This window comes from Nocardia sp. NPDC056564 (assembly GCF_042793755.1).
Lineage (GTDB): Bacteria > Actinomycetota > Actinomycetes > Mycobacteriales > Mycobacteriaceae > Nocardia.
Genome location: NZ_JBHTUR010000001.1, coordinates 824815 through 882485, shown reverse-complemented (window position 1 = coordinate 882485; position 57671 = coordinate 824815). Strand labels below are relative to the sequence as shown.

General features: G+C 68.9%; 47 protein-coding genes (2 of these 47 only partly in view). 31 read left to right on the top strand and 16 right to left on the bottom strand.

Annotated elements, in window-relative coordinates; genetic code table 11:
- The 3 genes from ACFQ9K_RS03875 to ACFQ9K_RS03865 all read left to right on the top strand — a co-directional run.
- Positions 1-3: the 3' end of an amidohydrolase family protein gene (locus ACFQ9K_RS03875; protein ID WP_378726743.1), read on the top strand. 1053 nt of this gene lie to the left of the window's left edge; only the last 3 of its 1056 coding nucleotides appear in the window; the start codon falls outside the window, past its left edge; its stop codon occupies positions 1-3.
- A gap of 26 nt (positions 4-29) precedes the next feature.
- Complete coding sequence (locus ACFQ9K_RS03870) at positions 30-1187, top strand: GDSL-type esterase/lipase family protein (RefSeq protein ID WP_378726741.1); 1158 nt, start codon at positions 30-32, stop codon at positions 1185-1187.
- A gap of 251 nt (positions 1188-1438) precedes the next feature.
- Positions 1439-2398, top strand: a complete 960-nt coding sequence (locus ACFQ9K_RS03865; RefSeq protein ID WP_378727280.1) for a lipase family alpha/beta hydrolase — start codon at positions 1439-1441, stop codon at positions 2396-2398.
- A 101-nt stretch (positions 2399-2499) separates the two neighbouring features.
- Here the strand turns inward: ACFQ9K_RS03865 and ACFQ9K_RS03860 are convergent, their stop codons facing one another.
- Complete coding sequence (locus ACFQ9K_RS03860) at positions 2500-3405, bottom strand: CAP domain-containing protein (RefSeq protein ID WP_378982774.1); 906 nt, start codon at positions 3403-3405, stop codon at positions 2500-2502.
- 68 nt (positions 3406-3473) lie between these two features.
- Positions 3474-4256 (bottom strand): hypothetical protein, encoded by a 783-nt coding sequence (locus tag ACFQ9K_RS03855; RefSeq protein WP_378727040.1) that lies wholly within the window; start codon positions 4254-4256, stop codon positions 3474-3476.
- Between the two features lie 854 nt (positions 4257-5110).
- Here ACFQ9K_RS03855 and ACFQ9K_RS03850 point away from each other — a divergent pair.
- Positions 5111-6091 (top strand): LysR family transcriptional regulator, encoded by a 981-nt coding sequence (locus ACFQ9K_RS03850; RefSeq protein WP_378982770.1) that lies wholly within the window; start codon positions 5111-5113, stop codon positions 6089-6091.
- A 103-nt stretch (positions 6092-6194) separates the two neighbouring features.
- Here ACFQ9K_RS03850 and ACFQ9K_RS03845 read toward each other — a convergent pair whose 3' ends face one another.
- The 4 genes from ACFQ9K_RS03845 to ACFQ9K_RS03830 form a co-directional block, all read right to left on the bottom strand.
- A complete protein-coding gene (locus tag ACFQ9K_RS03845; RefSeq protein WP_375913589.1) occupies positions 6195-6911 on the bottom strand; it encodes a hypothetical protein in 717 nt (238 codons plus the stop codon).
- A gap of 184 nt (positions 6912-7095) precedes the next feature.
- On the bottom strand, positions 7096-7350 hold the full coding sequence (locus tag ACFQ9K_RS03840; protein WP_378722197.1) for a phosphopantetheine-binding protein: 255 nt from the start codon (positions 7348-7350) through the stop codon (positions 7096-7098).
- Between the two features lie 30 nt (positions 7351-7380).
- Positions 7381-8028 carry an isochorismatase family protein gene (locus tag ACFQ9K_RS03835; protein ID WP_378722198.1) on the bottom strand — a complete coding sequence of 216 codons (648 nt, stop codon included), beginning with the start codon at positions 8026-8028 and terminating at the stop codon, positions 7381-7383.
- Between the two features lie 33 nt (positions 8029-8061).
- Positions 8062-8871 carry an SDR family oxidoreductase gene (locus ACFQ9K_RS03830; protein ID WP_378722199.1) on the bottom strand — a complete coding sequence of 270 codons (810 nt, stop codon included), beginning with the start codon at positions 8869-8871 and terminating at the stop codon, positions 8062-8064.
- Positions 8872-8910: 39 nt separating this feature from the next.
- Between ACFQ9K_RS03830 and ACFQ9K_RS03825 the strand changes: the two genes are divergently transcribed.
- From ACFQ9K_RS03825 to ACFQ9K_RS03785, 9 genes are all read left to right on the top strand, one after another.
- Positions 8911-10581 carry a (2,3-dihydroxybenzoyl)adenylate synthase gene (locus ACFQ9K_RS03825; RefSeq protein ID WP_378722200.1) on the top strand — a complete coding sequence of 557 codons (1671 nt, stop codon included), beginning with the start codon at positions 8911-8913 and terminating at the stop codon, positions 10579-10581.
- A 105-nt stretch (positions 10582-10686) separates the two neighbouring features.
- Positions 10687-13506 carry an ATP-binding protein gene (locus ACFQ9K_RS03820; RefSeq protein ID WP_378722201.1) on the top strand — a complete coding sequence of 940 codons (2820 nt, stop codon included), beginning with the start codon at positions 10687-10689 and terminating at the stop codon, positions 13504-13506.
- A gap of 122 nt (positions 13507-13628) precedes the next feature.
- On the top strand, positions 13629-14639 hold the full coding sequence (locus tag ACFQ9K_RS03815) for an iron chelate uptake ABC transporter family permease subunit (RefSeq protein ID WP_378722202.1): 1011 nt from the start codon (positions 13629-13631) through the stop codon (positions 14637-14639).
- Positions 14636-15682 carry a FecCD family ABC transporter permease gene (locus ACFQ9K_RS03810; RefSeq protein ID WP_378722203.1) on the top strand — a complete coding sequence of 349 codons (1047 nt, stop codon included), beginning with the start codon at positions 14636-14638 and terminating at the stop codon, positions 15680-15682. The genes ACFQ9K_RS03815 and ACFQ9K_RS03810 overlap by 4 nt, the downstream gene beginning before the upstream one ends.
- Before the next feature lie 11 nt (positions 15683-15693).
- A complete protein-coding gene (locus ACFQ9K_RS03805; RefSeq protein ID WP_378722204.1) occupies positions 15694-16575 on the top strand; it encodes an ABC transporter ATP-binding protein in 882 nt (293 codons plus the stop codon).
- A 154-nt stretch (positions 16576-16729) separates the two neighbouring features.
- The gene (locus ACFQ9K_RS03800) at positions 16730-25324 is read left to right on the top strand and encodes an amino acid adenylation domain-containing protein (RefSeq protein WP_378722205.1); all 8595 of its coding nucleotides are present in this window, start codon (positions 16730-16732) and stop codon (positions 25322-25324) included.
- 29 nt (positions 25325-25353) lie between these two features.
- Positions 25354-26352, top strand: a complete 999-nt coding sequence (locus ACFQ9K_RS03795) for an ABC transporter substrate-binding protein (RefSeq protein WP_378722207.1) — start codon at positions 25354-25356, stop codon at positions 26350-26352.
- The gene (gene entS, locus ACFQ9K_RS03790) at positions 26349-27578 is read left to right on the top strand and encodes an enterobactin transporter EntS (protein WP_378722208.1); all 1230 of its coding nucleotides are present in this window, start codon (positions 26349-26351) and stop codon (positions 27576-27578) included. Before ACFQ9K_RS03795 ends, entS begins: the two co-directional genes overlap by 4 nt.
- Entirely contained in the window at positions 27578-28414 is an 837-nt protein-coding gene (locus ACFQ9K_RS03785; protein WP_378722209.1) for a siderophore-interacting protein, read from the top strand. Before entS ends, ACFQ9K_RS03785 begins: the two co-directional genes overlap by 1 nt.
- A 22-nt stretch (positions 28415-28436) precedes the next feature.
- Here the strand turns inward: ACFQ9K_RS03785 and ACFQ9K_RS03780 are convergent, their stop codons facing one another.
- Positions 28437-29396 carry a purine-nucleoside phosphorylase gene (locus tag ACFQ9K_RS03780; protein ID WP_378722210.1) on the bottom strand — a complete coding sequence of 320 codons (960 nt, stop codon included), beginning with the start codon at positions 29394-29396 and terminating at the stop codon, positions 28437-28439.
- Between the two features lie 149 nt (positions 29397-29545).
- On the opposite strand from ACFQ9K_RS03780, the gene gndA reads away from it, so the two are divergent.
- On the top strand, positions 29546-31000 hold the full coding sequence (gene gndA / locus ACFQ9K_RS03775; protein ID WP_378722212.1) for an NADP-dependent phosphogluconate dehydrogenase: 1455 nt from the start codon (positions 29546-29548) through the stop codon (positions 30998-31000).
- 64 nt (positions 31001-31064) lie between these two features.
- On the opposite strand, the gene ACFQ9K_RS03770 is transcribed toward gndA, so the two are convergent.
- A complete protein-coding gene (locus tag ACFQ9K_RS03770; protein WP_378720280.1) occupies positions 31065-31526 on the bottom strand; it encodes a hypothetical protein in 462 nt (153 codons plus the stop codon).
- A gap of 452 nt (positions 31527-31978) precedes the next feature.
- On the opposite strand from ACFQ9K_RS03770, the gene ACFQ9K_RS03765 reads away from it, so the two are divergent.
- Together ACFQ9K_RS03765 and ACFQ9K_RS03760 are read left to right on the top strand one after the other, a co-directional pair.
- On the top strand, positions 31979-33313 hold the full coding sequence (locus tag ACFQ9K_RS03765; RefSeq protein ID WP_378720282.1) for a S8 family serine peptidase: 1335 nt from the start codon (positions 31979-31981) through the stop codon (positions 33311-33313).
- A 9-nt stretch (positions 33314-33322) separates the two neighbouring features.
- Positions 33323-33574, top strand: coding sequence for a hypothetical protein (locus ACFQ9K_RS03760; RefSeq protein WP_378720283.1), 252 nt, complete (start codon positions 33323-33325; stop codon positions 33572-33574).
- A gap of 60 nt (positions 33575-33634) precedes the next feature.
- On the opposite strand, the gene ACFQ9K_RS03755 is transcribed toward ACFQ9K_RS03760, so the two are convergent.
- Both ACFQ9K_RS03755 and ACFQ9K_RS03750 read right to left on the bottom strand, forming a co-directional pair.
- Positions 33635-34612 (bottom strand): alpha/beta hydrolase, encoded by a 978-nt coding sequence (locus tag ACFQ9K_RS03755; RefSeq protein WP_378720284.1) that lies wholly within the window; start codon positions 34610-34612, stop codon positions 33635-33637.
- Between the two features lie 341 nt (positions 34613-34953).
- The gene (locus ACFQ9K_RS03750; RefSeq protein WP_378982765.1) at positions 34954-35925 is read right to left on the bottom strand and encodes an alpha/beta hydrolase; all 972 of its coding nucleotides are present in this window, start codon (positions 35923-35925) and stop codon (positions 34954-34956) included.
- Positions 35926-36621: 696 nt separating this feature from the next.
- Here ACFQ9K_RS03750 and ACFQ9K_RS03745 point away from each other — a divergent pair.
- Together ACFQ9K_RS03745 and ACFQ9K_RS03740 are read left to right on the top strand one after the other, a co-directional pair.
- Positions 36622-37602, top strand: coding sequence for a hypothetical protein (locus ACFQ9K_RS03745; RefSeq protein ID WP_378720286.1), 981 nt, complete (start codon positions 36622-36624; stop codon positions 37600-37602).
- 139 nt (positions 37603-37741) lie between these two features.
- Positions 37742-38494 (top strand): SAM-dependent methyltransferase, encoded by a 753-nt coding sequence (locus ACFQ9K_RS03740; protein ID WP_378720288.1) that lies wholly within the window; start codon positions 37742-37744, stop codon positions 38492-38494.
- Here ACFQ9K_RS03740 and ACFQ9K_RS03735 read toward each other — a convergent pair.
- Together ACFQ9K_RS03735 and ACFQ9K_RS03730 are read right to left on the bottom strand one after the other, a co-directional pair.
- Complete coding sequence (locus ACFQ9K_RS03735) at positions 38491-39807, bottom strand: ATP-binding protein (protein WP_378720320.1); 1317 nt, start codon at positions 39805-39807, stop codon at positions 38491-38493. The two genes, ACFQ9K_RS03740 and ACFQ9K_RS03735, sit on opposite strands and share 4 nt — an antisense overlap.
- Positions 39807-40511 (bottom strand): response regulator transcription factor, encoded by a 705-nt coding sequence (locus ACFQ9K_RS03730; protein WP_378720289.1) that lies wholly within the window; start codon positions 40509-40511, stop codon positions 39807-39809. The genes ACFQ9K_RS03735 and ACFQ9K_RS03730 overlap by 1 nt, the downstream gene beginning before the upstream one ends.
- Positions 40512-40711: 200 nt before the next feature.
- Here ACFQ9K_RS03730 and ACFQ9K_RS03725 point away from each other — a divergent pair, with 200 nt between their 5' ends.
- The 9 genes from ACFQ9K_RS03725 to ACFQ9K_RS03685 all read left to right on the top strand — a co-directional run bounded on the left by ACFQ9K_RS03725 (position 40712) and on the right by ACFQ9K_RS03685 (position 51152).
- Positions 40712-42190, top strand: a complete 1479-nt coding sequence (locus tag ACFQ9K_RS03725; RefSeq protein WP_378720290.1) for an alpha/beta fold hydrolase — start codon at positions 40712-40714, stop codon at positions 42188-42190.
- Between the two features lie 270 nt (positions 42191-42460).
- The gene (locus ACFQ9K_RS03720; protein WP_378720292.1) at positions 42461-43372 is read left to right on the top strand and encodes a dihydrodipicolinate synthase family protein; all 912 of its coding nucleotides are present in this window, start codon (positions 42461-42463) and stop codon (positions 43370-43372) included.
- Positions 43373-43414: 42 nt separating this feature from the next.
- On the top strand, positions 43415-44881 hold the full coding sequence (locus ACFQ9K_RS03715) for an aldehyde dehydrogenase (NADP(+)) (RefSeq protein ID WP_378720293.1): 1467 nt from the start codon (positions 43415-43417) through the stop codon (positions 44879-44881).
- Positions 44878-46089 carry an NAD(P)/FAD-dependent oxidoreductase gene (locus ACFQ9K_RS03710; RefSeq protein WP_378720294.1) on the top strand — a complete coding sequence of 404 codons (1212 nt, stop codon included), beginning with the start codon at positions 44878-44880 and terminating at the stop codon, positions 46087-46089. Before ACFQ9K_RS03715 ends, ACFQ9K_RS03710 begins: the two co-directional genes overlap by 4 nt.
- Before the next feature lie 64 nt (positions 46090-46153).
- Positions 46154-46462: a (2Fe-2S)-binding protein gene (locus ACFQ9K_RS03705; protein ID WP_378720296.1), complete on the top strand. Its 309-nt coding sequence runs from the start codon at positions 46154-46156 to the stop codon at positions 46460-46462.
- The gene (locus tag ACFQ9K_RS03700; protein WP_378720297.1) at positions 46459-47952 is read left to right on the top strand and encodes an NAD(P)/FAD-dependent oxidoreductase; all 1494 of its coding nucleotides are present in this window, start codon (positions 46459-46461) and stop codon (positions 47950-47952) included. The genes ACFQ9K_RS03705 and ACFQ9K_RS03700 overlap by 4 nt, the downstream gene beginning before the upstream one ends.
- Positions 47952-48953, top strand: a complete 1002-nt coding sequence (locus tag ACFQ9K_RS03695) for a proline racemase family protein (protein WP_378720298.1) — start codon at positions 47952-47954, stop codon at positions 48951-48953. The genes ACFQ9K_RS03700 and ACFQ9K_RS03695 overlap by 1 nt, the downstream gene beginning before the upstream one ends.
- Positions 48954-48997: 44 nt before the next feature.
- Positions 48998-50431, top strand: a complete 1434-nt coding sequence (locus tag ACFQ9K_RS03690) for an amino acid permease (protein WP_378720300.1) — start codon at positions 48998-49000, stop codon at positions 50429-50431.
- Between the two features lie 43 nt (positions 50432-50474).
- Positions 50475-51152, top strand: a complete 678-nt coding sequence (locus ACFQ9K_RS03685; protein WP_378720301.1) for a GntR family transcriptional regulator — start codon at positions 50475-50477, stop codon at positions 51150-51152.
- A 3-nt stretch (positions 51153-51155) separates the two neighbouring features.
- Here the strand turns inward: ACFQ9K_RS03685 and ACFQ9K_RS03680 are convergent, their stop codons facing one another.
- The 4 genes from ACFQ9K_RS03680 to ACFQ9K_RS03665 all read right to left on the bottom strand — a co-directional run bounded on the left by ACFQ9K_RS03680 (position 51156) and on the right by ACFQ9K_RS03665 (position 54311).
- Positions 51156-51608, bottom strand: a complete 453-nt coding sequence (locus ACFQ9K_RS03680; protein WP_378720302.1) for a hypothetical protein — start codon at positions 51606-51608, stop codon at positions 51156-51158.
- Positions 51609-51665: 57 nt separating this feature from the next.
- Positions 51666-52865 carry a methyltransferase gene (locus ACFQ9K_RS03675; RefSeq protein WP_378720304.1) on the bottom strand — a complete coding sequence of 400 codons (1200 nt, stop codon included), beginning with the start codon at positions 52863-52865 and terminating at the stop codon, positions 51666-51668.
- A 334-nt stretch (positions 52866-53199) separates the two neighbouring features.
- Positions 53200-53754, bottom strand: a complete 555-nt coding sequence (locus ACFQ9K_RS03670; protein ID WP_378720305.1) for a cysteine hydrolase family protein — start codon at positions 53752-53754, stop codon at positions 53200-53202.
- Positions 53755-53852: 98 nt separating this feature from the next.
- Positions 53853-54311 (bottom strand): SRPBCC family protein, encoded by a 459-nt coding sequence (locus tag ACFQ9K_RS03665; RefSeq protein WP_378720307.1) that lies wholly within the window; start codon positions 54309-54311, stop codon positions 53853-53855.
- A 243-nt stretch (positions 54312-54554) separates the two neighbouring features.
- Here ACFQ9K_RS03665 and sph point away from each other — a divergent pair, with 243 nt between their 5' ends.
- From sph to ACFQ9K_RS03645, 4 genes are all read left to right on the top strand, one after another.
- Positions 54555-55526, top strand: coding sequence for a sphingomyelin phosphodiesterase (gene sph, locus ACFQ9K_RS03660; RefSeq protein ID WP_378720308.1), 972 nt, complete (start codon positions 54555-54557; stop codon positions 55524-55526).
- Between the two features lie 175 nt (positions 55527-55701).
- Complete coding sequence (locus ACFQ9K_RS03655) at positions 55702-57075, top strand: OFA family MFS transporter (protein WP_378720309.1); 1374 nt, start codon at positions 55702-55704, stop codon at positions 57073-57075.
- Positions 57072-57209, top strand: a complete 138-nt coding sequence (locus tag ACFQ9K_RS03650; protein WP_378720310.1) for a hypothetical protein — start codon at positions 57072-57074, stop codon at positions 57207-57209. Before ACFQ9K_RS03655 ends, ACFQ9K_RS03650 begins: the two co-directional genes overlap by 4 nt.
- A 74-nt stretch (positions 57210-57283) precedes the next feature.
- On the top strand, positions 57284-57671 hold the 5' portion of the coding sequence (locus tag ACFQ9K_RS03645) for a DUF1206 domain-containing protein (RefSeq protein WP_378720311.1). It continues 464 nt past the right edge of the window; only the first 388 of its 852 coding nucleotides appear in the window; the start codon lies at positions 57284-57286; the stop codon falls past the right edge of the window.

The window sequence follows — 57671 nt, the reverse complement described above, 5'->3', positions numbered from 1 at the left end:
TAACTTTTGCGAACTCTGAGGAATATCCCATGACGAACTGGATCACCACCCCCGTCGGATTACCCATCCTGCGCGGCGCGCTCGAACTCGAGCACACCGCGAACGGCCTACTGCCGCATCGGCTTCCGGCATGGGCCCGGGCGCAGTATCCGGACGACTACCTGGCGATGGTCGAGGCCCAGCCCACCGGTGTGCACGTGGCATTCCGTACCAGCGCAACCGCCATCGAGCTGGACGTACTGCCCACGCGGACCGTGTACAAAGGCGCCCCGGCGCCCGCGGACGGCGTCTACGAACTGCGGGTCGACGGCCGGCCCGCCGGTCGGGGCAGCGTGTCCGGCGGCACCCGGCACATCATCGACATGGCCACCCAGTCGAAGATCACCGAGCAGGGCGCGGCGGGCACCCTCCGATTCACCGACCTGTCGGCCGAACCGAAGGACGTCGAGATCTGGCTGCCGCACACGGAAATCACCGAGCTGGTCGCCCTGCGCACGGACGCACCGGTCGAGGTGACCCCGGACCGCGGTCGCAAAACGTGGCTGCACCACGGCAGTTCGATCAGCCACGGCTCCAACGCCGAGGTCCCGACGCAGACGTGGCCGGCGCTGGCCTCCACGTTGGCCGGAGTCGAGCTGATCAACCTGAGCCTGCGCGGGAACAGCATGCTCGATCCGTTCGTCGCGCGCACCATGCGCGACACCCCGGCGGATCTGATCAGCGTCAAGCTCGGCATCAACGTGGTCAACGCGGACGCGATGCGGATGCGGGCGTTCGTCCCGGCGGTGCACGGGTTCCTCGACCTGATCCGGGACGGGCACCCCACCACACCGCTGCTGGTCGTGTCCCCGATCCTCTGCCCGATCCATGAGGACACCCCGGGCCCGGGCGCCCTCGAATTCGACGGCACGAGAGTGAGTTTCCGCGCTACGGGCGACCCGGCCGACCGGGCCATGGGGCGACTCACGCTCAACACGATCCGCGACGAACTCGCGCGCATCGTCAAGCAGCGCGCGGCCGACGACACCAACCTGCACTACCTCGACGGCCGCTCGCTATACGGCGAAACGGATTTCGTGGAGCTGCCACTGCCCGACGAGCTCCACCCCGACCCCGCCGCCCAGCGGCGGATCGGGGAACGCTTCGCCGACTTGGCCTTCGGCGACGCGGGCCCGTTCACCGCATGACCCCCTCGACCCCGCTGCCGCCGGCAGCGGGGTCGAGGGCCACCCCGACTCAGCGCACGGTGGTTGCGTCCAGACCTAATCGACACCTCTGAGTAGCCCAAATACGTTGCAGCACTTAAGCGAATTAAGTTGCAGTGCGGTTTGTTGCGAGGCGGTGACAAACACAACAGGATGGCTACCGAGGTGTGTTGTCACGGTCACTTCTCGGACAGATAGTGGGTCTGGACTTGCCCGGAGAAAGGGGTCCGGTTATGCGCTACAAGCCCGTTGTCTGGATGACCGCCGCGGCGGTTCTCGCCGGAATTCTCGCCTCGCCCACTGCTTCCGGCGAGCCGCCGGGGTCGCGCGCGCCGCACCCCGTCTCCTATCTGTTCAGCGATGCGGTGGACGCCGAGGCGGATCATCCCGGTGCGCCGCCGACCGGAGCCAACGACTGGGCGTGCAAACCTACTGCGCTGCACCCGAATCCGATCGTGCTGGTACACGGTGGCCCGGAGACCGTGCGGCTGGACTGGGGTGCGCTCGCGCCGTTGCTGGCCAACAACGGATACTGCGTGTACGCGCTGACCTACGGTTCGCTGCCCGGCATGCCCGCGCCACTCGGCGCGCTCGGCGGCCTGCTGCCGATCGAGCAGAGCGCGCAGCAGTTGCGCGACTTCATCATCAAGGTGCGGGCGGCGACCGGGGCACAGAATGTCGACATCGTCGCGCACTCGGAGGGCAGCCTGGTCACCGACTATTACGCCAAGTTCCTCGGTGGCGCGAACAAGATCGATCGCTTCATCTCGATCGGCCCCGGCTGGCAGGGCACCAGCTCGCTCGGGTTCGGGGCGCTGTTCACCGCGCTGGCCGCCAGGTTGCGGCTCATGCCCGCCCTCGGCGCCGTCATGGATCCGGTCTGCGCGGCCTGCCTGCAGATTCAGACCGGCTCGGAGTTCCTGCGCAAGCTGTCCGCAAGCGGCCCAACGGTTCCCGGCGTCACCTACACCAACATCGTCACCAGTCACGACGAGTTCGTGGTGCCGTACACCAGCGGAATCGTGCAGGGGCAGAACATCACCAACCACATCGTGCAGGACTACTGCCCCGGCGATCTGACCGACCATCTGCTGCTGCCCTACGACAAGGTGGTGGATCAGCTCGTGCTCAACGCGCTGGATCCGACCGCCACCGAGCGCCCGACCTGCACGAGCACCCCGCCGAACAGCTGAACCCGCACGGCAGAGCTCCGCCGGCCGAACGATTCGACCGGCGGAGACAAAGGTGCCGCCGAACTCCTCGTCGAGTTCGGCGGCACCGCTTGTGCGGAGTGCTACCAGCGACCCTTGCCCGCGAACTGTCCGAGGATCTCGTCGAAGCTCTTGCTCCACGCATCCCACGCCGCGTCACCGTCGTTGTTCGACGGTGTCGCGGAGCCGTCACCCCAGGGATCCCAGGAGTCGCCCGTGTTCGCGGAATCGTCGGTACCCCACGAATCCCAGGGATTCCAGCCCGAATCCCAGGGATTGTCTGCATTGTCCGAATTGTCATCGGAACCGTCGCCCCACGGATCCCAGGGCGAATTATCACCATTGTCCGAAGAGTCGTCGCCGCCCGGATTCCAGGGATTCCACGGATCCCACGGCGAACCGCCGGGCTTGCCCGGCTGATTATCCCCGCCGGGCTTTTCCCCACCCGGCTTTTCCCCGCCGGGCTTCTCGCCACCCGGCTTACCGCCGGGCTCGGCGGGCTTCTCGTCGTTCTGCCTACTGGACGTGCCGAAATCCTGCGTCCAGTACGGCGTACCGTTCCCGGCCTTGGCGTAGCCGACGCCGATGTCCTTCAACTGGCAGTTCAGGATGTTCGCACGGTGGCCCGCGCTGTTCATCCACGCGTTGACCACCTCCTCCGCGCCGCGCTGACCGGCGGCGATATTCTCCGCCCAGGTCTGCGCCCGATACCCGGCGGCGCTGATCCGGTCGCCCGGATCGCCCTTCGACGAGTTGTGATCCATGAAACCGCCGGCGGCCATATCTTCCGAATGGCCTTGCGCGGCTTGGGTAAGGTGGCTTTCCGCTTTCAGCGGTGCACAGCCCGCTTTGGCGCGCTCGGCATTGGTGAGGCTGACCACCGTGTCGGCGGGAGATTGGGATTGGGGAGCGGCCAGGGCCGCCGGGGCCCCGGTGGCGGCGGACAGGGCAATAGCCGAGACGCCGATAGCAGTGGAAAAAGACAGCATTGCAGCGGGAGAGAAACGCACTATTTCCTTCGAGAGTTGTCGAACTTATAGAAAAACCGCAGGCGGTATCAGCCGACCGGAGTCGGACCGAGCGCCAGTGGTTGCCAATCCGCGTCGGCGTCGGGGACGGCGTCCGCGGTGTCCTCGGTGACGGCGGGATCGTCGCCGTCGGCGGTGTCATCGAGGTAGGTGTCGGCGGCGGCGATGTCGCCGGTGTCCTCGATATCGGCTGCGAGACCGTCGGTTTCGTCGGTTTCGTCGCTATCGTCCTCGGTGACGACGGCGGCGGGTGCGGCGTGCGCGGGCGCCGCGTGCCTGCCCTGCGGCGCAGGGCCGGGCGCCGGGGCCGGGCTTGGCCGGTTGTTGTCGAGGAACTGGATCAAGCCCTTCGCCAGCACCGGGCCGACCTGCTTCACCAGGTCCTCCAGCACCGCGCGCAGCGGCGGAGGCAGCGCCGCGCTGCCGGTGGCGAGCGTGTCCACGAGGGCGGCCAGCGGTGCCGTGTTCCCGCCCGGCTTACCGGTGCCGCCCGGATTCGCGGTGCGCGGCTTGGCATTTACACCCGGCGCGACGGCCGGGCGATCGGCACGGTGCACGGGCAGTTCGGCCGGTGCGGCCGTGAAACCGTCCGGCCGCGCCTGCCGCGGCGAGGAAACGGGCGCCACCGAGACCACCGCGCGCTTCGGCGGCGCGACCCACACGCCGTCGCCCGAGGTCGAGGTCGTATCGTCGGCGATGGCCTGCCCCGCGCCGCCGTTGGCCGAGACCGCCAGGCCGATCAGCGTCGCCGTCGAGAGCATCGCCAATCGCGCGGGGACGACATTGTTTCGCGGCGCGCTGTGCTTCCCCATGAGTGCCTTCCTTCGAAATGATCGATCGCTGGCGAAGCCGACAGCCCATCCGCTGGGTACGACCTGGTTCGAACTGCCGGTCGGGAGCCGTTTTCGACCGCCGCTCTGCGGTCAAGTACGCGGTCCTGCGGGCTGTCGGCTTCCAATCTGGAGCGTAGAACTCGGCAGTGTGACGAACAAGCAGAACGGACATTCTTACAGCGAATCAAGATGCGATTAACTGATGTCCGATTTACCCATCACGACCAGATCACATCCACTGCCCCAACAGATCACCACCCGATCACGGCACGGACACGAAGCACTCCGTTCAGCCCTTCCGGATGAAACAGGTCGAATGCCGATCAGCAGCCTCCCGAATGGCGTCGAGCGATGGTTGTTAGGCCAACTGAACTCATGTGAGATTTGCCTTGAATCAGCACCTAGCCAAGGCCATTTGTGGTCAAAATGGGTGCGTGACGTGCATCCTGCGACGGCGAAGGAAGGTCATGCGCCTTCACTTGGCGAGCAACCGTTCTCCATTGACATCCCCAGGTCGTGGCCTCGCGGAGTTATTCAGTTGAAGGCACAAGGTGATCTGGGCAACAGGAAGGTTTAGCTTGGCGTAACGTTTGACGTAACAGTCGTCGCAGTAGATACTGCTTGCACACAAGTCGGCGTAACACCCCGAAGGCGGTCATTCAGACTCTCGCCACAATTCGCGGATGAACGCACAGTTAACGAAAGAATGTGATGTGTTTGCCGGTCCGCGTCGACCGGCAGGTGCCATGACTCGGTGACGGAATGCTCACTTAATTTTCAGTGTGGACCGAAGGTGCTGCGGATGAGCCGACGGCTCGATACAAAGGTTGCCGATGTCTGATTACCCCTTGCTAACTTCAAATACGATCACGCTGCGACAGTTCGATTACTTTGTCAACGCGGTGCAACTCGGCTCGCTGTCCGCGGCCGCGCGGCGGTTCGGAATAACTCCGTCCGCGATGTCGCAACAGATCGACGCGCTGGAGACCTCGCTCGGCCGGAAGGTGTTCGATCCACGCTCGCGCAGGTCGAGACTCACCAAGTTCGGCCGCGAGTTCTTCGCCCAGGCCTCGGATGTGGTCGAGTCCGCGCGGCAGGCGATGGCCATGGGCCAGACCTTCGGCGACGGCGTGATGACCGTCGGCACCACGCCGACCATCGCGCAGAAGCTGCTGCCGCCGCTCATCTACCGGATGCGCCACGAACGCAATATCGACAGCATCGAGGTCCGGGCGTTCACCGACCTCCGCGAGCTCAACGCGACCTTGGAAGAAGGCGCGCTCGATCTTGCCGTCGGCCCGCTCGAGCAGTCCGGCTCGCGGGTCGTGCACTGCTTCGGCGAGGAAGAACTCGTCGTCGTCTGCCACCCCAGCCAGCGCAGCAGCTTCGACGGCTCGTGGAAGCAGCTCGTCGAGGCGCCCTGGATCCGCTGCGGCTCGAACTCCGATCTCACCGATACGGTTTCGCGCGAGGCAGGCCGGGCGGGCGTGCATGTCCGGTTCGCCGTCCGCGCCCCCGACGTGACCACCGCGCTGAGCCTGGTGGAGCACGGCGTCGGCGTCGCGCTGGTGCCGAAGATGGCGCTGCACGGATCGGCCAGGCTGCTGTCCATCATTCGGCTGTCCCGCCCGATTCGCCGGGAATTGACCGTGCACGCGCGGGACAAGTCGATGCACGTGGAGAAATTCCTCGAGGTCATCACCGACTCCGAACTCGTCCGGAAGTTCGGCGCCGCCGGATTGCTCGACGTCCGGCGCCCGGAACCCGAAGTCGCGCACCGCACCCCGGTGCCGGTCGGCCCGCTTCCCTCGTAACCTGCAGCACGACAACAGAATTCACCCGGTGCGCGCACCACCCACGCTGTCCCGAACAGATCAGGCCCCGCCGAGGCGGGGCCTGATCAGTACCGAAACGGTCTTACTTCGGCGCGGGCGCCGGGGTGAACGGCTGGTTGATCGTGGTGAAGTACTGGATCGCCGCGGCGATCGCGACCGGCGCGGTGATGAAGATCTGGCCGGCGACCGTGCCGAGCGCGCCCATGGCGGCCGCGCCACCGAGGCAGCCGGCGATGATGCCGCCGACGAACGGACCGAACAGGCCGACGATGGTGCCGCCGACGATCACGCCGCCGAGCGCGCCGCCCAGGACGCAACCGACGGCCGCGCCGCCGAGGCCACCGACCAGGGTGGCGATCGAGGCGCCGAGGCTGATCGTGCCGGTCATCCGCGACCAGGCGGCCTGCTCACGGTCGTACTCGGACTTCCACGGCGCCTTGTCCTCGAACGGCAGGGCGACCGGCTTGTAGGTGGCCTTGGCCATGTCGAGCTGCGGGGTCAGCGTCGCGGTGCGGCCCGCGACGTCGGCCGCGATCGGGAACTCGAACTCGTCGATACGGAACTTCAGCGGGGTACCTGCCACGACATTGCCGTTGGCCGCCTTGATCTTCAGCGCGTCGCCCTCGACGACGATCGAGCCGGCGTCGATGGAGACGATCGCCTGGGAGTCGGTGGACTCGGCGGTGAAATTGATCGGCGCGTCAGCGTCCGCGGCCGGAGCCGCGTTGACGGTGCCTGCCGAGACGCCGAGCGCCGCGATCAGCAGCGTTGCCGTCGCGGCAAAGTTCCTCATCAACATTCTCAGATCCTTCTTAGGTGTGGTCGGGATGCGGTGAGCTTAGGATAGGCACTCCTAAACCTGTCAAGAGGTACGTTTTCGCCCCGGACACCGTGGGATGACGCGCGTCATCGCCCCGGATGCCAAGGCACGCATCGGGTTACGCGATCTGCCGCCGGTCAGGCGGTGCGGGCACGCGCCGTGGCTACCTCCCCGCCCGGTCGGCGGGCACCAGGACGTCGAGCCAGGCGCTCAGCACCGGCTCGGCCGCCAGGGTGGCGAAGTCGGCCTCGTCCGCTCCGGCGGAGCGCCACTTCTCCACCAGTGACATCAGTCGCACCGAGTCCAGGCCCGCGTCGGTGAGATCCCCGTCGACCGGCACCTCGTCCGGCGCCACACCCAGTGCGGCCGCGATATCGGCGATCACGTCCTGGCGGCCGAGAGTGACCGGCTCGCTCATGATTTCCTCCGTGTGGTTCCGCATGCCGGGTCAGGCCGCATTCGATTGCCGCAGCGCGAATTCCAGCGCGTCGGTCGTCGTCACCGCGCCACAGCGGCGGGCTACGTAGTTCATCGCCATCAGGTGTTCGTCGCGGCCGAAGTCGGCGGTCGCGTCCAGCACCACGAACGGCTTGATGTCGTTCATGAACGCGTCCGCGGCGCTGAGCATGCAGCCCATGTGCGCGTACACGCCGGTGACGACGAGCTGGTCGCGGTTGTAGTGGTTCAGCAACTCGCGCAGGTCGGTCCGCTGGAACGCCGAGTAGCGCCACTTGGTCACCTGGATGTCGGCCGGCCCGGGCGTCAGGTCGCCGACCACCTCGGTGGCCGGGCCGGTGGTCAGTCCGCTACCCCAGAAATCCGCGAGAATGCCGCGGCGAGAGGGATGTTGATCGCCGGGCTGCATGGTGTAGATCACCGGAACGCCGGCCGCGTTGCACCATTCGCGCAGCCGCCGGATATTGGCGATGACCGTCGAGATCGGTTCCTGGTCCAGTTCATACGCGTCGATGAAGTACCGCTGCATGTCGTGGATCAGCAGCGCCGAGCGCGACGGATCCAGCGACCACGGCACCTGATTCGAGACGATGTCGTCGCGTCCCGGTATCGAATACGGCGCTATCGGCGGGATAGCCAACAGTCTTCTCCTGTTCAGTGATGTCGGACAGTGTCAGGCGTCGAACGTGGCGCCGCCATCGACCCGCAGGTCGTGCATGGTGATGTGGCGAGCACGCGGCGAAGTCAGGAAGTAGATGCTTTCGGCGACGTCCTCGGGCTGGGCCACCCGGCGCAGCGGGATGCCGACGCGGAAGTTCGCGGGGTCGCCGGCCAGCACGTGATCGCGGGCGGACTCGGACAATTCGGCCGCGTCCTCGGCCCACATGCCGCGCAACATCGGTGTGTCGGTGGAGCCGGGGGACACCAGGTTCACCCGGACACCGGCCGCGGCCACCTCCAGGCCGAGCGCCATCGCGAACGCGCGCGCCGCGGCCTTGGACGCGCCGTAGGCGGCCATGCCGACCCGCGGGGTGCCCGCCGCGTTCGAGGTGACCACCACGATCGAGCCGCCACCGTTCGCGGCGAGCACGGCGGCCGCGCGCCGGGTGACGTTCATCGTCCCGGTGGCGTTCACCGCCAGGCACCGATCCCATTGCGCGCCGGTCAATTCCGCCACCGAACCGGTTTCCAGGATGCCCGCAGCGTGCACGACGGACCCGATCGGGCCGACCCGCTCTGCGGCCGCGGCGAACGCCTTGTCCACCGCGTCGGCATCGGTCACGTCGACCTGCTGCGCGTGGGTGATGCCCTCGCCCCGGGTCGAGCCGATCTCGGCCGCGGCGTCGTGCACCGCGAGGTCCTGATCCCACAGCAGCACCGGCACCGCCGACCTGGCCGCGAAGATCTGCGCCGCCGCGCGGCCGATACCGCGGGCCGCGCCGGTGACGATCACACCGCCCTCGGCTTTACTCTCCCTAGACATGTGCTTAGCCTAACCTTAATTTCTGATAGAAGTAAATCAATGACGTTTCGGCTAGAAGGAGTGCCAGTGCCGTCTCAATCCGACCTAACCCCTTGGCCCACAACCGAAGTCGAGCAATATCGCGCGTTGGGGTACTGGACCGGGGAGACCTTCGGCGACATGCTCAGCGCCCGCGCCGCGGCGACGCCGGACGCGATTGCCGTGGTAGACGACCGAAACCGATGGACCTACGCGCAACTGGAGACGCGCGCCACTTCACTCGCTGCCGGGTTCGCGAACCTCGGCGTGCAGCCGGGTGACCGCGTACTGGTCCAGCTGCCCAATATCGCCGAGTTCGTCGAGGTGATCTTCGGGCTCTTCTACGCGGGTGCGCTGCCGGTCTTCTGCCTGCCCGCGCACCGTCAGTCCGAGCTGATCCCGATCGCGCAGGCCAGCGGCGCGGTGGCGATGGTCACCTGTCATCACCACCAGAAGTTCAACCACGCAACGCTTTCCGCGATCCTGCGGGACAACTCCGCCGCGCTGCGGCACCTGATCATCGTCCCTGACCAGCAGGGCGCCGCGCTGCCCGGCGGCACGCACGCGCTCGACGACCTGCGCGCCGAACCACGCGAGCTGCCGCGGGTGGACGCCGCCGACGTCGCGTTCCTGCAACTGTCCGGCGGCAGCACCGGGACGCCGAAGCTCATCCCGCGCACCCACGACGACTACCTCTACAGCGTGCGCCGCAGCGTCGAGCTGTGTGAACTCGACAGCAGCAGCGTCTACCTCGCGGCGTTGCCGGTGGCACACAACTTCCCCATGAGTTCGCCGGGCATCCTGGGCGCGCTGGTCGCGGGCGGCACCGTGGCGATGGCCATCGATCCCTCCCCCACCACCGCGTTCAGCGCGATCGAGCGGTTCGGCGTCACCATCACCGGACTGGTCCCGCCGCTGGCCCGGCTGTGGGTCGAACGCGCGGAAGCCAGTACCAAATACGACATCTCGAGCCTGCGGGTGCTGCTCGTCGGCGGCGCGCGCTGCCCGGACGAGCTGGCCCGCCGCATCCGCCCCGCGCTCGGCGCGACGTTGCAGCAGGTGTTCGGCATGGCCGAGGGCCTGGTCTGCTACACCCGGCTCGACGATCCGGAGGAGGTGGTGCTGGCCACCCAGGGTCGCCCGATGTCCCCGCACGATCAGGTCGCGGTGGTCGACGAGCAGGGCAACCACGTCCCGCCCGGCACCGATGGCCTGCTGATCACCAAGGGGCCGTACACAATTCGCGGGTACTACCGCAACCCCGAGGCCAACGCGTCCTCGTTCACCGCGGACGGCTGGTACCGCACCGGCGACGTGGTGAACCTGCGCCCGGACGGCAACCTGGTGGTCAAGGGCAGGCTCGGCGACCGGGTCAACCGCGGCGGCGAGAAGATCTCCGCCGAGGAGATCGAGGCACACCTGCTCGACCACCCGCTGATTCGCGACGCGATCGTCGTCTCGGTGCCGGACGAACGCCTCGGCGAGCGCAGTTGCGTCTTCGTGCTGGCCGCCGACCCCGCCACGCCGCCGGCGCTCGGCCAGATCCGCCAGTTCGTCCGCGAGCGCGGCGTGGCCACCTGGAAGATCCCCGACCTGCTCCAGGTCGTGGACAGCTTCCCGGAAACCAGCGTCGGCAAGATCAGCCGCCGCTCCCTGCGCGCCGCGCTTACCGCCCAGGCCGCCGCGACCTGACCCGCACGCCAGCCGGTCGCCGCGCACGACGTCGCCGTCCTTCGCGCCGTGCGCGGTACCGCTGAGCCCGTCCGCCATCGACGGACCAGGCATTATCGTGTGTGGGTGCGTAGCGAGACCGGCGGTGGCGAGGACGTTTCGCCGCGGGCGTTATTCGTGACCAGGTTGACCGAACTCTGGGAGGCCGCGGGCAATCCCACCCTGCAACGAGTCGCGGACACCACCCAAGCACGACTCAAAGCCACCCGCACCCCAGCACAAAACCAGCGTTCCTCGATGCAACGCATCAGCGACTGGCGCAGCGGACGCAACGTCCCCTCCCGCTTCGAAGCACTGGACCCGGTACTGGTGACCCTGATCGCCCTCACCCGCCAGACACCCGGCCCGGTCCCCTCCGTCCTGACCAACCGAACGACATGGCGACGAGTCTGGAAAGCCGCCAGCACCCAACCCCTACGCCCGGCAGTCCTGACCTCCCTCCGCCGCGACGTTCCGATGTTCCTCGGCCGCGACACCGAACTACAACGAATCCTCGACGCCGCCGAGCCGGGCCGAGTCGTGTCCATCCACACCATCGACGGCATGCCCGGCATCGGCAAAACCGCGCTGGTCACCCGCGCGGCACATCTGCTGTCAGACAAGTTCCCCGACGGCCGATACTTCGTCGAACTGAACTCCCACACCCCAGGCCAAGCCCCCGCCGACCCCGCCGAGGTCTTGGCCACCCTGCTCACCGGCCTCGGCATCGCCCCCAACCACATCCCCGACACCCTCACCGCACGCCGAGACCTCTGGCGCGACCGCACCGCCACCAAACAAATCCTGCTCATCCTCGACGACGCCCGCGACCACGACCAGATCGAACCACTGCTACCCACCGGCCCCCGACCCCTCACCCTGATCACCAGCCGCCGCCGACTCATCGCCCTCGACAACGCCTTCCCCCTGCCCCTCGACACCCTCGACCCCGACAACGCCGCAAACCTGTTCTGCCAACTGGCCCAACGCAAACCCTGCGACGACGACCACGCCGCAATCGCCGACATCGTCCAGCTGTGCGGATACCTACCCCTGGCCATCGTGCTCCTCGCCGGCCGCCTCGCCCACCACCCCGCATGGACACTCACCAGCCTGGCCGACGAATTCCGCACCACCCAACACCGACTCGACGAACTCGACACAGGCCAACGAGCAGTCCGCGCCGCCTTCACCGCCTCCTACGACAACCTCCCACCCGACAGACAACGCCTGTTCCGCACCCTCGGCCTGCACCCCGGCACCGACTTCGACGCCCACGCCGTCGCCGCATTGAACGACACACCCCTCACCGAAACCCGAACCCACCTCGACGCCCTCTACACCGACAACCTCATCCACGAAACCACCCCCGGCCGATACCACTTACACGACCTGGTGCGCGAATACGCCCGCGCCCTCGACCCGACCGGCGGCTCCGAACCCACGCGGCGACTACTGGACTACTACCGCAACACCGCCGCCGCAGCGGACCGATGGCTGACCCGAAGACCCCACCCCGCCGACGGCAACCGTGCGCCCGGTGCCCCGGTGCGGGAATTCGACGACGGGGCACAGGCGCTGGCGTGGCTGCGCACCGAGCGAGCCAACCTGCTCGCCTGCATCGAGCACACCGCCGGTGATGATCCCGCGCGCATGGTCGATCTGACCGAGGCACTCGCGGAACTGCTGGAGCGCGAAGGACCGTGGTCGTCGGCCCTGCGGCTGCACCGGCGCGCCGTCGCGGCCGCGGACCGCATCGGCAACCGCCTCGGCCAGGCCAACGCCCTCACCAATCTCGGCACCCTCCAGTGGCAGACCGGGAACTACGACCAGGCCGCCGACCTGCTCCGGCAGGCGCGAACCCTGTACCGCGAGAACGGCTACCCCATCGGTGAGGCCGACGCCCTGGCCAATCTCGGCGGCTTCCACCGATACGCCGGTGACCTCGGGCAGGCCGCCGACCTACTGCGGCAGGCGCGAACCCTGTACCACGAGAACGACTATCCGTTGGGCGAGGCAGGCACGCTGATCCGACTCGGCGGCCTGCTCCGCGACAACGGGGACCCGCGCCAGGCCGCGGACCTGATCCAGCAGGCCCTGGCGCTGTTCCGCGCCACCGGCTCCGCCCTCGGCGAGGCCGACGCCCTCGGATTCCTGGGCAGCGTGCGCCGCGAAACCGGGGACTATCGCGAGGCCGGCGACCTGTTCCGGCAAGCGACGACGCGGTTCCGGGAATTCGGGCACCGCAGAAGCGAAGCCCGCTGGATCGGCAACCTCGGCCTGGTCTGCCGGGATACCGGGGACTACGAGCAGGCCGCCGAGGTGATCCAGCAGGCCTTGGCTCTGTTCCAGGACATCGGCCACCGGCTCGGCGAAGCGATCAACCTCAACAATCTCGCCACCGTGTACCAGCGAACCCGGAACCATGAGCAGGCAGCCGAACTCTCCCGGCAAGCCCTGATCTTCTTCCGGGACATCGGCTATCGCATCGGCGAGGCCGAAGCACTCGCCAACCTGGGGGCGGTGTACCGGGAAACCGGGAAGAACGCGGCGGCCGCCGATCTGTCCCGGCAGGCCTTGGCCTTGTTCCGGGAGATCGGCTACCGCGTCGGCGAAACCGAAGCACTGAACAACTGCGCGACGGTGCTGCTGGCGACCGGCGACCTCGGCGAGGCGTCGGCGATGTTCACCGACGCGCTGACCCTGGCCAGCGCCATCGGCAACCGAATCGAGCAGGCCCGCGCCCTGGACGGTACCGCCCGCTGCCAGGCGGCCCTCGGCAACACCGCCGGCGCCGCCGCTCGGCTGGGCCGGGCCATCGAGCTCTACCGCCGCCTCGGCGTGCCCGAAACCGACTCCGCGACAACCTATCTCGCTACGCTCGAAGCCTCAGTTCAGCCCGGGTGAGAGCTCGTCTGCCGGTATACCGTCGCACTGGCGATTACAACCGAATGGGTTCACGCGCTAGGGTAGGCAAACCTAAATAACACCTCGCCCGTCTCAGCTCGGAATCGTGGAGAAATTACCAGATGGAAGGTACGCGCGCACGGACCAGGCGCTGGCCGGGGTGGCTGCTGGCGGCGGCCGTCCTGGTGGCCGCCTGTGTGCTCAGCCTCATGATCGGTACCAAGGCGATTCCGGCCGGGCAGGTATGGGATGCGCTGTGGGGTTCCGACGGGTCGGCGGACGCGCTGGTCGTCACCGAGTATCGGGTGCCGCGCACACTGCTCGGCCTGCTCGCCGGAGTGGCGCTGGGCGTGGCCGGGTGCCTCATGCAAGGGCTGACGCGCAATCCGCTGGCCGATCCGGGGCTGCTCGGCATCAATGCCGGAGCGGCCTTCGTCATCGCGATGGCGGTCTCGTTCCTGGGCGTCACCGAGATCACGTCGTACGTGTGGTTCGGGTTCGCCGGCGCCGCGGCCGCGTCGGTAGTGGTGTACCGGCTGGGCACCGCGGGCAGGCAGGGGACGGATCCGGTCCGGCTGACGCTGGCCGGGGTCGCGATCACGGCCGTGCTCTCCGGACTCACCAAGGGGTTGATGCTGCTGGACCCCAAGGCCTTCGACCACATGCGGAACTGGGACGCCGGATCGTTGACCGGGCGCGGTCACGACGTCATCGCCGGCGCGGCGCCATTCATTCTCCTGGGCCTGGTGGCGGCGGTGATCGCCGCGCGCTCGCTCAACGCCGTCGCCCTCGGCGACGACCTCGCCCACGCGCTCGGCGTGCACGTCGGGCGGACCCGGCTGCTCACCGTCACCGCGCTCACCCTGCTGTGCGGCACCGCGACCGCGGCGGTGGGTCCGATCACCTTCGTCGGCCTGGCCGTGCCGCATATCGCGCGCTGGATCGTCGGACCGGACCAGCGCTGGATCGTCGGCTACTCCCTGCTGCTCGGGCCGATTCTGGTGCTGGGCGCGGATACGCTGGGACGCATCATCATTCGGCCCGACGAAGTGGCGGCCGGATTGGTGACCGCCTTCCTCGGGGCGCCCGTCCTGATCTGGCTGGCGCGGCGGCCCCGGGTGAGTGCGCAATGACCGCCATCGATTTCGGCCACTCGGTGCTGGTGCTCCGAACCCGCCGCCTCGCCGCCCGGGTGAGCGTTCGCACCGTGGTGGTGTGCGCGATGCTCATCGTCGCGGCGCTGGCCGTGGCCGTATTGTCGCTCGGCACCGGCGATTACCCGATTCCTCCCGATCGGGTGCTGCGGGCGCTGTTCGTCGGGGATCAGCGTTTCGACCGGCTCGTGGTGTGGGACTGGCGATTTCCGCGCGTGGTGCTGGCTCTCGCGCTGGGCGCGGCGCTGGGCGTGAGCGGCGCGATCCTGCAATCGGTGACCCGCAATCCGCTCGGCAGCCCGGACCTGATCGGCTTCAACACCGGCGCTTACACCGGCGCGCTCGTCGTCATGCTGGTGCTGGGCGGCGGCGGGTTCGAGACCTCGGCGGGTGCGTTCCTCGGCGGATTGGCCGCGGCCCTGGCCATTCAGCTGCTGGCTTTCCGGCACAACGTCACCGGCTTCCGGCTCATCATCGTGGGCATCGGCGTCAGCGCCATGCTGGCCTCGGTCAATACCTGGCTCATTCTGCGCGCCGACCTCGCCGCCGCCACCTCGGCGGCCGCCTGGGGGGCCGGCTCACTGAGCGGGGCCACCTCGGCACAGGTCGCGCCCGCGCTCATCCTGCTGGCGGTGCTGGCGGTGGCGGCCGTCGCGATCGCGCCTCGCTTGCAGATCCTGGAATTGGGCGACGATCTGGCGCAGGCGTTCGGCGTCCGGGCCGGACGCGACCGCCTGCTGCTGATCGTGCTGAGCGTCGCGTTCTGTTCCGTCGCCACGGCCATCGCCGGGCCCATCGCGTTCTTGGCCTTGGCCGCACCGCAATTGGGCCGCCGCCTGGCCCGCACGGCCTCCACCGCATTGGCTCCGGCCGCTGCCATGGGTGCACTGCTGTTGGTGACCTGCGACTGGATCGCGCAACGGCTGTTCGCGCCCACGGCGCTTCCGGTCGGCGTCGTCACGGTATCGGTGGGCGGGCTGTATCTGGCGTATGTGCTTGTCGCCGAGGCGAGACGGAAGTAGGGGAAGCGACGATGAACGACAAACACCGCGCCGGAACAGAATTGGCCGCCGACGGCGCGCTGGCACAGACGAACGGCCACGGCGTATCGACGGATCGGGTCCGGCTGCGGGCCGATCAGGTGCGCCTCGGCTATCGCGGCCGGACCATCAGCGACCACCTCTCGGTCGACATCCCCGACGGCGCCTTCACCGTGATCATCGGCCCCAATGCCTGCGGGAAGTCCACCCTGTTGCGCGCGCTGGCCCGGTTGCTCACCCCGGAAGACGGCGCCGTGCTGCTCGACGGCAAGGCCATCACCGCCTACCCGGCCAAAGAGGTGGCCCGCCGCATCGGCCTGCTCCCCCAGTCCTCCACCGCTCCGGACGGCATCCGGGTCGCGGATCTGGTCGCGCGCGGCCGCTATCCGCACCAGACCCTGCTCCGCCAGTGGTCGCGGGCGGACGAGGCCGCGGTCACCGCGGCCATGGCGGCCACCGGAGTCACCGACCTGTCCGCCCGTTCGGTGGACGAACTGTCCGGCGGCCAGCGCCAACGCGTCTGGATCGCCATGGTGCTGGCGCAGGAGACGCCGATCATCCTGCTCGACGAGCCGACCACCTACCTGGATATCGCCCATCAGATCCAGCTGCTGGATCTCTGCCGCTCCTTGAACCGGGAATCCGGCCGGACCGTGGTCGCCGTCCTGCACGATCTGAACCACGCCTTCCGCTACGCCGATCACCTCATCGCCATGCGGGACGGTCGGGTGATCGCCGCCGGTGCGCCGCGCGAGATCGCCACCGCCGAACTGGTGCGCGCGGTCTTCGCCCTCGGCTGCCGCATCATCGACGACCCGGAAACCGGTACGCCACTGGTGATTCCGCTCGCCGAAAACGCGGCGGGCGAGAGCTGATCCGGCGACCGGCAGCGGCCTCTCCGGTACGCCGGGGCATGATTTCCTCTTGGAATTAATGTTAGGCTAACCTTCCCTTTGTCCTCCTTGTCGGGTCTCATCGCGCCGCGCGGACCGAGGGAGGGGTCAATACGTCGGTGGTGAAGGAGTTGCTGTGGGCCTGGTGGAACGGGACGACACGGGCGCAGGTCATCCCGGATTGCCGCTCACCGGAGCGCAACTGGGCATCTGGAACGCCCAGCGCCTCGATCCCGAGTCGCTCAGCTACCTGGTCGGCGAGGTGCTCGAGATCTCCGCGTCCGAGACCATCGACGTGACGTTGCTGGACACCGCCATCCGCCGCACCATCGCCGAGACCGACACCATGCGGCTGCGGTTCAGCGACACCGCCGACGGCCCGCGTCAGCGGATCACCGACCTGGAACCGGAACTGCGACCGCTCATCGACCTGCGCGACGAGACCGACCCGATCGCCACCGCGCACCGGCTGGTCGCGGCCGAACGCGAACGGGCCGCCACCGATTGCCGCACCATGGTCGACCGGCAGCTGTACACCTACACGCTGCTGCGACTCACCGACCGCGACGTGTGGTGCATCCAGCTCTACCACCATCTGATCATCGACGGATACAGCGCGGCCATGGTGTCGCGCCGGGTAGCCGCGCACTACACCGCGTTGCGCCAGGGCAGCGACGTGCCGCCGCCGAAGTGGGGCTCGTTCCGGACGCTCGTCGCGGAAGACCTCGAATACCGTGCCAGCCAGGCCCATCGGCACGACCGCGACTACTGGCGGGATCGGCTCACCCCGCTACCGTCGCTGGACGGACGTGGCGCCGCGCCGGAGGGAATTGTCGAGCAGACCCACGAGGCGCGTGCCGTCCTCGACGCCGATCTGGTGACACGCATCAAGGCGGCGGCCGCCGCGACCGGCATCACCTGGGCCGACGTGCTCGTCGCCGGTTATGCGGGATTCGTGCATCGGTTGCTCGGGGAGACCGACGTGGTCATCGCCCTGCCGGTGATGGCCCGGGTCGGCAAGGTCGCGCTCACCACACCGTCCATGGCGGTCAATGTGCTGCCGCTGCGGATTCCGGTGTCCGGCCAGGACCGGCTGGGCGAGCTCGGCAAGCGGGTGGCCGACGCGCTGCGCGAGGTGCGTGCCCACCAGCGTTTCCGCGGTGAGGACTTGGCGCGCGAATTCGGCGGCACCCAGACCGGCGCGCTGCTGCACGGCATCGGCATCAATCTGAAGGCATTCGACTTCACCCTCGATTTCGACGGTGCCACAGGCATTCTGCGCAATGTCGCCGGTGGTCCGCCGGAGGACCTCGGCCTGACCGTCACGCCGCTCGCCCAGGATCGGATCCAGCTCGGGTTCGAGGTAGACGCGCGGTCGCTCGACGCCGAGACGGTGCACCGCCGGATGGCCGCACTGGTCCGGATGATCACCGAACTGGTCGACGACGCGGACCGGCGGATCGGCGCGATCACCCTGTATCCGGCCGAGATCGGCGCGCGGATCGCCGTCGAGCGGGCCGGCGCGCCCTTGCCCGGGCACCCCGCGGACGCGGTCGAGATCTTCGATCGGATGGTCGCCGCGCGCCCGGACGACATCGTGCTGGTCGGCGGCCGCGAGCAGGTCACCGCGGCCGACCTGGGTGCGCGGGTACACCGGCTGGCGCGATATCTGCGCGGCCGGGGCGTCGGTCCCGAGGACATCGTCGGCATCGCGCTGCCCCGCACCGTGGAGATCGTGGTCGCCCTGCTCGCGGTGCGGCATGCGGGCGCGGCCTACCTCATGCTGGATCTGGGGCATCCGGCGCAGCGGCTCGCCGACATCGTCGACGACGCCGCACCGGTACTGATCCTGACCGGCGACGACCGTGGCGAAGCGGTTTTCGCCGATCGATGCGACCAGCTGATCCGGTTGTCGGACAGCGCGATTCGGGAAGCCGTCGCCGAGTTCGCGAGCGGTCCCCTGGCCGAGGCCGAACTCGGCGCGCCGCGCTCGGACGCACATCTCGCCTATCTGGTGTACACCTCCGGCTCCACCGGAAAGCCCAAGGGCGTCCAGATCACCTGCGGCGCACTGGCGCAGTTGCTCCAGCACCACCGCTCGCTCGACTACGCCGAGGCCGCCGCGCGAGCCGGCGGGCGGCAGTTGCACGTTGCCCACACCTACTCCTTCGCCTTCGACGCGGCGCTGGACCAGTTGCTCTGGCTATGGTGCGGCCACCGGATCTACCTGTACGACAACGACATTCAAAAGGACGCCGCCGCGCAGGTCGCCGCCTTCGCCGCGGACCGGATCGACGTCGTCGACACCACTCCGTCCATGGCGACCGCGCTGATCGACAACGGGTTGCTCGACGGCGCGCACCGCCCCGGGCTGCTGCTGCTCGGCGGCGAGGCGACCCCGCCCGCGCTGTGGTCGGCGATCGTCGCGTCGGAGGTGCCCGCCCGCAATATGTACGGCCCGACGGAGGCGACGGTCGACGCGCTCAGTGCGCCCCTTTCCGGTGCGGTGCCGCACGTCGGCCGCCCGCTGGCCGGCACCCGCGCCTACCTGCTGGACGGCGGGCTGCAACCGGTGCCCGACGGCGAAATCGGCGAGTTGTACTTGGCTGGAACACAATTGGCACGCGGCTACCTCGGCCGCGCCGCACTGACGGCCGACCGCTTCGTCGCCGACCCGTTCGCGGCGGGTGAGCGCATGTACCGCACCGGCGACCGGGCGCGCTGGCTGCCCGGCCAGGGCTACGACTATCTGGGCCGCGCCGACCAGCAGATCAAGGTGCGCGGCTATCGCGTGGAATTGGGTGAGGTCGAGGCGGCGCTCGGTGCGCTGCCCGGCGTGGCCGCCGCGGCGGCCACCGTCCGAAAGACCGGCGACAGCACCCGATTGGTGGGCTATCTGGTCCCGGAGGCGGGCGGAACCCTCGACGCCGATCAGTTGCGGCACCGGTTGACCACCATGGTGCCCGACCACCTGATCCCATCGGTGCTGGTGCCGCTCGACGCGCTGCCGACCACCGTGAACGGCAAGCTCGACCGAGCGGCACTCCCTGCGCCCCAACTGGTTTCAACGGGACGACCGCCCCGCACCGAGCCGGAGCGCGCGGTCTGCGCTGTGGTCGCCGAGGTGCTGGGCGTGGCGCGGGTCAACGCCACCGACGACTTCTTCGGGCTCGGCGGCGACAGCATCACCGCCATCGGCGTGAGCAGCCGATTGCGCGCCCTCGGATTGGCCGTCCAGCCGAAAACCCTGCTCGCCCAGCGCGATCTGGCCACCGTCGCCGCCGCTGCCCAACCCGTGACACACGGGGCCGACGCCGCGGCGCCGGACGAGGCCACCGGCCCGGTCCCGATTCCGCCCCTGGTCGGCGCTCTGCTGGAAGCCAACCCCGGCGGCCGCGGCATCGCCGGATACGCCCAGTGGACCGCGCTGACCCTGCACGAGGACGTCTCCCTCGACCACCTGATCACGGGCCTGCAAACCCTGCTCGACCGCCACGACGCGTTGCGGCTGGTGTTCGACGCAACCGACGCCGACCCCGGACTGGCGGTCGCGGAGGTCGGCGCGGTACGCGCGGCCGATCTGGTCCGCGAGATAGCGCTCCACCACCAGCAAACGGCGAACACGCCCGCTTCTGTCTCTGATTCTCGTGACCCACACGGAGATTCTCGTGACCCACACGGAACATCGGCGGAATCCGACGCGGCGCTCGTCGAACAGGTCGCGGCGGAGCTGTCGACGGAATTGGATCCAGCCGCGGGCGTCGAGATCCGGGCCGCGCTGGTCCGGATGGGGCCGGACGACGCCGACCGGCTCGTCCTCGTCGCCAATCATCTTGTGGTCGACGGTGTTTCGTGGCGCATCCTGGTACCCGAGCTGTACGAGGCGTGCGTGGCGGCGCGTGCCGGACGCCCGGCACGACTACCGGCCAAGGGCAGTTCATGGCGACGGCACGCCACGCTGCTCGCCGAGGCCGGCGCGACCGGCGGATATCGCCGCGAACTGGCGCACTGGCAGCAGGTCCTCGGCGCAGGCCCGGTCGCGGCGCTGGGCGATCGGCCGCTCGACCACGGCCTCGATCTCGTCGAAAGCGCCGACCGCAGTAGGACTTTCGCCGCACCGGAGATCTCCGACGCATTGCTGACCACCCTGCCCGCCGCCTACCGGGCGAAGACCGACGACGTGCTGCTCGCCGCCCTCATGCTCGCGATCAATGCCTGGCGGCACGAGCGCGGCGAGGCCCTGGAAGCGGGCAGGCCGGTCACGGTCGAGGGGCACGGGCGCGAATCTCTCGGCGCGGATACCGATTTCGCGGGCACCATCGGCTGGTTCACCAGCGAGTACCCGGTGTGGACGCCCGCGACGGGTATCGACGACCCGGACGGGCTCGCCGACGCCCTGGCCGGCGGCGCGGCGGCCGGCCGGCTGTTGCGCGCGGTCAAGGAGGCCAAGCGGGCGGTCCCCGGCAACGGGGTCGGCTACGGCGTGCTGCGCAGGCAAGACCCGGAGACCGCACCGCTGCTCGGTTCGCGGCGGGCGCCCGAGGTGCTGCTCAATTACCTCGGCCGCTTCGGCGGGGGCGCCGCCATCGGCTGGAGTCTGCCCGAACACGATGCCTTCGCGGTGACCGAACCGCCGGAAAAGGCACTGACGGAGGTACTTTCGCTCAATGTCTTTGTGCACGAAGGCACGACCGCACAGTCGGGTGCACCCAGGATCGCCGTGGAGTGGACGGCCGCGAGCCGGATTCTCGGCGCCGAGGCCGTCGCCCGGTTGCAGCGCCACTGGGAGGTCGCGCTGGAGGCCTTCGCCACCCACGCGGTGCTGTACCAGGGCGGCCTGACGCCGTCGGATTGCCCGGGCACGGGCGTGTCGCAGGACGTCATCGACACGCTGGAGGCCGCACACGGCCCGCTGGCCGAGCTGTTGCCGCTCTCGCCGTTGCAGGAAGGGCTGCTGTTCCACGCGATTCGGGATGGCGCGGCGGATGTGTACACCTTGACCGCACGGGTCGATCTGCACGGCCCGGTCGACGGACCGCGGCTGTCGGCGGCCTTCGACACGGTGGTGCGCCGCCACCCCAATATGGCGGCGGCCTTCCATTACGCGGGTTTGGATCAGCCGGTCCAGGCGATGCCGCGCGCGGCGCGCATGCCGTGGCGGGAGGTCGACCTCTCCGGACTGCCGCCGCGGGCCGCGGTCGCCGCCGCGGAGCGGCTGGCGGCCGAGGCGACCCGGCACCGGTTCGTGGTCGATCGGTCGCCGATGTTGCGCGCCATGCTGATTCGCCTGCCGGACCACGAGCACCGGCTGGTGCTCAATGCCCACCACCTGATCATCGACGGCTGGTCCACGCCGATCGTGCTGCGCGAATTGCTCGCCGCCTATCACGGTGACGAGTTGCCCGCCCCGGCACGGTACCGCGACTATCTCGCCTGGATCGGCGCACGGGACCACGGCGCGGTGCGCACCGCGTGGGCGCGCCGGCTGGCCGGGCTCACCGCACCGACTCTGGTGCGGGAGAACACCTTCCGCGAGAGCGAGTTCTCGCAGCGACCGATACCGCTCGGCCGGGAGCTCGCGGCGGCGCTCACCGACCTCGGCCGTCGCCACGGCCTCACCATGAACACCCTCGTGCAGGGCGCGTGGGCGGTCGCGCTGGCCGGACTCACCGGTCGCACCGATGTGGTGTTCGGCGCGACCGTCTCCGGGCGGCCCGCCGAGCTGGCCGGGGTGGAGGCCATGGTCGGGCTGTTCACCAATACCGTTCCGGTGCGGTGCGCGCTGGACCCGCAGCGGGGTCTGCTCGATCAGCTGGCCGACCTGCAGGAAAAGCAGTTCGCCATGCAGGAATTCGATCACGCCGGGCTGGCGGAGATCGAGCGCATCGCCGGGATCGGGCAGCTGTTCGACACCCTTGTGGTGTTCGAGAACTTCCCCAATTCCGGGGCCCGGCAACCGGAATCACATGAGGTGCGATTGGGCGCGTTCCACAACCACGGTGCCACGCACTACCCGATGACGCTGGTCGCGCCGCCCGCCGCTGAACTGGAGCTGCTGATCGGCTACGACCGGGGCGGTATCACCGACGCGACGCTGGGGTGGATCGCCGACCGGGTCGCCGCGATCCTGACCGAGCTCACCGTCCGGTCTGATGTGCGCGTCGCGGAGTTCCTCGACCACCCTGTCCAGCAGCAGGTTTCGCCCCGCGGCACGACCCTGGCCGACTGGGGTACGGCGGTCGATCCAGGCGCACCCGCCATCACCGCCGACGGCGTGACCATCGACTTCCGGGAATTCGACGCCAGAGCCAACAGCCTCGCGCGGCGCTTGATCGCGCAGGGCGTCGGACCGGAATCGGTGGTGGCGGTGACGATTCCGCGCACCGTCGACGCGGTGGTCGCCGCGCACGCGATCTGCCGGGCGGGCGGGGTATACCTGCCGATCGACGCCGAACAACCCGCGCAACGCATCGAGCGGATCCTCGAGACCGCGGCACCAACGGTGGTACTGGACTCGCTCGACGGGTTCGAGGTCGGCGAGTTCTCGACGGCCGCGCTCACCGATGCCGACCGGATCGCGCCGTTGCGGCCGGCCAACTCCGCGTACCTGCTGTTCACCTCGGGATCCACCGGCATGCCCAAGGGCGTGACCGTCTCGCACGCGGCGATCATCAACACCTTCGAGTGGTTGCAGCGGCTGGATCGGTTCGGGCCCGGTGACACCGTGCTGTACCGGACACCGCCGGTGTTCGACGCGTCGCTGCTGGAGATCTTCCTGCCGCTGCACGTCGGCGCGCGGATCGTGCTGACCCGGCCGAACGGCCATCGCGACCCCTACTATCAGGCCCGGCTCATGCGCGAGGAGCGGGTAACCGCCATCCAGATGACCAGCTCCATGCTGACGGTGCTCGCCGAGGAAGCCGATCTGACCGGGTACACCGACCTGCGCTGCGTCTACACCGGCGGGGAGGCGCTGCCGCCCGCGACCGCGCAGCGGATGCGGGCGCTGACCGGAACCGTGGTGCACAACCTCTACGGCCCGACCGAGGCCGCCGTGTGCATCACCCATCACGAGACCGTCGACGCCGACCTGCTGTCGGTGCCCATCGGTGTCCCGCCCACCGGATGCGGGGTGCGAGTGCTGGACGAACGGCTGCGGCCGGTGGCCGCGGGCACCATCGGCGATCTGTACCTCACCGGTACCCAGCTGGCGCGTGGGTATCTGTCCAGGCCGGACCTGACCGCCGCGGCGTTTGTCGCGGACCCGTCCGGAAACGGCGAGCGGATGTACCGCACCGGCGATCTGGTGAAGTGGAACGCGGCGGGCGAACTCGACTACGTCGGGCGCGCGGACAGCCAGGTCAAGCTGCGCGGACAGCGCATCGAACTCGGCGACATCGAATCGGCGCTGCTCACCTGCGCGGGCGTGGCGACCGCCGTGGTGCTGCTGCGCGAGGACGCCCCGGGCGACCAGCGTCTGGCCGCGTACCTCATCCCCGGCTTCGGCGTCGAGCTCGACCTGGCGGGCGTGCGCGAGCAATTGCGAACACTGCTGCCCGCCTACATGATTCCCGCGGCGTTCCTGGTGCTCGACCATATTCCGCGCACCTCCAGCGACAAGATCGATCGCAAGGCGCTGCCCGTCCCGACCTACGAGGCGGACTCGGGCGCGGCGGAGGCGCCGTCCAGCGGGGAAGTCACGGCACCCGTGCCCTCGGGTGTAGTCACCGCCGCGCCCGTGGCCGCGCCAGGTACGGCAGACCGGGCCGACGGAATTCGCGCGGCCATGGCCGCGGTGCTGTCGCTACCCGAATTCGCCGCCGACGACGACTTCTTCGCGGCGGGCGGGCATTCGCTCAGCGCGGTCCGGCTGGTCGGACGGCTCGGGCGCGCGGGCGTCGCGGCGACCCTCGACGACGTGTTCGCGGCTCCGACACCGCGGGCCCTGGCGGCGCGGCTCGGGGCCACCGAACCCGGCACGGCCGTGGTGACCGATGGGCTCGCCCTGCTGGGCAGCCGCCTCGATCACGTGCTGCCATTGCGGACCCGCGGCACGGCCGCACCCCTGTTCTGCGTGCACCCGGTGGGTGGCACGGCCTGGCAATTCGGCCCGCTGGCCACGCTGCTGCGGGCCGACCGGCCGATCATCGGCTTGCAGCTGCCGACCCTGAGCGACCCCGCCTTCGAGGTGGCCACCCTGGATGAGCTGGCGCGGCACTATCTGCGCACCATTCGCCGGATCCAGCCGCAGGGGCCGTATCACCTGCTGGGTTACTCGCTCGGCGGCAATATCGTGCATGCGCTGGCGGCCGCGCTGGAGGCCGACGGTGACGCCGTCGCCTATGCCGGCCTCGTGGATTCGCATCCGCTGTCCAATCTCACCGAGCGGGCCGAACAGAGTCTCGCGGATCCGGCGCAGCTGGATCGGCTGCTCCCCGAAATCCCGGAGGACGCACCGGAACTCGCGGCCGCCATTCGTGGCGCCGCCACCGTGCTGCTGCGCCTGGTCATCCGCTCCGAGACGCCGCGATACCGCGGGCCGATGGCCCTGTACTCCGGTGACACCGGTACCGAACCCGCACGCGCCGAAGCCCAGATGACGGGCTGGCAGGCGGCGGGCGCCCGGCTCGTGGTGCGCCGGCTTCCCTACTCGCACTTCGACATCGTGTCCCCCACGGGCTGGACCGAAGTCGCGGCGCTGCTCGACGTGGATCCCCGGATCCGCGCCTGACCTCCCCTCAACAAGAAAGAAAACTCGTCATGTCGCTGTACCGAAAGACGGCCCGCCTGCGTGCCGCCGTCGCGCTGCTGATCCTCGCGCTCGTCGCGCTGGTGGCGGGCTGCACCAGCTCCGCCACGGACGATTCGAGCAAGTCCGGCACCAGGGAGGTGCAGACCGCCAAGGGCGCGGTCACCGTGCCCGCCGACCCGCAGCGCATCGTGGTGGTCAACGGCGTGCTCGCCGGATACCTCTTCGACCTGGGCACCAAGGTGAAGGCCGCGGATCCGCGCATCCTGGGCGTAACGATGAAGCCCGGTGAGTTCCCCGCCGCGTGGGCCGCGGATGCCAAGCAGCAGGGCACCGTGGCGGTGCCCTCCGGTGACGACATGAACCTGGAGTTCATCGCGGCCCAGCAGCCGGACCTGATCATCGGCGGCGGACCGGGCTACCCGGGCCAGCAGTCGATCAACAACTACGACAAGCTCACCGCCATCGCGCCCACCGCGCTGGTGCCGTCCAACGCCACCGACTGGCAGGACCAGCTGAAGTCGGTGGCCGACATCGTGAACCGTTCCGCGAAGGTCGACAGCCTGATCACCGCCTACAACGACAAGGTCGCGAAGGTGAAGGCGGGCATCAAGCTGCCGCAGGGCGCGGCCGCGGTCATGCAGTCCCGCAAGGACGGCAAGCCCACCCTGATCGCCCCGAACACCTCGCTGGCCACGCTGCTGTCCTCGGTCGGCGTCACCATGGACGACAAGGTCGAGGCGAAGGCGGGCAACCCGGCCCGGCCCGCGGCCGGTGACTGGGTGAGCTTCAGCCCCGAGCTGCTGAGCACGGTGGTCGACGCGCCGGTGCTGTTCGTGATCACGCTCGACGGCGGCCGCACCATCGCCCAGCTGAAGGAGGACCCGCTGCTGGCCAAGCTGCCTGCCTTCCAGAACGGTCAGCTCTACGAGCTGCCGGCGACCAGCCAGCGTCCGGATTACCGCACCGCCATGGCCACTCTCGACCTGTTGGCGGAGCGCTTCAAGTGACATCGTTCGGTGGCTTGCTGATCGACACCTCGCCACTGCGGGCCAGCCGGGAGTTCCGCAACGCCTTCGCGGCCCGGCTGATCTCGGTGCTCGGCATCGGCCTGCTGATGGTGGCGCTGCCCGTGCAGGTCTACCAAGCCACCGGATCGTCGCTGCACGTCGCCGGCGTCACCGCCGTCACCGCGGTCTCGCTGTTCGGCGGAAGCCTGGCGGGCGGGGTGATCGCGGACCGGTACGACCGGCGCGACGTCATCCAATGGGCGCGCAGCGCAGCCGGTTTCGGCTTCCTCGCGCTCGGCCTGAACGCACTGCTGCCGGATCCGTTCCTGGCCGTCATCTACGCCGCCGGCGTGGTGGACGGCCTGGCCGGTGGCGTCAGCGGATCGGCGCTGATGGCGCTGATTCCCACGCTCGTCGGCCGGGAGAAGGTGGCCGCCGCGGGCGCGCTCACCTCGCTCACCACCGACCTCGGCACCATGGTCACCCCGGCGGTGGCCGGGCTATTGATCGCGAAAAGTGGTGTCGGACTTGCCTTTTTCCTCTGTGCGGGCGCGACGGTCGCCACCGTCGGACTGATCCGGTCCATCGGACCGCAGCCGCCGCCGCAGCGGGAGATCGCGCATCCACTGCGCGAGCTCGCCATCGGCATCACGTTCGCGGCCAGACACAAGGTCATCCGGGCCGCGCTGCTGACCGGCACGATCGCCATGCTGGTGAGCGGTCCGCTGGTGCTGCTGCCCGCGCTGGCGCACGACGAACTCGGGGTCGGGACAACAACTCTCGGCCTGCTCTATGCCGCACCCGGCGCGGGCGCGGTGCTTGGCTCACTGACCAGCGGCTGGATCGGGCGCACCCAGCGGCCCGGTCGGGCGCTGCTGATCTCGATGGCGGTCATGCCGATCGGCGTCATCGTCGCCGGGCTCTGGCCGCATGCCGCACTGGCCTTTCTCGGCCTGGCCGGATTCGGTCTGGCGCGGGCGCTGAATATCGTGCTGCGCTATACGATCCTGCAGCAGCAGTCCCCGGAGGAGCTGCGTGGCAGGCTCTCCGGCCTGCTCATGGTGCAGGCGGTGACCGGGACCGCGGTCGGCTCGATGACAGCCGGCCTGGTCGGCCAATTCTTCGCGCCCGGAACCGCTCTGGTGATCTACGGGCTGTCCGTACTGGTGTTGGGCGGGTTGGCGGCGGTCGCCGCCGCCCCGCTGATGGGAAAGGAGAAGCCCTGATGGATCGTGCCGGTTACGCCGAACGCATCGCCGAGGTGCTGTCGGGCGCGCACGGAGCCAAGGTCGGCTACCCGATCGGGCTGTGCGCGGTACAGGTGCTGCGCACCGAGCAGGTGGGCGCGGGCCTGATCCGCATCACCTTCGGCGGCGCGGATCTCGCCGACTTCCACAGCTATGTGCCGGATGAGCATGTGCGACTGGTGTTTCCGGACGAGGAGGGCGTGCTGCGCCTGCCAAGGAAGGACGGGCTCTCCCTGGAGTGGGGCAAGCCGCGTCCGGTGTCGCGGGAGTACACCGTTCGGCGATTCAGCGCCGCGGACCGGGAACTGGATATCGACTTCGCCGTGCATCCCGGCGGGCTCGCCTCGGACTGGGCGCTGGTCGCCGCCCCGGGCACCCCGATGCACATCGCCGGCCCGCCCGGCGGCGTGGTCGTGCCCACCAGCTACGACAGGTATCTGCTCGCCGGCGACATCACCGCGCTGCCCGCCATCGCGCGCTGGCTGGAATGGCTGCCGCGCGAGTCCGCCGGGTGGGCGGTCATCGAGGTGGGCGGTCCCGAGGAGGAGATCCCGCTGGACGCGCCCGCGGGCTTCGAGGTGCACTGGGTGCATCGCGGCCACACCGCGCCCGGCACCGGCGATGCCTTCGAGAAGACGCTGCGCGCCATCGAAGTGCCTGCGGGAGAACGGACCTACGTCTGGCTGGCCGGCGAGTCGGGCGTGCTGAAGCCGCTGCGCCGCTGGGTGCGCGGCGACCTCGGCATCGATCCGAAGGACTACCTGATCGCCGGGTACTGGAAACGCGGCGTCGCCGACTACGACCGCGACGAATGAGAACCGCTACCGGCCGGCCCGCTCAGCGAGCCGGCTGGTACCGGTTCTTCAGGAAGTAGTCGACGACCGTGCGGCCCACGGTGTAGCCGTTGTCGAGGGACAGGCGGAAGCCCGCGGAATGTTGCTCCAGGTGGTCGAGCACGCTCTGGCCCGGGTAGGGCTGATCGAAATTGCTCACCGTGCGCAGCGACAGGTAGCGGTCGAGGTAGCCGTGGCGGTCCAGGACCGCGGCGGTGGCGTTGTCCTCCATCTGCGTGGTGCAGTAGGTGCCCTGGCCGTTGGTGCGCACGCCCATGATGTAGCGCGCGGTGTCGGAGAGTTCCTTGCCGGAGAACCAGTCGTCGCCGGTCATGGTGTCGCACTTGGTCACCGCGGGCTTGCGGTCGCCCTGACCGAACTGGACGCGTTCGGCCGCGGCCTCGGGACTGTCCGCGAGGGTGGCGTGTTCGGTGAGGCCGAAGGCGGTGTCGATGAGTTGATCGTTCAGGCGATAGGCGGCGGTGTTGTAGTTCTCCACCGGGCGGTAGCCGTAGGGCAGGCCCGGCGCCTCGGCGGGGATCAGATGGTTGCCGAGGTCGAAATCGACGACCCAGCGGGCCCAGGTGGCCGAGCCGAGGGTGGCCTGGTCCGGCGGCGCGCCCGCGGTGCCGACGGTGAGGAAGTGGGCGTTGGTGAAGTCGAGCTTCGGGCTGTCCAGCACGGCCATCATGGTGGCCGCGGCGTTGGCCTTGCCCTGTCCGGTCTCGGCGACGCACAGTCCGTCGGCATTGCAGTGCACCGGCTTGTACGAGGTGGGGACATCGACGGTGATCGGCAGCGACTCGCGTTGCAACCAGGGCTCGACCTCGGGATCGAACATCGTGATGACCAGCACGCCGACCTTCACCGGCGCCGCGGACGACTCCCCCGCGCCGCCGCACCCGGTCGCCATGGCGACCGTCGTGCATACCGTCAACGCGACTATCCAGCGACGTAGTGGCATCGGATGATCCTATGACAAGCCCCCTTGCCGCGAGTCGTGGACCGCGACCAACCGACAATCGCGGGACGCCACCCATGTAGGTTGGACGACAGGTTTTCTTGCGGCACCAGCGTGGCGAAGTCCGCGCCGAGTGAAAGGCCTTATTCAGCATGACGTCATCGGCGGGATCGAACGCACGCGCCCACATCGGGGTCACCGGCCTCGCGGTGATGGGAAGCAATATCGCGCGCAACTTCGCCCGGCACGGACACACCGTCGCGCTGCACAACCGCAGCATCGCCAAGACCGACGCGCTGCTCGCGGCGCACGGCGACGAGGGCGACTTCGTCCGCACCGAGACGATCGAGGAGTTCGTCGGCGCGCTGCAGAAGCCGCGCCGGGTGCTGATCATGGTCAAGGCCGGCGATCCGACCGACGCGGTGATCGAGGAACTCGCCGCCGCGATGGACGAGGGCGACATCATCATCGACGGCGGCAACGCGCTGTTCACCGACACCATCCGCCGGGAGAAGTCGCTGCGCGAGCGCGGCCTGCACTTCGTCGGCGCGGGCATCTCCGGCGGTGAGGAGGGCGCGCTGAACGGTCCGGCCATCATGCCGGGCGGGCCCAAGGAGTCCTACGAGGTGCTCGGCCCGCTGCTGGAGTCGATCGCGGCGCAGGTCGACGGCACCCCGTGCTGCACGCACATCGGGCCGGACGGCTCGGGCCACTTCGTCAAGATGGTGCACAACGGCATCGAGTACGCCGACATGCAGCTCATCGGCGAGGCCTACCACCTGCTCCGCGATGCCGTCGGCTACGACGCCAAGCAGATCGCCGACGTGTTCACCGGCTGGAACCAGGGCGAGCTGGAAAGCTACCTGGTCGAGATCACCGCCGAGGTGCTCAACCAGGTCGACGCCAAGACCGGCAAGCCGCTGGTCGACGTCATCCTCGACGCGGCCGAGCAGAAGGGCACCGGCCGCTGGACGGTCAAGGCGGCGCTCGATCTCGGCGTCCCGGTCACCGGCATCGCCGAGGCGGTGTTCGCCCGCGCGCTGTCCGGCGCCACCGATCAGCGCCGCGCCGCGGTCGGGCTCGCCTCGGGGCAGCTCGCCGACAAGCCGACCGATGTCGAGCAGTTCACCAAGGACATCGAGCGCGCGCTGTACGCGTCCAAGGTGGTCGCCTACGCCCAGGGCTTCGACCAGATCGCCGCCGCCAGTACCGAATACGACTGGAACCTGCGCCCGGGCGACCTGGCCACCATCTGGCGCGGCGGCTGCATCATCCGGGCCCGCTTCCTCAACCGGATCAAGGACGCGTACGACACGAACGCGCAGCTGCCGAGCCTCATCCTCGATCCGTTCTTCCGGGAGGCCATCGAGAACGCCATCGACAGCTGGCGGCGCGTGGTCGCGGCGGCCGTGCGGCTCGGCATCCCGGTCCCCGCCTTCGCCTCGTCGCTGGCCTACTACGACGGCCTGCGCGCCGAGCGCCTGCCCGCCGCGCTCACCCAGGCCCAGCGCGACTACTTCGGTGCGCACACCTACGAGCGCATCGACCTGCCGGGCAAGTTCCACACGCTGTGGAGCGGCGACCGCAGCGAAATCCAGGCCGACTGAGCGACTTCGCCCGAGCGCCCGGCCCGTCCAGCGGCCGGGCGCTCGTCGTTTATCCAGGGGCAGATCAGCTGACCTGGTACTCCACGCTGCATTCGCCGTTGGTGTAGTTCGCGCCCTCGCCGTGGTTGAAGACACCGAGGTTGAACAGGACTCGGCCGGGCTTGGTGGGAATGCCGGTGACGGTCAACGTGTTGTCCGAGCCCTTCACCTGGGCGGAGGTGTCGGCTACCCCGCTGCGGCCGGTGTCGATATTGGCCCAATTGACCGAGAATTTCTGGTCATAGGCCACATCCGTCCCCGCGTTCGTGTGGACTTTCAGGTCGACCGAACCGCCGGCGGACGTCGCGAACACCTCGCTGGACGCAGGCGTCTGGAACGGTTCCACCGGGACCGGGTAACTCATCGTGCAGAGCGGCGCGGACGGGTCGTTCGGGGCGGCAAAGGCCGCGGGCGCGCCGACGGCGGCCACGGCGAGGCAGGTGATCGCGGCGAACCGCAATAGGCCAGAGCGGATTCCTGATTTCATCGAACCGTCCCATCAATCATCGAGATGAACTGGATGAACACGATTGCCGTGCCGCGGAATAACGGTCGGCAACGTCGGCAACCGACACAAGCCTAACCACCGAATCCGCGGTACGGCAATGTCCGAGAAAGCGAAAAACGCTCTAGCAAAAGGGATCTCGGCGCACCAGACGTCAATACCTGTGTGGCCCAGCGTTTCTGTCCACTACCTGCTGAGACCTTTGCCGAAACCCACACCGGGCGCGGCATCCGCGGCAGGCGGGCAGCCGCTGTCCGGTGTGTCCGATCCGCATTCAGCAAAACGCGTTCGCCTCCCGCACTGTGATCCGCGCCACGCAGTTCGGTAAAATTGCTGGCAGCTTGCGGCTATTCCGGTCGCCGTTGCGCATCGACCCAGCGGCACTTTGCACGCCAGGCGCGAATTTTGCCGGGCGGGGCGGCATCATGGCAGATATGCGCGTACTGATTCAGCTTCGTCCGTCCGTCGATCTGATTACCGCAGTGGCCGATCGCGCGGTTCCGGTCGCCTCCGCCGATGTTGCCGGGCAACTGCCCGGGCTGGTCTTGGATCACACCTACACACCGATCGCGGTGCCGAAACCCGTTCCGGCAGTGCCCGATGCCGATCAGTCGCGGTATTCGCTCGCACCGGAGCACGCGACGGTGCTGGTGCGCGGCGAGATCGACGACGACGGCATCACCGACGCGGTGTCGCGATTGTCGGCGGCCGGCGGCGTCACCGGGGTTTTCGCGGATCCGGTTATCCAGACCAACCTCACCTGTGGCGACACGCCCGCGGTCGGTAACTGGCACGACGTCGAAACCCTCTTGCGCCACGGCGATCTGGCGGCCGCCGGCCTGGACGGCACGTCGGTGGCGCTGGCCATCGTGGACACCGGCATCAACGCCGCGAAGGTCAAGCAGGTGCGCGGCGGCTCGGTGACCATCGACAAGGCGCGCAGCTGGAATCCCGCCGGCGTCACCGGCACCGCGGGCGAGTTCCCGGTGGACCACGGCTCGATGTGCGCCTTCGACGCGCTCATCGCCGCGCCGAAGGCGTCGCTGCTCGACCTGCCGGTCCTGCAGAGCCGACGGCAGGGCGGCACCGTCATGGAGGGCCTGCTGTCGGACGCGCTGGCCGGGTACGCCCACCTGCGTACCGTGCTCACCGATCAGCCCGCCGCGTCCCGGGCCCTGGTGATCAGCAACAGCTGGGGTTCGTTCTCGCCGAGCTGGGATTTCCCGGTCGGCGCGCCGGGCAATTACTCCGACAACCCGTCCCACCCGTTCAACGTGATCGTCGGCTCGCTCGAAGCCGCGGGCGCCGACATCCTCTTCGCCGCGGGCAATTGCGGGCGGGACTGCCCGGACGGCCGGTGCGCCTACCCGAACAAGCCGATCGGCGGGGCCAACTCGCATCCGAGCGTGCTCTCCATCGGCGGCGTCGACACCGCGGGCAAGCGGGTGGGCTATTCGTCCCAGGGCCCCGGCCGGTTGACCGACCGCAAGCCGGACGTCTGCTCCTACACCCATTTCCTCGGGTCGACGGCCTTCGGCGCCACCGAACCGGACACCGGCACCTCCGCGGCCACGCCGGTGGCGGCGGGTCTGGTCACCGCCATCCGCACCCGCTGGTCGGCGACCGCGCTGCCGCCGGCCCGGCTGCGGGAGTTGTTGCAGCGCAGCGCGACCGCCCAGCCCGGGGGCTACAACTACGACTACGGGTACGGCGTCGCCGACACCACGGCGCTGCTCGCGGAGCTGAACCGGGCGGCCACCCGCGCGTAACGTGGAGGCATGCCGCTGCTGACCGTCCGGCTCCCGCAGGAGGCGACCCTGGACGCCGCCCTGCGGGAGTTGAAGCTCACCGTCGACGATGTGGACACCGCCTACGGCCTGGTGGCCGTGGATCCGGCGAACGGCCTGTATGCCCTGCGGGTGACCGACGCGGCCGCGGCCCGGATGAGCTCGACCGGGACCGAGATCTTCGCCGACCCGCGCATCGAGCCCGGCAACGAATCGCCTTTCGACCCGAAACCCCGTGCGTGAGAAACGATTCCGGAACGACCGAGCCCGGCGCCGCTGATCGTCGGTGCCGGGCTCGGGTGGTTACCGGACGATCGAGTCCGCCCAGTCGATGACGGCGGCGCGATATTCGGCGGTGTTGGGCGCGAGGTTCACCGAATGCCCGGAACCGGGCAGGACAAAGGTGCGCAGCTTGGCGTCGGGACCGAAATACGGCGCCTCGGCGGCGTGCAGGGCCGCGCTGTCCGCGCAGATCGAGAAACCCGGCCCGCAGGACAATATGTCCTTGCTGCCGTTGACCACCATGGTCGGCGCGGTGATCAGACTGGACATTCCCGGCAGCGTGGACAGCAGGCCGTCGGGATACTCGGTGAGGGAGAAGGTTTCCTTGGTCGCCTCGTCGGCGGCGACCACCTTCGGATCGAAATTGTCCGGTCCGTAGAAATCCGCGGCGCGGGAGCCTGGGCGCGACACCAGATAGCCGGGGTCATAGCCGCGGCCGGCGAAGGCCGGATCCTGGGCGGCCGGATAGTACGTGCCGATCACGCCGAGCACGCCGGGCACGTACAGCGTGTGTGAGTACCCGGTGAGCAGCACGCCGTCGACGTCGTGATACTTGGTGGCCTCCATGACGGAGGTGCCCGAACTCAGCGAATGCCCGCCGGTGATGATCTTGCCGAACGGCTTCGAGCCCGGCAGGCCCTGCCGCAGCTGCTGCACGATGAGGTGCAGCGCCTCCGCGGTGGCCGTCGCGGTCAGGGTCGCGCTCGGCGGCCTGCTGCTCGCGCCGTTGCCGAGCCGGTCGACCACCAGCGTGGCGTAGCCCGCCCCGTTCATCGCGCGCCGGAAATTGTATGTCCCCGGCTCGTACTGGAAATCCCAGTAGGAACCGTTGTAATTGGATCCCGCCATCAACACCATGACGGCGTCGGTCGGCCGGTCCGTCGGCTGGCACAGTTTGCCCGCCAGTGTTCCCTGCGGCACCGGGAAGGTGATCTGCTGGCAGCGATCCGGCAGCGAAACTTCGTCCGCCTGGGCGATACCCGGCGTCAGACAGAGCATTGTTGATATGACAAAAGCCCGTATCGAGGCCCGCACGCGACCGGCTCCCCTCGGAGTTATACGCGGATAGCCACTCTGGCATCCATGTTGAGTCATCAACCGGGAGGCTAACCCGCGCGCCGGATGATGCGCAATACCTATCGCGAAGATGTGGCTACCCCGTCCGCGCGCCCCGCTCGGCGGAGATGCGTTGGCCCACTTGACAAACCGCTGCCACCGACGAGGCAACCATCGGGACCTCACCTTTCGGGCACATCGGGCGGCAACCGGCCGAGGGCGGCAGCCTTGCCGGCTCCCGCCCTCGGGTCGATCGATACCAACGCCGACCTGCGGCGAGGCGGTCAGAACAGCGACGCCAGCCAATCGCGCACTGCCGCTTGATAAGCGGCGGTGTTCAGGGCGAGGTTGACCGAATGCCCGCTACCCGGCAATACATAGGTGCGCAGCCGAGCCGCGGCATTGAAATACGGCGCTTCTTCGGCGGCCAGCGTCGCGGTGCTCGCGCAGGCGTTCAGGCACAACCGATCCTCGCTTCCGTTGACCACCATGACCGGCACATCGATCAAGTTGGTGGCCGGCGGAAGGGTGGAGGTAAGACCATCGGGATACTCGGTGAGCGAAAAGACCTCCTTGGTCGCCTCGTCGGTGGCGAGCACCGCCGGGTCGTAATCTCCGGCCCCGTAGAAATCACCCGCCCGAGTTCCGGGCCGGGTGGTCAGGTAACCGGGGTCATAACCCTTTCCGGCAAATTGCGGGTCACCCGCCGCAGGATAGTAGGTCGCCACGACCCCGAGCGTGCCCACCGTATTCAAGCTGTGCGAAAACCCGGTCAGCAGAACACCATCGACGTCGTGATGGGTACTCGCCTCGATCACCGCGATGCCCGAGCTGAGCGAGTGCCCTCCGGTGATCACCTTGCTGAACGGTTGCGCACCGGGCAATCCCTGCCGCACCGCGCCGACGAGTTGATGCAGCGCGATGACCGAACCGGTCGCCGTCAGCGTGGCGCTCGGCGGCCTGGTGCTCGCACCGTTGCCGAAACGATCGACGACCAGCGTCGCGTAACCCGCGGCGTTCATCGCGCGCCGGAAGTTGTACGTCTCCGGCGCGTACGGGAAGTCCCAATAGGTGTGGTTGTAATTGGATCCCGCCATCAACACCAGCACCGTGCCGGTCGGGGTCGCAGGCATGCACAGGGTGGCCGCCAAAGTGCCCGTCGGGGGAACGGCAAAGGAAATCGCGGTGCAGCCGCCCGGTGGTGAGGTGTCGTCGGCGTGCGCTACCACCGGAATCAGACACAGAATTGATGACACGACAAATGCTTTTAAGAAGGCCCGCACGAGACGCGCTCCCCTCGGAGTTACACGAGGATAACCACTTTGGCATCCTGATTCAGTTGTAGGTCCGGAGGTTAGACCGCGAACTAGCGAACTCGCAACGGTTATCGAAAAAGATTTGAATACTCGTTACCGTCGCAACCAGCGACGGACATGGATTGCCGCACTTGATAAATCGCGGCATTTCAGTTGGACGTGCGCTCAACTATTGATCGGTGGAATGAGTTTCGCGACGCCGACCCCGGGCGTGTCCGGATTGATCACCCCGGCAACGACTTCGACCGCTATTTCAGCCCGGCCGACGCTACGGGCAGGTCGCATTGCCGGATGAGGCTGCGGTAGCAGCGGTTTCGGTATCGACGGACACGTGGCCGTCATCGGCGGGACGTGGCGCTTCTTCGTGGTCGAGCGGCCCCGGATGTGGAGCCCTGTCGGACCTCGAGCCATCTTTCGGCGAATCATGGCCATCCCCAGTATGATTCGCGACCCTCGTCGGACATGGCGGGCCGAGCACGTAGTCCGTCGAGCCGGGAAGGTCACAGTACGACAACGAGTCGTGCCCGACCGCTCACCGGATCGCGCGCAGCAAACCGCCGGTCTAGTATCCGACCCATGGGTACGCGAGCGGTGCATTTCGTCGGAAGTTTTCCAGCGGAAAGCACAGACGCCGCCATGCGAGCGATGGTAGACAGCGCCGGCCCCCAGTTGCGCACCCTGCCCACCGGCGAGACGTGGCGCTACGAGTTCTACATCCGGCCGATCATCGAGGATCTGGTCGCGCAGGGCGCATTGGAATCGAAACGGCCCGGCCAGTGGCGCACCAGCCGGGAACGGACCATCTATCGCCCCGCGGGCGGCCGGAAACTCACCGGCGACATGATGGATCTCGGATATTTCCGCGAAGCGCAGGAGGCGGTCCCGGTATTCCGCGCGCTGTGCGCGGAACGGGATTTATCCGGTGTCACACTCCAATTGGGGATGGCAACCGACTTCACCATGGCGTTCGTCGCGCTCGGCCCCAAGGGAGTGCGGGAAAGTAAGAAAGCCTTCACCGACGCCACCGTGCGCGACATCGTGGCGATCCGGGAATTGGCCGGTGACGACGTCGTCATCCAGCTGGAGGCCACCGCGGAATTGCTGCTGATGGCCAAGACCCAGCCGCTGCACAGACTCGCCGATCGCGGGTTGGGCATCGGGCGCGGCATCGCCGAAATCGCCGCGGCCTCCCCGCCGGGCACACGATTCGGCGTGCACCTGTGCCTCGGCAGCATGAACAATAAGGCCCGCGCCACGTTGCGCACCATGCGGCCCGCCGTGGACCTGGCGAATTCGATCGCGCGGCAGTGGCCCGCCGATCGCACCCTGGACTTCGTGCACGTGCCCTTCGCCGCGGGCGACATCCCGCCGTCGGCGAAGCCGAAATTCTATGCGCCGCTTGCGAAGCTGGCGCTGCCCGAGGGCACCGCCTGCTACGCGGGCATGGTGCACGAGAGCCCGAGCGAAGCCGAACAACTGCACACGCTGCACCTCATCGAGCGGGCGCTCGGCCGACCGGTCGACGGCGTCGCCACCGCGTGCGGCCTCGGCCGCCGCCCGCGCCCGGTCGCCGACGCGCTGATGGCACGAGCGAATACACTTGCCGCGAAAGGGTGATTCGGTGCGCGGTCGGCCCGGCGCACACTCCACTGTGACATAGCACAACCACCCAGCCGGGAAGATCGCTACGATTGTGGTCGAGGATCGGGAGGACACCTTGTCGGACATAGATCGAGCGCCAGGACTCAATCCGCACGTGCCGAGCTCGGCCCGGATCTATGACTACATGCTCGGCGGCAAAGACAACTACGACGTCGACCGCGAGGTTGCGCATCGGATGCTGGCCATCGCGCCCGACACCAAGACCCTGGCCTGGTTCATCCGCCAGTTCCTGGTGAAGGCGATCGAGATGGCCGCCGACGCGGGCGTCCGGCAGTTCGTCGACCTGGGTTCCGGCATCCCGACCTCGCCGAACGTGCACGAGGTGGCGCGCAAGATCCATCCGGAAGCACGTGTGGTCTACATCGACAACGACCCGATCGTGCACGCGCATTGCGATGCGCTGCTGGCGCATTCGCCCGGCGTGACGGCGTTGAAGGCCGACATCCGCCAGCCCGAGGACATCATCGACCGGTTGAAGACCGGCTCGCTCATCGATTTCTCCGAGCCGGTCGCGGTGCTGATCGTCGGTGTGCTGCACTACGTGATGGACGACGAGGATCCGTACGGGATCGTCGCCAAGTTCCGCGACCTGATGGCGCCGGGCAGCTACCTCGCGATCACCCACGGCTCCAACGACACCCACCCGGACTTCATCACCCAGTCGCAGGACGATACCGACCAGAGCCCGTCCCAGGTCGTCTACCGCTCGCACGATCAGGTCGAGGCGTTCTTCGACGGCTTCGAGCTGATCGACCCCGGCGTGGTGCCCGCGCAGGAATGGCTCGACGACAACCTGCCCGCCACCCGCCTGGTGATCTACGGCGGCGTCGGCACCAAGGCGAGCTAGCGCCGGCGGCGCCCCGCCTCCGGTTCCCGTGGCGGGAGCCGGAAGCCGATGCGCGCGCCGGGGCCGTGTTCGGCGAACACCGTGCCCCCGTGCGCGGTGATGATGTCCGCGACAATGGCGAGCCCGAGCCCGGAACCCGGTGTGCCCTGGGTGTTCGCGGCGCGATAGAACCGGTCGAAGATGGCGGCGGTGTCGTCGGCGGCGATGCCGGGGCCCTGGTCGCGCACGGTCAGCTCGGTCCGATGAATGTGCACGTCGACCGGGGTGTCCGGCGGGCTGAACTTGATCGCGTTGCTGATCAGGTTGTCCACGCACCGGGCCAGGGCCCGGGGCCGGGCGAGCACGGACGCGGGGGCGTTCGCGGTGACGGTGATAGTGCGACCGCTGCGGTGCCGGAAGCGCTGCGCGCAGTCTTCGGCGACGGCGGAGAGGTCCAGTTCGACGGGTTCCTCGGCGGTGTGCTGATCGGTTGCGAGTTCGACGAGTTCGGCGACCAGGTCGTCGAGCGCGGCGGACTCCTGCACGAGGGTGTTGAGCACCTTCGTCTCGTCCTCGGCGCCGAGCCGGCCGCGGGCGCGCTGCAACAGTTCGGCGCTGCCGCGGATGGAGGTCAGCGGGGTGCGCAGCTCGTGACTGGCGTCCTGGACGAGCCGGTGCTGCTGCGCACGGGAGCGGCGCAGCGCGGTCAGCATGGTGTCGAAACTGCCGGTGAGCCTGCCGATTTCGTCGCGACCGGTGGGCGGCAGCGGCACCGACAGGTCCTGCGTGGTGCTGATCTGCTCGGTGGCGGCGAGCAGGCGACGGACCGGGCGCAGGATGCGCCCGATCGCCAGCCAGCTCAGCAACGCCGACAGCGCCACCGCGATCACGGTGATACCGCCGGTGCGCCACAGGAATTCGTTGTCGATCCGCTCGGACTCGTGGTAGCGCTGCGCCACCATCACCGCCCCGCCGCCGGGGCGCGGCTTGGTCAGGATTCCATACGGCTCGCCGTCCAGATCGATGTTGTATTCGGCTGTGCCGCTGCCGGTTCGGGCCACTCGATGGTCCGCCGCGGAGACCGGGAGCGACATGTGGCCCGGCAGCAGCGGGCGCGCGGTCCCGTCCGCCGCGAGCAACTGCTCGATGGTGTCGGACCGCTCGGGCAGCACCGCGGGCAGCACGGCGATGACGGCGTCCACCCGGTCGTTGAGGCTGCGATCGATCTGATTGCCGACCAGCTCGCTGACCCCGCGATACGAGGTGGCGAGGGTGACCACGATCGCGGCCACCACGGCCACGATGACGACGAGGGTGATCCGGGCGCGCAACATCACGCGGGCCGCACGGCGTAACCGACATTGCGGACGGTGTGGATCAGCCGGGATTCGCCCTCCTGCTCGGTCTTCCGGCGCAGGTAGCCGATGTACACATCGAGCGAACGGGAATCGGTGTCGAAGTCGTAGCCCCAGATGTGTTCGTAGATCCGGCTGCGGGGCAGCACGATTCGCGCATTGCGCAGCAGCAGCTCGAGCACGTCGAACTCGGTCTTGGTGAGTTCGATGGCCCGGTCGCCGCGATGCACCTCGCGGGTCGCCGGGTTCAGCGTCAGATCCGCGACGGACAGCACCTCGGTGTCCTCGTCCGGCGCGCTGCGCCGCAGCAGCGCGCGCAGCCGGGCAAGCAGTTCGTCGGTCGCGAATGGTTTGGGCAGGTAGTCGTCGGCGCCCGCGTCCAGACCGGCGACCCGGTCACCGATCTGATGGCGCGCGGTGAGCACCAGGATCGGCAGCCGGTCGCCGCGGCGGCGCAGCAGCCGGCACAGCGACAGCCCGTCCATGCGCGGCATGACCACGTCCACCACGGCCAGGTCCGGCTGGATTTCGGCCAGCATCTCCAGGGCCTGCTGCCCGTCCGCGGCCAGGTGAACGGTGTAGCCCTCGAAGCGCAGCAGTTGATCGAGGGTGCTGCGCACGTGCGGGTCGTCCTCGACGACGAGCACCGAGGCGGCGGGGGCGGACGAGTTCGGTGTGCTCACGCAGCCATTGTTGCTGGTGGATAGCGCGGTCGCGGGACTTGGCTGTTCCGTTCGTGACCGTTATCACGTGCCGCGGATTCTTACCTGATTCTGTCGTTGTCCTCGCCGACCCTTGACGTCCACCGCCCAGGATTCTCCACAACACCCCGCCGAACGCGGGAGTTGCATCGAGGGAAGGGATTTCGAGGATGCGCAACGGAATGCGGGCAGTCGCGGGTTTGCTCGCCGCGCTCGCCGCCACGACAGTGATCACCGCGTGCGGAGACAGTCGGCCGACCGGACCGGACTGGTGCCCGACGGTACCTGGCCATCAGGTCGAGTGCGGCGTGCAGTCCCGGCCGCTGGTCCAGGACAAACCCGAATTGGGCACCGTCGCAGTGAGTTACGCGCTCGTCCGGCGCAGTAACACCGACGCCCCGGCCGCGGGCACGATCGCCCCGAACCCGGGCGGACCCGGCGTCCCGCTGATCGACCACGCGGCCCAGGCCACCCAGCTGTCCGCGCAGTTGCTGACCGATCACGACCTGCTCCTTATCGACCCGCGCGGCACCGGCCTGTCCAGCCCGTTGGACTGCGGCGCGGACGAGGCCGGATACGAGATCGGCACCCGGGAATACCAGCAGCAGACGGTCGCCCGCTGCGCCGAACAGCTCGGCCCGCGCGCCGCCGGCTACACCTCGGCGGCCACCGCCGACGACTTCGACGCGATCCGCGCCCGGCTCGGCATCCCCAAGCTGGTGCTCTACGGCATCTCCTACGGCACCTACCTGATGCCGATCTACGCCGAGCGCCACCCCGACTCCGTGCAGTCCATCGTGCTCTCCGGCGCCTACCCGCCCGAGTTCGACCTGCTGTCGCGCCCCAACGCGGAGGCGGTATCGCTTGCTCTGCAACGGATCTGCGAGCGCAGCCGGGCCTGCGACGGCGCGACGGCCGTGGCCGACCTGCGCACGGTGACACAGCGCCTGGCCGCCCAGCCGCTCACCATCGCCGGCCGCACTCCCCTGGTGCTCAGCGAGAGCAAGTTCGCCACCCTCGCCTTCGAGGTGGCCAGCACCAACGTCGGCGCCGATCCGACGCAGCCGACCCTGATGGGCGCCCTGCCCGCCGCCCTGCACAGCGCCGCCAACGGCGACGACACCGGGCTGCGGCAGTGGGCCGAGCAGGCCGGCAGTGAGCCGACCGCGGAGAACCTCGACCTGTTCCTCACCGTCGCCTGCAACGACTACCCCAACCTCTGGCAGCGTCAGTCGCCGCTGCATGAGCGGGTTCAGCAGTACCGCGACGGGCTCGCCACCGCCGGACCCGACGGGGTCGGCGCCTTCAGCGCCGAGGGATTCAGCGCGGGCATGCGCGACGGCGGTGACGCGTGTATCCGCTGGCCCGCCGTCACCAGTGCATACCCGGGCCGCCCCGCCTCCGCGCTGCCGAACGTCCCGGTGCTGGTCATCTCCGGCGACCTCGACGCCATCACCCCGGACGCCAACGGCAAGCGGGTGGCCGCCGGCTTCCCGAACGCGACCTTCCTCTCCGTGCCCAACACCGGCCACGTCCCGGACCTGGAGCCCAGCGGCTGCGTCACCGACCTGGTGGCCCGCTTCATCCGGACCGGCAACACCGGACCGACCGCCTGCGTGGACTCGATCCCGCCGATCGCGGTCACCCCGGTCCCCCGCTGATCCATCCAGCTGAACCACGCCTAGCCCCGGCACAGCGCGCGCTGATCGAAAGTTGAACAGCCGCAACGTCATCCCCGCGTATGCGGACGGTGAACGCAGTCGCCGGGGCTGGGCGTCAGCGCGTTTCCAGGACCGCGAAGCAGCTGTGTCCCCAGTCACTCCGCCTCTATTGCGTGACCACCATCACTTCGCTATCTTGTGCAATGTCACACGTCACATGACATCCGGATCGAACGCTGATCCGGACAATCGCGCAGATGGAGGCTCCACATGTCCGAACCGATCACCTCAGCCGTGACCAAGCCCTGGCACGGGATCCTGGTCGCGACGACCCTGCCGTTCGCTGAGGATTACTCGGTCGACTACGACGCCTACGCGCAGCACGTGCAGTGGCTGGCCGCCAACGGCTGCCACGGGGTGAGCCCGAACGGGTCGCTCGGCGAATACCAGACCCTCGACGACGAGGAACGGGCCAGGGTGGTGCGGACGGCCATCGCGGCCGCGCCGGACGGATTCACCGTCATGCCCGGCATCGCCGCGTACGGCGCGTTGCAGGCGCGCAAGTGGGCCGCGCAGGCCGCCGAGGCAGGCGCGCAGGCCGTGATGCTGCTGCCGCCGAACACCTATCGCGGCGGCCGGGACTCGATCCTCGACCACTACCGCACGGTGGCCGAGGTCGGGCTGCCGATCGTGGCCTACAACAATCCATTCGACACCCGCATCGACCTGACCCCGGACATCCTGGCCGAACTGCACGGCGAGGGGCTGATCGTCGCGGTCAAGGAGTTCACCGGCGACGTGCGCCGCTTCTTCGAGATCAAGGAGCTCGCCCCCGAACTCGACGTGCTGGTCGGCTCGGACGACGTGCTCCTGGAACTCGGCATCGCCGGCGCGGTCGGCTGGGTCGCCGGATACCCGAACGCGATCCCCCGGGCCACCGTCGAGCTGTACAACGCCGCGGTCAACCGGGATCTGGACAAGGCGCTCCCGCTCTACCGCGAGCTGCACAAGCTGCTGCGCTGGGACTCGAAGCCGCAATTCGTGCACGCGATCAAGCTGTCCATGGACCTGGCCGGCCGCACGGGTGGCAAGTGCAGGCCGCCGCGGGTTCCGCTGGCGCCGGAGCTGATCGCGAAACTCACCGAGGACACCCGCGACCTGCTCGCCAAGGGTTACCGGTAGGCAGTCTGTAGCTCGGCGCACACGAAAGACGAGGAGTTGGCGATGAGCACGATCGAATCCGTTCGCGACACGACCGCCGAGGAGGCCGACACCATTGCCATCGCCGCCGCGACGGCCGCGAGCCCCTGGGCGGCGATGGGCCGGTCCGAGCGCGCCCGGGTGCTGGGCGACATCGCCGACCGGCTGGACGCGCGGGCCGCGGAGCTGATCCCGCTGGCGATGCGGGAGACGCACCTGGCCGAAGCGCGGCTGACCGGCGAGCTGAAACGCACCAGTTTTCAGCTGCGGCTGTTCGCCCGGACCGTGCTCGACGGTGGCTTCCTCGACGTGCGCATCGATACCGCCGACACGGACTGGCCGATGGGCGCGCCGCGGCCGGATCTGCGGCGGATGAACATCGCGCTCGGTCCGGTGGTGAACTTCGCGGCGAGCAACTTTCCGTTCGCGTTCTCGGTGGCCGGGGGTGACACCGCCGCCGCGCTGGCGGCGGGTTGTCCGGTGATCGTCAAAGCGAGTCCGGGGCACCCGGCGCTGTCCCGCGCGGTCGGGCGGCTGATCGATGAGGCGCTGACCGAATGCGGTGCGCCGAGCGGGACTTTCGGGATCGTGTTCGGGCGCGACGCCGGGGTGCGGGTGCTGACGCATCCCGCCGTCGCCGCCGCGGCGTTCACCGGCTCGACCGCGGGTGGGCGGGCGCTGTACGACCTGGCCGCTCGCCGCCCGGTGCCGATCCCCTTCTACGGCGAACTCGGCTCCGTCAACCCGGTATTCGTCACCGAGGAGGCCGCGCGGAGCCGGGCGGCGGAGATCGCGTCGGGACTGCTGACAGCGGTCAGCGCGAGTGCGGGCCAGCTGTGCACCAAGCCGGGCCTGGTCGCAATACCCGAGGAGGCAACGGTTTTCAGCGAGCTGGCCGAGCTGATCCGGAACCATCCGGTGCCCACCGGGGACCTGCTCAATGCGGAGATCGCCGCCGGGTTCGCCCGCGCCGTCGAACAGGTCCGCGCGCACGCCAACGTGGAACTGCTCGCCGGCGGCGGACCGGGCGAGGCGCTGCTGCTCGCCACCACGGCACGCACGGTATTGTCCGACCCCGACGCCCTGCTGCACGAGATGTTCGGCCCGGCAACCCTTTTGGTCAGCTATCGAAGCACCGGCGAACTGCTCGAACTGGCTCGATCGGTGAGCGGCCAGTTGACCGTCTCCATCTTCGGCGACCGAGTCGACGACACCGCGCGTGCGCTGACCGCCGCCGCGGTGGGCGCGGCCGGGCGGGTGCTGTGGAACAGCTGGCCGACCGGGCTCTCGGTGACCTACGCGCAACAGCACGGCGGCCCCTACCCGGCGACGACGGCGCCGACCACGACCTCCGTCGGCACCGCGGCGATCTCCCGGTTTCTGCGCCCGGTGACCTACCAGTCGGTGCCGGAGGATCTGCTGCCGCTCGAATTGCGCACGGACAACCCGCTTTCCGTGCCGCGCTCGATGAACGGGGCACGGGCGCGATGACCGGGGCCGCACGGGGAACCGACGTCCTGATCATCGGCGGCGGCATGATCGGATGCGCGCTCGCGGACCGGCTCAGCCTGGACGGCGCCGCGGTGCGCGTCTGCGAGCGCGGCGGGGTCGCCTCGGGCACCACGGCGCACGGCGAGGGCAATGTGCTCGTCTCGGACAAGGGGCCGGGGCCGGAACTGGTGCTGGCCCAGTTGTCCCGGCGGCTGTGGCCCGCCGTGCTCGAGCGGATCGCCGAGCGGCTACCCGACGACGCGGCCGGCATCGAATGGGAACCCAAGGGCGGCATCGTCGTTGCCACCACCGAGGCGGGCGCTGCCGCGCTCGGTGCGTTCGCCGGCGGACAGCGCGCCGCCGGAGTGCGCTGCGAGCGGCTCGACGCGGATCAGCTGGCCGCGGCCGAGCCCGCGCTGACCCGCGAGGTGCGCGCGGCGGTGTACTACCCGGAGGACGCCCAGGTCCAACCCGCCGGCGCCGCAACGGCTTTACTCGGGTCGGCGGTCGCGGCAGGCGCGGTTGTCGAGACCCGCTGTGCGGTCACCGGACCGCTGATCCGGGACGGCCGGCTGATCGGCGTGCAAACCACGCGCGGACCACGGCACGCCGACATCGTGATCAACGCGGCGGGCCCGTGGTCGGGCCCGGTGTCCGAGTCGCTCGGCGCGCCGATCGCGATCAAGCCCCGCCGTGGCGACGTGCTCATCACCGCACCGATGCCGCCGACGGTGTTCCACAAGGTCTACGACGCGGATTACGTTGGTGCGGTCGGCAGTTCCGACGCGGCCTTGCAGTCTTCGGCGGTAGTCGAATCGACCAGGGGCGGCCCGCTGCTCCTCGGCTCCTCGCGTCGCCAATGCGGCTTCGACGACCGTATCCGCTCGGACAGCATGGCCGCCATCGCCCGAAAGGCGTTGCGGCTGTACCCGATCCTCGCCGATGTCGCGATCATGCGGGCCTACGGCGGCTTTCGCCCGTACGTCGCCGACCATCTCCCGGTGATCGGCCCCGACCCACGACTACCCGGCCTCTGGCACGCGACCGGTCACGAGGGTGCCGGCATCGGCCTGTCCCTCGGTACCGCCCAACTGATCTCATCGGCGCTGGCCCGGCGACCGGACGAGATCGATATCGCCGCCTACACCGTCGATCGCCCGGCCGTCATCCTCGATCCCGCCGAACAGAGCCAGAAGGTATCCCCATGACCGTATTCGCCTACCCCCATCCACCCAGACCGGCCGGAAGCTCCCTTCGTTCGATGGGGATGGAATGAGCGCGCGTTTGATCCGGCCGGAGGCCGATTCCGTCGGGCGGGATGACCGGCCGCTGGTGGTGACCGTCGATGGCACGCCGGTTGCCGGTGTGCATGGCCAGACACTGGCGACGGTGCTGTTGGCCGATGGCCGGTCACACTGGCGCACCGGGCCCGACGGTGGTCCGCGCGGTGTGTTCTGTGGCATCGGAGTGTGTTTCGACTGTGTCGCCACCGTCAATGGGGTTCCGGATGTCCGGCTGTGCCGCCGACCGGCCCGGGACGGCGACCGGATCACCACGCAAAACCGTTCGGCGGCTCGGTGAACCGGCATGTGGTGGTGGTCGGCGGGGGTCCGGCGGGCGCCGCGGCCGCCGAAGCCGCGCTGCGCCACGGCGCGAGGGTGACGTTGATCGATTCGAACGAGGCACTCGGCGGGCAGTACAACCGGTGTATCCCGGCCGGGTACGGGGTCCGCCGACCGCTTGCCATCGGGCACGGATATGCCGCGGCGGCCCGCCGCGCACGTCTGCTGATCGAACACCCTCGCTGCGCGTACCTGCCCTGGGCGGCCGTCTATCGGATCGAGCGTCACCTCGAAGGTGGTTGTCCCGCAGTACGTGTGCTGATCGGCGCCGAGGGCGACCAGCGCGAGCACCGCGTCGTGCAGGGTGACGCGCTGGTGCTCGCCACGGGCGCCTACGACCGGGTGTGCCCGTTTCCGGGCTGGGACCTGCCCGGCGTCTACACCGCCGGCGCCGCACAGACTCTCGCGAAGACCCAGCGGCTGCTGGTCGGTGCGACCGTATTGGTCTCCGGCACCGGCCCATTCCTCCTCCCGGTCGCACAGTCGTTGGCGGACAACGGCGCCGAGGTGCGGGCCGTGCTCGAGGCCAACCCCGGTCGGCGGATCGCCGCGCACTGGGCGGCGCGTCCGTGGGAGCTGCGGCACAGCGCGAGCAAGGCCGTCGAACTGCTCGAGTACCTGGCATGCGGTGTACGGCAGCGGATTCCGTTGCGGACCTCGCGCGCGATCGTCGCGGTCGCCGGTGACGGCAGGGTGGAGGAGGCCATCGTCGCTCGCCTCGACGAGAACTGGACCCCGATCCCCGGCAGCCACACCACGATGCGGGTGGACGCGGTCGCGGTCTCGCACGGTTTCACCCCGCAGCACGAACTCGCGGTCGCCGCCGGTGCGGAGCTCTCGCCGGACGGCTTCGTCCAGGTCGATGACAACCAGCGGACGAGCGCCGAATATGTTTGGGCCGCAGGGGAAATCACCGGCATCGGTGGTGCGCAGGTCGCCGCCGTCGAGGGAACCGTGGCCGGCCTGGCCGCCGCGGGTGCGACCGCGGACCGCGCACTACAGGCCCGGCATCGCACGGCCGAGCAGTTCGTGACCCGCCTCGCGGCCGCGCACCCCATCCGTGCCGGCGTACTCGCCTGGTCGCGCCCCGACACCGTCGTCTGCCGCTGCGAAGGCACCACCCGCGGCGAACTGAGCGCCGCCTGGTCCCGCGCCGCGGGCGAGAGCTACCGCTCCGCCAAGCTCGCCACCCGCGCCGGACTCGGGCCCTGCCAGGGCCGCATGTGCGCGGCGAACATCGATGCGTTGCGCGACCGGCCCTACGCCGACGAAGAACCTTTTACCACAACGGGTCTCGCCACCGCCGGTCCCGCGTGGCGGCCCCTCGCCGCGCCGATCCGCCTGCGCGAACTCGCCGAACTCGACCCGGAGTCCGCGACCGCCCCGGCCGCTGCCGGGATAACCCCACCTGGTCCGCGATCCCCGCAACTAGACGAAGGACAGTCCTGATGCGCAGCAACAGAATCATTTCCGCGATCGACACCCACACCGAAGGCATGCCGACCCGGGTGATCACCGGCGGCATCGGCACGGTCCCCGGCGACACCATGGCCGCCAAACGCATGCACTTCATCGAGCAGCTGGACGGCCTGCGCACCCTGCTGGTCGACGAACCGCGCGGCCACGCGTCGATGAGCGGCGCGATCCTGCAACCGGCCACCACCGGCGACGGCCACTACGGCGTGCTGTTCATCGAGGTCAGCGGCCTGTTGCCGATGTGCGGCCACGGCACCATCGGCGTCGCGACGGCCTTGGTCGAGGCGGGCATGGTGCCGGTCACCGAGCCCGTCACCGACATCCGGCTGGACACCCCGGCCGGCCGCGTCGTCGCCTCGGTCGCAGTGAGCGGCGGGCACGCGGATTCGGTCACCCTGCGCAACGTGCCCGCCTACTGCGACAGCCTGGACAACGAAGTCGAGGTATCCGGCCTCGGCACAGTGCGTTACGACATGTCCTACGGCGGCAACTTCTACGCCATCGTCGACCTCGGCAAGCTCGGCCTGCCCTACGAACGCGCGCACAAGGACCGCATCCTCGACGCCGGACTGCGAATCATGGCGGCCATCAACGAGTCCCGTCGCCCGGTCCACCTGGAGGACGAACGGATCGCCGGCTGCAAGCACGTCCTGTTCCTCGACCCCGCGTCCGAGCCGACCCACACCCGCAACGCCCTGGTCGCCCACCCCGGCTGGTTCGACCGCTCCCCCTGCGGCACCGGCACCTCCGCCCTGCTCGCCCGTCAGCACGCCCGCGGTCTGCTCACCGACGACCAAGTCCTGCAGAGCGATTCGTTCATCGGCACCACCTTCTACGCCCGCGCCGTCGACACCGCCACCGTCGGCGACCGCTCCGCGATCATCCCCGCCATCACCGGCCGCGCCTGGGTCACCGGCACCGCCAACTACCTGCTCGACCCCACCGACCCCTTCCCCGCAGGCTTCCGTTTCTGACCAGCACCACCCGCTCCACTGCTCCACTGTGAAAGGCCCCGTCAATGAAGACAGTCGTCACCAGGCCCGCGCGCGCACCGCTCAGCACGAGCGGGGTCATGCGGCGAATGCCGGTAACCGTCGCCGACACCGGCGATTTCAAGAAGAGCATGGGGCTGTGGCAGTTGGTCGCACTGAGCCTCGGCGGGCTGGTCGGGGCGGGGGTGTTCTCGCTGGCCGGTGTGGTGGCCAACGAGGTCGCGGGTCCGGCGGTGCTGGTCTCGTTCGCCATCGCGATCATCGCCTCCGGCGCGGCCGGGCTCTGCTACGCCGAATTCGCGGGCATGGTCCCGCGCGCCGGGTCCGCCTACACCTATTCCTATGTCGCGCTCGGCGAGATCATCGGCTTCATGATCGGCTGGGATCTGCTGCTGGAGTACACCGCCATCGTGTCCGTCGTCGCGATCGCGGTGTCCGGCTACCTGAACTACATCACCCACTACATCGGATTCGACCTGCCCACCTGGGCGCTCGGCGCACCGGGCACCGGATCCGGGCACCGGGTCGACCTCTTCGCGGTGCTGCTCTGCCTGCTGCTGGCCTTCCTGCTCTCCCGCGGCACCCGCGAATCCGCCCGGGTGCAAACCGGTCTCGTCGCGCTGAAGATGGTGATCGTCGCGATCGTGGTGGTAGCGGGCGCATTCCACCTCAAGGCAGGCAACTACCAGCCGTTCTTCCCGTTCGGCGTCGGCGGCGCGGTCTCCGGTGCGGCCCTGGCCTTCTTCGCGGTCTACGGCTACGACGCGATGAGCGCCGCGGCGGAGGAGTCCACCGACGGCAAGCGGCTGATGCCCAAGGCGATCATGATCAGCCTCGGCATCGCCTCGGTGGTCTATCTGCTGGTCTGCCTGGTCATCGTCGGAATGGTCAACTACACCGACATCACCGTTTCCTCGCCGTTCTCCAGCGCGTTCGACTCGGCGGGCATGGGCATCCTCGGCCTGGTCATCGCGGTCGGCGCCGTCGTCGGCGTCACCACCTCGGCGTTCGCCAACATGCTCGCGGTGACCAGGGTCGGCTTCGCGATGAGCCGCGACGGCCTGCTGCCCGCCTACTTCGCCAAGCCCAGCCCGGTCCGCAAGGTGCCGTCCCGGGTGATCTGGCCGGTCGGCATCGTGTCCGCGCTGATCGCCGGCTTCCTGCCGATCCGCGAGGCGGCCGAGCTCACCAATGTCGGCATCCTGATGGCGTTCATCGTGGTGGCGCTCGGCGTCATGCGGCTGCGCCGGACCCGCCCGGACGCCGAGCGCGCGTTCCGCACCCCGTGGGTTCCGGTGGTGCCGCTGATCGGGATCGTCTTCTCCCTCTGGTTGATCAGCCACCTCACCTGGGTCACCTGGCTGCGCTTCGTGGTCTGGCTGCTGCTCGGCCTCGCGGTCTACGTCGCGTTCAGCTACCGCCACTCGAAGCTGAACGACGCCGGCCGTTCACTAACCTGATACCAGCGGTGCTCGCCCACAGGAGAAACCCGGAGCGCATTTGATGATCGAACGGCTGGATATACCCAAGCGGCCCACGCTGCGCGATCACGTGTCCGACGCGCTGCGCGCTGCCATCATCTCCGGTGAGCTCGAACCCGGAGTGCTCTACTCGGCACCGTGGCTGTCGGAGCGCTTCGGGGTCTCCCCCACGCCGGTGCGCGAGGCGATGCTGGATCTGGTCAAGCAGGGTCTGGTGGTGTCGGTGCCGAACAAGGGTTTCCGGGTCACCGAGATCTCCGACGCCGACCTCGATTCGATCGCCAAGATCCGGATGCTGCTGGAGCCGCCGAGCGTGCGGTCGATCGTCGGCGAGATTCCCGCGGCGGATATCCCGGGCCTGCGCGATCAGGCGGACAAGATCGTGGATGCGGCCAAGCGCGGCGATCTCGTCGAGTACGTCGACGCCGACCGGCGATTCCACCTGATGCTGCTGGACTACTGCCACAACCCGCGGCTGTCGCAGATCGTCGGCGACCTGCGCGCGCAAACCCGCCTGTTCGGTCTCGCCGCGCTCGTCGAGCGCGGCGAGCTGGACAAGTCGGCGCAGGAGCATCACACGATCGTCGATCTGATCGAGACGCAGCGCGACGAGGAGCTGGAGCGGTTCCTGCGCAGGCACATCGGGCACGTCCGCGGCATCTGGGCGGCGGGTAACGCACCCGACGAAGACGTCCCGTAGGACCTATCGGTTACGCATCTTCTTGATCTCCAGTTCACAGGACACATCCGACTCCGCGAGGAATTCGGCGGTCCGCTTCGCCACCGCGTCGGCCCACCAGAACGCGCTGGCGATCTGCAGGAAGCCGTTCACGTCGTGGTTGATGGCGAGGAACGTCGCCAGGGTGCCGTTGCCCGCGGTATAGAACAGCGTCTGGATGTGCAGGCCGCCGCCCGCGTCGATCAGCATCGCCATCGCGGGTTCGTGCTCGGTGATCAGCCTGCGCGCCTCGCCCGGGTGCAGCGCGCGCACCGACCAGAATTCGCCGATACCGGGTGTCTTGTAGTACTTGAGCCTGCGCTCGGTGAACGACGGATTCTTGGTGGCGGCCATGTGCACCGCAGCGGCCACCGTGGTGATCGGCGCCGCGGCGGTGAGCACGACGCCGACCTTCGCGGGTGCGATCAGTCCGGACATGCGGTTCCTCGGGTGAGCCATCGTGGTATGGCCAACGGTAGGTGCCGAAATGCCTGGTCAGTATCCGTCGTTCGATCGACTCGGGCGTCCGGGCTTGCGCCCGTACACCATCGACGTCGGCCCGATCAGGTGCCGCTTCTTGATGTTCACGAAACCCGCGTCGCGCAACCAGTCCGCGCACTGGGTGGTGGTGGCTTCGAACCCCTCGCGCATCTCCAGCATGATGTTCAGGCTGGACAGCGCACTGATCAGGTTCTGCCTGCGCCCGGGATCGGTCATGGCGTCGTAGACGAGCAGGGCGCCGCCGGGCGGCACCGCCGCGTAGGCCTTGGCGATCAGCTCGCGCCGCACGGCTTCGCTATAGCCGTGCAGCACGTGGCCGAAGCTGATCACGTCCGCACCGGGCAGCGGGCCGGCGAACATGTCGCCGGCGGTGAACCGGATGCGGTCACTTAACCCGAACGAGGAGACGTACTCCTCGAAGATCGGCTGCACGGCGGGCAGGTCGTAGCTGACCCCGCGGATATGCGCGTGGGTGAGCGCGACCCGCACGGGCAACGCACCCTGTGCCGCACCGACATCCAGGAACGTCCGGAACCGCTGCCACGGAAAGCGCGCGGCGATCAGCATGGCCTCGCCGGTGGAGATTCCGGTCATGCCGGCCAGGAACTTCCGCAGTGCGGTCTGGTCGCCATAGAGGGCGGAGAAGAACTCGCTCTCGCCCTGTTCCTCCTCGGCTCCGGGTTTGCCGGTCCGCAGCAGGCCGCCCAGACCGGACCACAGATCATAGAGGCGAGTGCTGGACAGCTCCATCAGCCCGCCGATGTAGCTGGGCTTGGCGCGGTCCAGGAACAGCGCGGCCTGTCGCGAATTCACATAGCGCCCAGCGCGATCGCGCCGCAGCAGACCCAGATCGACGAGCGCGGCGAGGAACGGGCCCGCGGCCCGCGGATGCCAGTTCAGCCGGTCCATCAAGTCCTGCTGCGACAGCGGACGCACCGCCAGTTCGGTGAACACGCCCTGTTCGACCGCCGTAAGCACGACCCGGGACGGCCAGAACGCCATCCCGGTCTCCAGGATCTGCTGCGGATCGGCGAAGCGCCGCAGCACCGGTCCGGCGATCCGGCTCTGAAAAGCCTTCATCAACAGCAGTTCCCGGCGCAGGTCCGGATTGCCCGGGGCCGGATCTAGGACGTCGGGCGGCGTCGGGCCCGGCGCGGGCGCGCGGTCGTCGGGCGGGCTCTTGGGCTGTGCCATCGGGCGACTCCTCGGGGGTGCCGGCGTCGGATCACCCCAGCGGTCCGCGCCGTCGAAGCGGGGTTCGAACGCCGTGCGGCCCTGCACGGTGACCCGATTGTCCACGATGACCAGGCCGCCGGGGGCGAGTCCGGTGATGTCGACCGACTAGGTTCGCAGACATGTCGTCGTTCGCGTCCCGCCGCCCATGGGGTCGTCTGCTGCCGCTGGCGATCATGGTGCTCGTCGTCGTGGGGTTCGCCGGCTACCTGACACCCGGGCACCGCGAGCCAGGCCGAGCGGGCCGTCACCGAGGTGGCGCAGGCCGCGCTCGCCCGGCGTGCGGTAGCCGGACTCAGCCGCTGAACGCCACGTCCGCGGCCTGCTCGACGCCCGCGGTGCGGCCGGGCGCGGTCTGGAACCGCCAGTACAGATTGGTGTGCGCGATGACCTGCTCCGGCGGCGGGGCACCCCATTCGCTCTTGTCGAAGGTGGTGTGCGCGTCACCCACCAGGGTCACGTCATAGCCGCGGGCGAAAGCGCCGTGGATGGTGGACCGGACGCAGGCATCGGTCTCGGCTCCGGTGACCACCAGGCGTCCGACGCCCGCCCCCGCCAGCACCGCTTCCAGGTCGGTGTCCTCGAACGAGTCGCCGAACAACTTGTGCACCAACGGTTCCGATTCCCGGCGGACCAACTCCGGGACGTAGGCCCAGCCCTCGCTGCCGCGCACCAGCTCGTCGGAGCTGTGCTGGATCCAGACGACCGGAACACCCTGGTCGCGCGCCTTGTCGACCAGCCGGCCGATTGTGGCGACGACCGCGTCCCGCTGGTATGCGTCGGCCACCACGCCGTTCTGCACGTCGATCACCAGCAAAGCGGTGTGGGGTCGGTCCGGCAGCACTGTCATGTTGGGTCTCCTCTACTCGCCGCACCGGCGCGGACAACAGCGCCCACGGTAGACCGGAGCACCGACAGTCCGCGTCCGGCGATGTCGCGCCGCCGGACTCACTGACCTTCGGCGAGCTCGGCCAGCCGGTCGAGCGACGCCTGCAACTTCTCCGCGGTGGTGGCGCGGGCCCGGACGAGGCGCTTCTCGTCGGTGAGTCGCGTCCAGTCGTAGGTATGGGTGACCCGGGTGTTCGTCTCGTCGATGGGCTCGATTTCCCAGCGCCACAGGTGTCCGGGCGGCTGCTGCCCCTGCTCGGACGGCCGCCAGGCGATGCGACGGCCCTCCTCGAACTCGACCACGTGGTTGTCCCGGTCGGCGCCGTTGGTCAGCGTCATCACGAACACATCGCCGACCGCGCGAACCCGTTGCCCCGCCGCGGCTTTCGCCAGATTCTCGTTGCCGTCCCACAGCGGCTGCCGGGCCGGGTCGGCGATCAGTTCGAAGATCCGTTCCGGTCCCGCCGCGATGTCGCGGCTCGCGCTCACGGTGCGCGCAGGTTCGATGTTGTCCGTCATGCCCTGATCGAAGCATCCCGCCCCCGGATCGCGCCAGATGTCCGCTGTCCGCGGCGGCGCGGATCACCGCATTACCGGCTGCTCCCCAAGCCCGTCAACGCCGGCCTTTCCCCAGTTCCACGAGCTGAAATTCAGTCAAACTTGTTGTGCCGCTTAGTGCATCACTAAGTCATGAACGCGTCACCGACGCCTGGTCTCATCAGTTCTGTCCTACCCGGAATCTATGAGATTCGAGGAAGTGCCATGCCGCTACCCAAGCCCACCCGGCTCAGCATCATCGCCGCACTCGCCACCACCCTCATGGTGAGTGCCCCGCAGGCCTCCGCAGCACCGGCCTCGACCCCCGAGCTGAAGGTACTGACCTACAACACCTTCCTGATGAGCAAGAACCTGTATCCCAACTGGGGACAGGACCACCGGGCCGCGGAGATCCCGAAGACCGACTTCTTCAAGGGCAACGACGTCGTCGTACTGCAGGAGATGTTCGACAACGAGTCCTCCGACGCGCTGAAAGCGAAGGCCAGGGCGGAGTATCCGAATCAGACGCCGGTCGTCGGCCGCTCGAAGGACGGCTGGGACGCCACCGGCGGCAAATACAGCTCCCTGACGCCGGAGGACGGCGGGGTCACCATCCTGAGCAAGTGGCCGATCATCCGCAAGGAGCAGTTCATCTTCGCCGACGCGTGCGGCGCCGACTGGTGGGCGAACAAGGGCATCGCCTACGTGGTGCTTTCGGTCAACGGCAGCAAAGTGCACGTGGTCGGCACGCACAGCCAGTCGACCGACCCCGGCTGCGATGCCGGCGAGGCGGCGCGCGATCGGTCCGCGCAGTTCAAGGAGATCGACGCGTTCCTGACCGCGAAGCACATCCCGGCGAACGAGCAGGTGCTGCTGGCCGGCGACCTGAACGTCGACTCGCACAGTGCCGAATACGGTTCGATGCTGGCCGACGCCCGGCTCGAGCCCGCGACCGCCCGCACCGGGCACCCGTTCTCCTTCGACACCAAGGAGAACTCGATCGCCAACTACCGCTACCCGAACGACCCGCGCGAGGATCTCGACTACGTCCTGCACCGCAAGGGTCACGCCAAGCCCGCGAGCTGGCAGAACCGGGTCATCAAGGAGACCTGTCCCGCCTGGACGGTCACCAGCCAGGGCAAGGACTACACCTACACCAACCTGTCCGACCACTACCCGGTGACCGCCGGGGCCTGATCCGCTGAGCGGACCGCGCCCGGCTCGCCCGATCGCGAGACGGGCGCGGTTGCCGCTGGTGGGGAGCGGATCGCTGGGCACTGATTTCGTCCCGATGGCGGCGGGTGAAAGTTGTTGCCACGGAACCGGGTCGTGCGCCCTATGATCGCCAGACAGCGAGAGTGGAGATAGCCGCATGACCGCAGTTGCCAACGCCGGTGCCACCGGATATTCCCGCGTGATCGCGCCGCCCGGCTGGAGCCGCTGGCTGGTCCCGCCCGCCGCGCTGTCCATTCATCTCGCCATCGGGCAGGCCTACGCGTGGAGCGTGTTCAAGCCGCCGCTGGAGAAGGCGATGGATATCTCGGGGACCGGCAGCGCGCTGCCCTTCCAGATCGCCATCGTCATGCTCGGGCTGTCGGCGGCCTTCGGCGGGACGCTGGTCGAGCGCCGCGGTCCGCGCTGGGCGATGACCGTCTCGCTGGTGTGTTTCTCCTCGGGGCTGCTGATCTCGGCGGTCGGCGCGTACGCGAATGCCTACTGGCTCATCGTGTTCGGCTACGGGTTCGTCGGCGGGATCGGGCTCGGCATCGGCTACATCTCCCCGGTGTCCACGCTGATCCGCTGGTTCCCCGACCGGCCGGGAATGGCAACGGGTTTCGCGATCATGGGCTTCGGCGGCGGCGCGTTGATCGCCTCCCCGTGGACCACTCAGCTGCTCACCACCTTCGGCAGGGACGACGCGGGCATCGCCAAGACCTTCCTGGTCATGGGCCTGGTCTACGCGGTGTTCATGTCGGTGGGCGTGCTGCTCGTGCGGGTGCCGCCGCCGGGTTGGCGACCCGCGGGCTGGGTGCCGAAGACGAATACCGCGAAGCTGATCAGCGAACACGATGTCGCGGCCAACGACGCGATCCGGACGCCGCAGTTCTGGCTGCTGTGGATCGTGTTGTGCTTCAACGTGACCGCGGGCATCGGCATCCTGGAGAAGGCTGCGCCGATGGTGATCGACTTCTTCAAGCAGTCCTCGACGCCGGTGACGGCGGCCGCGGCGGCGGGCTTCGTCGCGGTGCTGTCCGCAGCGAATATGGCCGGGCGGATCGGCTGGTCGTCGCTGTCGGATGTGATCGGCCGCAAGAACATGTACCGGATCTACTTGGGGGTCGGCGCGCTCGCCTACGCCATGGTGTGGTCGGTCGGGCAGACCAGCAAACCGCTGTTCATTCTCGGCGCGATGGTGATCCTGTCGTTCTACGGCGGCGGATTCGCCACGGTTCCGGCGTATCTCAAGGATTTGTTCGGGACCTACCAGGTCGGGGCGATCCACGGCAGGCTGCTCACCGCGTGGTCGGCGGCGGGCGTCGCGGGCCCGTTGATCGTCAACGCGATCGCGGATTCCGGTGCGCGACACGGGAAGACCGGTCCCGAACTGTACGGGACCTCATTCGCCATCATGATCACCCTGCTGTGCGTCGGCTTCGTCGCCAACGAGCTGATCCGGCCGGTCGCGTCGAAGCATCACCGGAAGGTCCCGGCGGAAGCCGTCGTCACGGAAGGAAATCCGGCATGACCGAACCCGACAGCGCCGAAACGGCTCCGCCGCGGCGCATTCCGCTGCTGGTCTTCGCCTGGCTGTGGGTGGCCGCACCGTTCGCCTACGGGCTCGATCGGCTGATCGTAAACCTGCTCAAGCTCTTCCAATAGGGCCCGATACCGTTTCGAACCCGCCGCGCCGGGTATCTGCCGGACGTTCGGTTCGACGGAGATGAGGGCGTCTGATGAGTGGGTTGTCGACTGGGACGAATCGGTCGCGCGGTCAGCGGGGCGGGGCCTCGTCCACCGCCGAGCGGATTGCCCAGCACGAGGTTTTCGAGCGATTCGCCCGGGGCGGGTTCGTCATGACCGGGCTCGTGCACCTGTTCATCGGGTATATCGCCATCCGGATCGCGCTGGGCGGGTCGGGGGGCAATGCCGATCAATCCGGGGCGCTCGGCGAACTGGCGAGCAAACCGGGCGGGATCGTGCTCATGTGGGTGGGGGTGGTGGCGTTCGTGCTTATGGGACTGTGGCGGCTCGCGGAGGCGGCGTTCGGGAGCGCGTCCAAGCCGGCCAAGGACAGCAAGAAGTCGGAGGCGTTTCACCGGGTGAAGGCGTTCGCGCTGGCGG

Bases quoted from the DNA above. Each gene is read 5' to 3' on its own strand.
- ACFQ9K_RS03770 (WP_378720280.1), bottom strand. From the start codon at position 31,526: ATGAAATCAGGAATCCGCTCTGGCCTATTGCGGTTCGCCGCGATCACC.
- ACFQ9K_RS03690 (WP_378720300.1), top strand. From the start codon at position 48,998: ATGAAGACAGTCGTCACCAGGCCCGCGCGCGCACCGCTCAGCACGAGC.
- ACFQ9K_RS03680 (WP_378720302.1), bottom strand. From the start codon at position 51,608: ATGTCCGGACTGATCGCACCCGCGAAGGTCGGCGTCGTGCTCACCGCC.
- ACFQ9K_RS03720 (WP_378720292.1), top strand. From the start codon at position 42,461: ATGTCCGAACCGATCACCTCAGCCGTGACCAAGCCCTGGCACGGGATC.
- ACFQ9K_RS03840 (WP_378722197.1), bottom strand. From the start codon at position 7,350: ATGAGCGAGCCGGTCACTCTCGGCCGCCAGGACGTGATCGCCGATATC.
- ACFQ9K_RS03705 (WP_378720296.1), top strand. From the start codon at position 46,154: ATGAGCGCGCGTTTGATCCGGCCGGAGGCCGATTCCGTCGGGCGGGAT.
- ACFQ9K_RS03785 (WP_378722209.1), top strand. From the start codon at position 27,578: ATGGATCGTGCCGGTTACGCCGAACGCATCGCCGAGGTGCTGTCGGGC.
- ACFQ9K_RS03865 (WP_378727280.1), top strand. From the start codon at position 1,439: ATGCGCTACAAGCCCGTTGTCTGGATGACCGCCGCGGCGGTTCTCGCC.
- ACFQ9K_RS03830 (WP_378722199.1), bottom strand. From the start codon at position 8,871: ATGTCTAGGGAGAGTAAAGCCGAGGGCGGTGTGATCGTCACCGGCGCG.
- ACFQ9K_RS03815 (WP_378722202.1), top strand. From the start codon at position 13,629: ATGGAAGGTACGCGCGCACGGACCAGGCGCTGGCCGGGGTGGCTGCTG.
- ACFQ9K_RS03850 (WP_378982770.1), top strand. From the start codon at position 5,111: ATGTCTGATTACCCCTTGCTAACTTCAAATACGATCACGCTGCGACAG.
- ACFQ9K_RS03810 (WP_378722203.1), top strand. From the start codon at position 14,636: ATGACCGCCATCGATTTCGGCCACTCGGTGCTGGTGCTCCGAACCCGC.
- ACFQ9K_RS03670 (WP_378720305.1), bottom strand. From the start codon at position 53,754: ATGACAGTGCTGCCGGACCGACCCCACACCGCTTTGCTGGTGATCGAC.
- ACFQ9K_RS03665 (WP_378720307.1), bottom strand. From the start codon at position 54,311: ATGACGGACAACATCGAACCTGCGCGCACCGTGAGCGCGAGCCGCGAC.
- ACFQ9K_RS03765 (WP_378720282.1), top strand. From the start codon at position 31,979: ATGCGCGTACTGATTCAGCTTCGTCCGTCCGTCGATCTGATTACCGCA.
- ACFQ9K_RS03755 (WP_378720284.1), bottom strand. From the start codon at position 34,612: ATGCTCTGTCTGACGCCGGGTATCGCCCAGGCGGACGAAGTTTCGCTG.
- ACFQ9K_RS03725 (WP_378720290.1), top strand. From the start codon at position 40,712: ATGCGGGCAGTCGCGGGTTTGCTCGCCGCGCTCGCCGCCACGACAGTG.
- ACFQ9K_RS03655 (WP_378720309.1), top strand. From the start codon at position 55,702: ATGACCGCAGTTGCCAACGCCGGTGCCACCGGATATTCCCGCGTGATC.
- ACFQ9K_RS03780 (WP_378722210.1), bottom strand. From the start codon at position 29,396: ATGCCACTACGTCGCTGGATAGTCGCGTTGACGGTATGCACGACGGTC.
- gndA (WP_378722212.1), top strand. From the start codon at position 29,546: ATGACGTCATCGGCGGGATCGAACGCACGCGCCCACATCGGGGTCACC.
- ACFQ9K_RS03855 (WP_378727040.1), bottom strand. From the start codon at position 4,256: ATGGGGAAGCACAGCGCGCCGCGAAACAATGTCGTCCCCGCGCGATTG.
- ACFQ9K_RS03710 (WP_378720294.1), top strand. From the start codon at position 44,878: ATGACCGGGGCCGCACGGGGAACCGACGTCCTGATCATCGGCGGCGGC.
- ACFQ9K_RS03675 (WP_378720304.1), bottom strand. From the start codon at position 52,865: ATGGCACAGCCCAAGAGCCCGCCCGACGACCGCGCGCCCGCGCCGGGC.
- ACFQ9K_RS03825 (WP_378722200.1), top strand. From the start codon at position 8,911: ATGACGTTTCGGCTAGAAGGAGTGCCAGTGCCGTCTCAATCCGACCTA.
- ACFQ9K_RS03760 (WP_378720283.1), top strand. From the start codon at position 33,323: ATGCCGCTGCTGACCGTCCGGCTCCCGCAGGAGGCGACCCTGGACGCC.
- ACFQ9K_RS03685 (WP_378720301.1), top strand. From the start codon at position 50,475: ATGATCGAACGGCTGGATATACCCAAGCGGCCCACGCTGCGCGATCAC.
- ACFQ9K_RS03735 (WP_378720320.1), bottom strand. From the start codon at position 39,807: ATGTTGCGCGCCCGGATCACCCTCGTCGTCATCGTGGCCGTGGTGGCC.
- ACFQ9K_RS03805 (WP_378722204.1), top strand. From the start codon at position 15,694: ATGAACGACAAACACCGCGCCGGAACAGAATTGGCCGCCGACGGCGCG.
- ACFQ9K_RS03870 (WP_378726741.1), top strand. From the start codon at position 30: ATGACGAACTGGATCACCACCCCCGTCGGATTACCCATCCTGCGCGGC.
- ACFQ9K_RS03695 (WP_378720298.1), top strand. From the start codon at position 47,952: ATGCGCAGCAACAGAATCATTTCCGCGATCGACACCCACACCGAAGGC.
- ACFQ9K_RS03745 (WP_378720286.1), top strand. From the start codon at position 36,622: ATGCGAGCGATGGTAGACAGCGCCGGCCCCCAGTTGCGCACCCTGCCC.
- ACFQ9K_RS03715 (WP_378720293.1), top strand. From the start codon at position 43,415: ATGAGCACGATCGAATCCGTTCGCGACACGACCGCCGAGGAGGCCGAC.
- ACFQ9K_RS03650 (WP_378720310.1), top strand. From the start codon at position 57,072: ATGACCGAACCCGACAGCGCCGAAACGGCTCCGCCGCGGCGCATTCCG.
- sph (WP_378720308.1), top strand. From the start codon at position 54,555: ATGCCGCTACCCAAGCCCACCCGGCTCAGCATCATCGCCGCACTCGCC.
- ACFQ9K_RS03845 (WP_375913589.1), bottom strand. From the start codon at position 6,911: ATGTTGATGAGGAACTTTGCCGCGACGGCAACGCTGCTGATCGCGGCG.
- ACFQ9K_RS03860 (WP_378982774.1), bottom strand. From the start codon at position 3,405: ATGCTGTCTTTTTCCACTGCTATCGGCGTCTCGGCTATTGCCCTGTCC.
- ACFQ9K_RS03795 (WP_378722207.1), top strand. From the start codon at position 25,354: ATGTCGCTGTACCGAAAGACGGCCCGCCTGCGTGCCGCCGTCGCGCTG.